The organism is Pedobacter sp. D749 (assembly GCF_019317285.1).
In the GTDB taxonomy this organism is placed as follows: domain Bacteria; phylum Bacteroidota; class Bacteroidia; order Sphingobacteriales; family Sphingobacteriaceae; genus Pedobacter.
Genome location: NZ_CP079218.1, coordinates 3,114,251 through 3,171,921 on the forward strand (window position 1 = coordinate 3,114,251; position 57,671 = coordinate 3,171,921).

Here is a 57,671-nt window from a genome sequence, read left to right on the forward strand (position 1 = left end):
TTAAAAGACAAAATGCACAAAGCTTTTCATTTATTTTGAAAAGCAAATCCTGTGGTTCTTCGGTTTCGACAATCCTGCTGTCCGTTTTATCCCGATGAAGGATCGGAATGCTCACTGCCATCAGGTTTATTTAACCTGAATCTGTGCTACAAAACTGCAAAAACCGCCTTCGTCATACCAGCGTTATATATTGATCAATCAGGTGAAATAGTGGCCAAAACCTCAATTATTAAACCTTTTGGCTATGTTTTTGTTACTTTAGCAATAGATAAAACCGATACGAAAATGGATTTACAACTTCCAAAAAGCGAATACCCCAGAGTAGTGATTGTTGGTGGCGGATTTGGTGGGATTGAGTTAGCTAAACGTTTAAAGAACAAGCCTTTTCAGGTGGTTATGCTTGATAAACATAACTATCATACTTTTCAACCTTTGCTTTATCAGGTGGCTACCGGAGGCTTGGAAGCAGATTCGATTGCTTTTCCTTTACGGAAGATTTTTAAAGGACAAAAAAATCTGATTTTCCGCGTGACCAAAGTTACGGAAGTAAATGCTGCCGAAAACTGTTTACAAACTGACATAGGCAGAATCAATTACGATTATCTGGTTATCGCCACAGGTTCTACCAGCAATTTTTTCGGCAATAAAGAAATTGAAGCCAATTCGATGCCGATGAAATCAATTCCAGAAGCATTAGATTTAAGAAGTTTGATTTTACAGAATTTCGAAAAATCGCTGATCGAAAAAGATGCAGATAAAAAAAGTGCCCTATTAAACTTTGTTGTAGTTGGCGGTGGTCCAACAGGCGTTGAAACCTCCGGTGCCATTGCAGAGCTTAAAAGACATGTAATTCCTAACGATTATCCGGAAATGGATTTGAGCAAGGTTAACATTTACCTGATCGAAAATTCACCAGAATTATTGGGCGTAATGTCGCTTCAGGCACAAAAAAAAGCCAAAGATTTCCTTACCGATATGGGCGTTCAGATTATGAATGAAACCAGGGTACTGGGTTATGATGGACATACACTCACCTTACAGGATAAAGCACCAATTTTAAGTTCAACCGTAATCTGGAGTGCCGGCGTTAAGGGTGAGGTTTTAGCAGGTTTAGATAAAGCTGAAGTGGTGAGAGGCGGCAGATTAAAAACAGATACCCAAAATTTAATAGTAGGGTATCAGAATATTTATGCCATAGGCGATGTGGCTGCAATTATCGACGAAGAAACACCTAATGGTCACCCGGGAGTAGCTCCGGCAGCCATTCAACAAGGTCATCACCTGGCTAAAAACCTGATCAATATCAAAGAAAACAAACCTTTGGAGAAATTTAAATATTTCGATAAAGGCTCTATGGCCACGGTAGGTAGAAATAAAGCTGTTGTTGATATCGGTAAAATCCGTTTCCAGGGTGTTTTTGCGTGGTTTACCTGGATGTTTGTTCACTTAATGACCTTGGTAGGCTTCAGAAACAAAATCATTGTTTTCGTAAACTGGGTTTGGAGTTACTTCAGCTACGATCGGGGAACCCGTTTAATTATCAGAACCTTTGCAAAAGATCGAAGTGTGGATTATAGGGAAGAAGTGAAGAGTGAGGTACATTAGTTCATTTGTCATTGGTTGATTGGTGAATCTCCAACGCCTAATGGTTCATAGTTGATAGTATGTTGGTTAATAGCCTAAGTGCATATAGCCACACGCTAATGGTTTATAGTTGATGGTTCATGGCCAAAATGGTTAATTGTTATAGTCGGAACCATCAACTTTCAACCGAAATATTAGCAAGCAGGCTATAAATCCATCATGCACCCTGGCTATCAACTAACCTAACCATGAACCATCAACTATAAATTCAAATTCTTTCCTTATTTTGTCAAAAATTCCACTAGCCAAAAATATGAGCCAAAACAATTTCAAATTAGTAGAGTGTCCGCGCGATGCCATGCAGGGATTACACGATTTTGTTCCCACTGCGCTTAAAGCCGAATATTTAAATCTTTTGCTTCAGGTGGGTTTTGATACCCTTGATTTTGGAAGTTTTGTTTCACCTAAAGCCATTCCGCAAATGGCAGATACAGTCGATGTTTTAGCACAATTGGATTCAAGTAACACCTCTACAAAGCTTTTGGCCATTGTGGCGAATTTAAGGGGTGTAGAGGATGCGGTAAAGCACAAAACGATTGATTACCTTGGTTTCCCTTTTTCAATTTCTGAGACGTTCCAGCAGCGTAATACCAATTCGAGCATATCACAATCATTAAATACGGTCGAAGAAATGTTCTCCCTTTGTGCTAAAAATAACAAAAAAGCGGTGGTTTATTTGTCTATGGGTTTTGGAAATCCTTATGGTGATGAATGGAATTATGAAATTGTAGAAAAATGGGCTGATGTTCTCGTGAATAAAGGGGTAGAGATTTTATCGCTGGCTGATACCGTAGGTGTTTCCACTCCGGAAAAAATAGAAAGTATATTACCTAAGATGATTTCAAGGTTTAACAATACAGAAATTGGTATTCATTTACACTCCACTCCTGCTGAGCGGTTTGAAAAGATCCAAGCTGCTTATCATTCGGGTGTAAAGCGCATAGATTCCGCTTTAAAGGGCTTTGGCGGCTGCCCAATGGCTGCAGATGATCTCACAGGTAACATTGCCACTGAAGATGTGATCAGTTTTCTTCATAATAAAGGAGAAAATTTAAATCTGAATATGGATAAATGGAATGAGGCAATGAGGTTATCCGGGAAGATATTTGGGTAGTTTTGTTTTCCCCAATCCCATAACAAAAGTCGTCATTGCGAGGCACGAAGCAATCCTACTACTGTGGGTGGGTAACTTACTTCAAATCCAACGATCGCTTTAAGATTGCTTCGTGCCTCGCAATGACGGAATTATTAAACCAATTCTTCATATAAATCAATCCAATCTGGATTTTTAGATACAATCAAATCTATTTTCTGCTGACGGCTTCCACCTTTTACCCTCTTTTCTTCATCAATCGCTTCTTCAATATCAGGGAAAAACAAGTAATAAACTAACTTATAACATTTATATCTTGAAGTAAAGCTTTTAGGAAATTTGCTGTTTTTATGTTTCCAAACCCTGCCCTGTAAATCTGAGGTTACACCAGTATAAAAAACGGTATTAAAAGAATTTGTCATGATAAAACGCATCCTCCTCTCTCCATTTTTAGTTTTGATTAAATTATTTGTCTTTCCGATGACTCAACATAGCGACCGCATTAAGATTGCTTCGTACCTCGCAATGACGATATCACTTTAAACCTTCTTCACCATTTTAAAATGCTGAATCCCAGCTTCCTCAAATTGATCACCCTCAGCAACAAAACCAAACTTAGCGTACAAACTCATGGCATCTAATTGCGCATTCAGGTAAATATAATGTGCATCTTCTGGCAGATCAGATAATGCCTCTGCAATTAGTGCCCGGCCAACTCCCTGCCCTCTAAAATCTTTTAAAACCGCAAAACGTTCAAGCTTATACCCAAGGTCGGTTTTACGCCATCTACAGGCACCGCAAGGTTGTCCGTTATTTGTAGCCAGAAAATGTATAGACTCATCTTCATGCTCCCACTCCAGTTCCGGCGGACAATTCTGTTCGTCTACAAATACAATTTTACGTATAGCAAATACTTTATCTAAATCTTCGGGATGGTTAACTTTTTGAACGTGCAGACTCATTATCGTGGTGTTTAAAGTGTTTATTCGTTTTTAATTTCGATTCATTTAGCTCTTTCGCTACATCTATCGAATGTGAACAATGAATATCGGCCTCTTTTTTGGCAAGTGTGGCAATCGCAACGTAAAATTTATGTAACTGATCCAGTTCTTTTTCACTCAGATCTTCAATATCAACCATTCGGTTACTTGCCCCCTGCTGTGCAGCAATCAATTCATTTAATTTTAACTGGATCGCTTTACCATCTTTATTCTGTGCTTTCTGGATCAAAAAAACCATCAAAAAGGTAATAATCGTTGTACCTGTATTAATCACCAACTGCCAGGTTTCAGAATAATTAAACAGAGGGCCGGTTACTGCCCAAATAATTACAATAGCGGTTGCCGCAATAAATGCAACAGAACTACCGGTAAACTTGGTTGCCGCATTAGCGAATTTCTCAAAAAAATTATTTTCTTTAGTATCGTTTTTAGATTTTGCCATCACAATTTGTTTGCTTAAATATAACCATAAAACAAACAAAAGCGCCATAAGTTTTTAAACCCATGGCGCTTTTGTTTAATTATTGAATGATTGATTTTTTGAATGGTTGAATGTAAATCCAATCCTCAAAAACCGATCAAATCTTACAGCTTATCGTTAACGTTGATACAGTTCAGATCTTCGAAAGCAGTAGTTAAACGCTTTACAAAAGTTTCTTCACCTTTACGTAACCATACACGTGGATCGTAATATTTTTTATTTGGTTTATCATCGCCATCAGGGTTACCGATCTGGCCTTGAAGATAAGCTTCATTCTTTTTGTAATATTCTAAAATACCTTCCCAAAATGCCCATTGCATGTCAGTATCAATATTCATTTTAATTGCACCATAAGAAATTGCTTCTCTGATTTCTTCCTGAGTAGAACCAGAACCACCGTGGAATACGAAATTAATCGGTTTCTCTGCAGTTAGGCTGAATTTTTCTTTAATAAAATCCTGAGAATTTTTCAAAATTACCGGTTGCAATTTTACGTTACCTGGTTTATAAACACCATGTACGTTACCAAAAGCAGCAGCAACAGTAAAACGAGGAGAAACTTTGCTTAATTCTTCGTAAGCATAAGCCACTTCACTAGGCTGAGTATATAATTTAGAGCTGTCTACATCGCTGTTGTCAACACCATCTTCTTCACCACCTGTAACGCCAAGCTCTATTTCGATAGTCATGTTCATTTTAGCCATGCGTGCTAAGTATTTAGCAGAAATTTCCATGTTTTCTTCGATAGATTCTTCCGATAAATCCAACATGTGAGATGAAAACAAAGGTTTGCCAGTTTCAGCGAAGAATTTTTCACCGTGGTCTAAAAGTCCATCAATCCAAGGCAATAATTTTTTAGCGGCGTGGTCGGTATGTAAAACCACGGCAACACCATAATGTTCTGCCAATAAATGTACATGTTTAGCAGCCGATACAGCTCCTAAAATACATGCTTGCAATTTCTCATTATCTAATGATTTACCAGCATAAAACTGTGCACCTCCGTTAGACAATTGAATCATAACAGGCGAATTTACTGCCTTAGCAGTTTCCAATACCGCGTTAACCGTATTGGTACCGGTTACGTTTACTGCTGGTAAAGCAAACTGATGTTTTTTAGCCTGCTCAAACAATTCTTGAACGGCATCTCCGTAAATTACGCCTTTGTAGCCTTTTAAACTCATTTCTTGTTAATTTTATTAAGTCCGAAGTTATAAAAAAAAATAACATTCCAAGCTTTTGTAACAACAGAATTATTTGCCTGACAGCAAAACAAAGCCTATTTGGTGTAAAAAACACATTATCCTTAGTGTAAAAAAGACACACTTCAGTTTTCAATTCGAAGTTCACAATGGGCAAATACAGGTTTTCAATTACTTCAGCTACTTAGCTATTAAGCGTCAACCAATTAACTATCGACTATTTTTACGTCTAATAAGGTTCGACTTTATTTTATTTTTCGTTTCTTTGCAATCCAATTCTTCAAAAAATTATATGGCTTGGTTTAAAAGAGAGAATAAAGGTATCATTACCACAACAGAAGAGAAAAAAGAAGCACCAGATGGTTTGTGGAATAAATGTCCTAATTGTAAGAAACCGCTACATCAGGCAGAACTTCAGGAAAACAAATACGTTTGTCATTACTGTAATTACCATCTGAGAGTGGGCTCAAAAGAATATTTCGAGGTTTTATTTGATAATAATGAATTTAAAGAGCTGTTCCCTAACTTAACATCAGGAGATCCTTTAAACTTTAACGATAACAAACCTTATACCGATAGAATTAAGGAAAGTCAGGCTAAAACCGGCTTAAAAGATGCTATCCGGGCAGGTGTCGGTAAAATTGAAGGTCAGGATCTCGTTATTGCCTGTATGGATTTCGCTTTTATCGGTGGTTCAATGGGTTCGGTTGTAGGCGAAAAAATTGCACGTTCAATTGATTACAGCATCAAACATAAAGTTCCGTTTTTGATGATTTCTAAATCAGGTGGTGCACGGATGATGGAAGCTGCATTTTCATTAATGCAAATGGCTAAAACTTCAGCTAAACTCGCCTTATTAGGTCAGGCTAAAGTTCCATACATTTCTTTATTAACCGATCCAACTACGGGCGGCGTAACGGCCTCTTATGCCATGCTTGGCGATATCAACATTGCCGAACCAGGCGCTTTGATTGGTTTTGCCGGTCCGAGGGTAATTAAAGAAACCATTAAAAAAGATTTACCGAAAGGCTTCCAAACCTCCGAATTCGTTCTGGAACATGGTTTCCTTGACTTTATCGTTGACAGAAGAGCTATGAAAGCTAAATTGGGCGCTTTTATCAAAATGATGAATAATTAGTTGGTTCAATAGTTCATTGGTCATTTGTTCATTAGTACAAGTTGCCCAGTAAACAAATAAACTATAATAAGAAAAGCAGGGCTTGAAGAACTTCGGTTGATTCAGTCCTGCTTTTTGCTTCTCCCGATTTTACATCGGGACCACGACAATCAGGTTTAAATTGCATAGCCAGTGGTTCTCATAAGGGGTTTTTCTAGCGAGTGTAAGTTTACCACAAAGGCACCAAGACACAAAGAAAAAGACTACACCTAACTTAGGTGAACTAAGGTGCCTTAGGTGGTCAAAATATACTGGGTCTTAACACCAACTCTTGCAACATTTCCATTAACATACCCCAACCTTAGTCCATATTTCATAAATTAGTGCATCAAATAATCAACCTAACTAGTTATGAATAAAAAGCTACTATTTTCTACCCTATTCTTGTGCGCTTCTGTAAACGTTTTTGCGCAAGACAGGAAAGTAATCGACAATATTGTTAAAGAAGTAAACGAAAACTCTCAATTAGAGAAACTCGCTCACGAACTTTTAGATGTTGTTGGTCCTCGTTTGGTTGGTTCTCCACAAATGAAACAAGCAAATGATTGGGCAGTTAAAAAATATAGTGATTGGGGCATCTCCGCAAAAAATGAAAAATGGGGCGAATGGGCCGGCTGGGAAAGAGGCATTACGCATATCGATCTTGTAAGTCCGCGTGTACGCACTTTAGAAGGTACACAATTGGCCTGGAGTCCATCAACCAATGGTAAAGCTATTACTGCAGAAGCGATTATCCTTCCAGAAATTACCGATTCAGTATCCTTTCAGAAATGGTTACCCAATGTAAAAGGTAAAATTGTTTTAATTTCCATGAATCAACTTTCTGGCCGACCAGAAAAAAACTGGGAAGAATTTGCTACGAAAGACCTTTTCGAAAAGTTTAAAAAAGAAAAAACTGATGCTACTAAAGCATGGGCCGCAAGCCTTGCTAAAACCGGTTTAACCGCCAAAATCCTTCCTGTAGCTTTAGAAAATGCAGGTGCTGTGGCTGTAGTAATCAATAATTGGTCGCAGGGTTTTGGCGTAGATAAGATTTTTGGCGCAAATACCACAAAAGTGCCAACTTTAGATTTATCTGTCGAAGATTATGGCCTGGTTTATCGTTTGGCTTTAAATGGCGACAAACCTAAGCTTAAAATCGAGGCAGACTCTAAAAAATTAGGTACTGTACCTACTTTTAATACTATCGCAGAAATTAAAGGCACACAAAAGCCAAATGAATATGTGATGCTTTCGGCACACTTCGATTCGTGGGATGGCGCAAGCGGCGCTACCGATAATGGTTCTGGCACCATCCTAATGATGGAAGCCATGCGCATTTTAAAGAAAATCTATCCTAATCCAAAACGCACCATTTTGGTTGGCCATTGGGGAAGTGAAGAGCAGGGTTTAAATGGTTCAAGAGCTTTTGTAGAAGATCATCCGGAGATTGTAAACAACCTCCAGGCCTTGTTTAACCAGGATAACGGAACAGGCCGCGTGGTTAACATTGGCGGACAAGGCTTTGCTAAATCAAAGGATTACATCACCCGTTGGTTGGCCGCAGTACCGGATACGATTAAAAACCAGATCAAAACCAGTTTCCCTGGAACACCGGGCGCAGGTGGGTCAGATTTTGCTTCATTTGTAGCTGCCGGGGCATTAGGTTATTCATTAAGTTCTACCAGTTGGGATTATGGAACATATACCTGGCACACCAATCGCGACAGTTATGATAAGTTGGTTTTCGATGAAATTAGAAGCAATGTGATTTTAGCTACCATTATGGTTTATATGGCTTCAGAAGATCCTGAAAAAACCTCAACCGAAAAAGCAACAGATTTACCGGTTAACGAACGTACCGGAAAACCATCTACCTGGCCGGTACAAACGAAATCGAACAGAAAAGGTGGGTTATAGATAAAGAATTTGAATATAATTTAAAGGAGCATTTGGAAACAGATGCTCTTTTTTGTTTCCTCGATTCGTCATTTCGAGCGGAGTGCAACGCAGTCGAGAACCACGTAGTGCTCAGCTAAGCTAAATCTATTGAGGTAGATCTCTCCATTCCACTGCGTTCCAGTCGAGATGACGATACTTTTGATTGACATCAATGCCTACTCCTCTTTCTTCTGAAACTTGTAAAACAAATACCCTAAAAAAGGTAAAATCAATACACTTCCCAATAAAAGTGCTAAGCCCAAACTGTAAATAGTTTTTTCTGGTCCAGCTGTTTCCAATAGCGAGATTGCATCTCCGCTTTTTAAACGGATAAAGTTTGGAAAGTGGGCATAACTAATTGCCAGGAGAATCATCGTCACCTGGAAGCCCGCTAAAATGCGTAAAACCTTGGTTTTACCTTTAATCAGCAGATACCATAACAATATCAGCGATAAACTCGCCAAAACAATGGCCGATAAACCCACATTACTTTTAAAAACCCAGTCGGTTAATGGAATTTTATCTCTTTGGGCTGCAATAAAAACCATGGCACCAAAAACTACTGCAGCAACATTCATAAATTCGGCTTTTTTAATAAACCGACACTTATCATGGGCTTCGGTTGTTTCACCAATAAGATAGATGGCTGCCAGGAAACCGCAAAGCGCCACCGTAAAGAAGCCTACAGCGATTGAAAACCAATTTAACCATCCCGATATATAGGCGGTATAAAAATCTGTCGCTTGCGTGTCGATATGGCCCGAAATTAAGCTTCCGGCAATTATACCCAGAAACAAAGCCGTTACAAAACTCGAATACCGAAATATCCGGTTGTATAACCACTGCATATCATCTTTCACGGCATCATAATGGCGGAATACAAAGGCAGTACCACGGGCAATAATCCCAATGAGCATAATGGCCAAAGGGATATGAAGGTAAACCGACATGGTGGTATAAATATGTGGGAAACCCACAAAAAGGATCACAATAGCAATGATCAGCCACATGTGGTTGGCCTCCCAAACCGGACCAATGGCCTGATACATGGTTTTACGGGTTTTACTCCTGTTTTTTGTTGAAGTAAAGAGTTCTATAATCCCCGCGCCAAAATCGGCCCCGCCCAATAAAAAGTAGAGCAGAATGGCCATGCATAAAAATGTAATTACAACATCTTTCATAATTTATTTTTTTGCCACAGATTTATACAGATGAACACAAATTTCAAAGAAGTTAAGCAACATACATCAAAATTTTTATCCGTGTTCATCCTTTTTATCTGTGGTTAATTAATTCGTTTCAGATTTGTTATAGAGTACAGGTACCATTTTAATCTGCCGGTAAAGTAAAAACGTTACGATAATGCTTAGCGAAACATAAATTGCCGAAAAGATGTAAAATGAGTAAGCAATACCGGGCATCGGCGTAACGGCATCTTTAGTGCGCATAATGCCATAAATAATCCAGGGTTGCCTGCCAACCTCAGTAACTACCCAACCGGCCTCTAAAGCGAGGTAGCCAAGCGGAATAGCAAAGACGAACAGTTTTAACAGCCAACGCTTTTCCGTTAAAGGTTTCTTTTTAAAAAGGATGAAGAAATAGGTTAAGGCTATCAAAAGCAGTAGTGTGCCTATCCCCACCATAATCTGGAAAGCGTAATGGGTTATAGCGACTGGTGGATGTTCATTTTCCGGGATCTGATCCAAACCCTTAACTTCAGCTTTAAAATCGCCATGTGCCAGAAAACTTAAAGCGCCTGGAATTTTGATCGCACCTTTTACCGTTTTATCCTTCTCGTTTACGATGCCACCGATCAAAAGCGGAGCAGGTTTTTCTGTTTTATACAATGCTTCCATTGCAGCTAGCTTTGCAGGCTGACGTTTGGCTACGTCTTTTGCAGAGATATCGCCACTTAATGGCTGTAATAAAGCAGCAATACAGGCAAATACAGCCGCTATTTTAAAAGCTTTTAAATGGAACACCGCATTTCTGTCCCTTAGGATCATTAAAGCATGTACACCTGCCACAGCAAAACCCGTTGCGGTAAATGCGGCCAAACACATGTGTAAAGCCTGACTAAACCAGGCCTTGTTGAGCATGGCCTGAATGGGATCGATGTTGAGGTATTGTCCGTTTACAAAATCAAAACCTGCCGGACTATTCATCCAGGCATTGGCGGCCACTACGAGTATTCCGGAGGCCAAACCACTTACCCCTACTACCATTCCTGTAAACCAATGGAACCATTTATTTAACTTATTCCAGCCGTAAAGAAAAAAGCCAAGGGCGATCGCTTCAATAAAAAAAGCTGTTCCTTCCAACGAAAAAGGCATTCCGAATATCGGTCCGGCATGATCCATAAATTTTGGCCAAAGCAAGCCCAGTTCGAATGATAGCATTGTACCGGATACTGCACCGGTAGCAAAAAATATGGCCACCCCTTTACTCCAGGCTTTTGTGAGGTTTTTATACACCTCATCGTTTGTTTTAAGCCATTTGTAATGGGATACGGCCATAAAGAATGGCATCACCATACCGATACAGGAAAAAATAATGTGAAAGCCTAATGATAAGGCCATTTGGGAACGGGCTGCTATAAAATCATCCATGGGCTGTAGATTTTGAATTGTAACAAATATAGTTGTTAAACACTAAAGCCTATGGTAATTCAATGACGTTGAAAGGATTATTTTAAATATAGAACGTTTATAAATTGAAAATAGATTTGGAGGTTGGTTGTTGCAGCAATGATTACTTGGTTTAACCACAGATGTGCACAGATAAACACAGATTTTGGAAGCATCATACCATTATCTATGCACATCCTTTTTATCTGTGGTTAATAAGCTCATGATTGTCTACCTCCCTTTTAACTCATCATAAGCGGTGGTTAAACTCCTTTGAATCAACTCGGAAAATTATTGTTAACCAGGTTATATCCAGCTCCCCTCCTAATTTAGGAGGGGCCAGGGGTGGTTAACGAATAAATATTTACACCCCTTTCAGCTCATCATAAGCAGCAGTTAAACTTCTTTCAATGCCTTCTCCTTTCCATTCGGGTGCATTTGGGATCGTAGTCGTTTTTAAAATATCTTCTTTGCTTTTACCTGCTTTAATTTCGCCGCCCACAAAAGTTAACAGGTTTTGAAGATAATTTTGATAAGCTTTAACATCAGCTTTATTTCCGGTTACTTTTTCCGGATCAAGGCTATGTCCCCAGATAAATAAGGTATCATTATCAAACTGGTTCTGGATTTTATCTAAAGCAGTAATCCAGTTGCCAATGTGTGCGCCATTTTCTCTATCAATATATGGAAATTTACGGTTAAAAACCAGATCACCTACATGCACGATATTGGCATTTTCGAAATGGTAAATAGCATCGCCATTGGTATGCCCTGAACCATAATAATAAGCTTTAATATTTTCGTTGCCCACTTTCGCGCTCCATTTTGTACCGAAAGTGGTATCAGGCAAAAGCTGTTTATCTAAATTATTTGCTTTCTCTGCGCCTCTTTTTTGGTTTACCAATGAATTTTGGTGTGCGACTACTTTTTCAGCCAATCCTTTAAAAGAAATATTCCCAGCGGTATGATCGCCATGGTGATGCGTGTTGATCAAATATTTGAAAGGCTTTTCTCCCAGTTTTTTTAATTCGTCTATTACATGAGGTGCTGTAGTCGGGAACTGTGCATCTACCACTACAAAACCATTGCTCGAATTTAACCAGCCAATAGTTCCACCCTGTTCGGTAAATATCCCAACATCGTTACGGAGCGGTTTAAAATTATAAGCACGCAACAGCTCTTGCTGCCCAAAAACATCTGTTTTATAAATTGAAAGCAAGGCCACTGCCAGTGCAGAATTTTTGATAAATTTTCTTCTTTCCATTTTGGGATTAAGCTAAAAAACCACAGCAAATGCTGTGGTTTAAATTTAATGATTTAGATTCTGAAATAACAAATTATATACCAGAACCCGGTGTGGTACCTGGCTCGTGCCCAGGACCAAAGGAATTATTCTTACGGTCTTTATCTTTGTTAAACAGATTGGTCGTTACTTTTGATGATTTATTTTCATCTAAAGTTCTATCTTCTTTAATATCTTCTGCGGTTTTATCCAGTAAATCGTTCTCAACAACTTTACCTTTTTCTTTATTCGTTTCCATAGTAATTGTAAATTGATATACTATAGGAACAAGCTAAAAATAAGATTGTTTTTATTAATCCACTTCTAATGTTTGGTGGCTCACCAAACAAATAGTAAAACTACTCTAGTCTTAGTGTCTCGCTAAGGCCTCTCAATTAATCTTGTCTCCATGCAAAAAAAGTCTTAGCGAGACGCTAAGACCAGTCTAGGATTCTACAACATTGCTCCAGGCAATTTCCCCATTTCATGGATGCATCCGAAAGAATGAAATTTCCTTTTGTGGATTTTATTGAAATGGTTTGAAGATTCGAAAGAAAACGGATTGAAGATAAATTTGTAAATGTGTTTTCTTTTTTCGTTTAATTTTTCTTCCAACTTTGCGTTTTCCAGATTCGGAGTGTTGTGGTTCTTTTCCATGACGATATAGGTTATTGAAAACCTGGTGGGTTTTCAGGGTTAACAATTTTAATACTTAATAAAAGCTTTTTTAAATTTGCTTAACCTTATACCATGGGGTTTATGATAAGGTTTCGTTCTGGAACTATATTAAAATGGCGTGGATTGCCTTATGTTTAATTAAATTTAAGCTTAATTTTTGAGTTTTGCAAGTTAATTTTTGGGAGTTAAATATTATTGCGCTAAAATCTAAGGGGCATTTTTTGGAAATCAGTTGCAGTAGTACTTGGGAAGATATACTCCTGCTCTTCACTTTATCCCGAAAAAATCGGGATGTTCGTTCCGATCAGGTTTAGGTGGCGCAGCCAGTAATACTATTTGGGGTTGCTGGGCGCAGCGAATTTGTTTTTAAAATGAATCTTATCTTGCATCATACAACCTTAAATAGCAGCACCAGCTTAATGGAGTTAAACCTGATTGAAGCGGTACCGGCCAAGTGCTTAAAGCCTGCAGGCGTATAGCGTAAAGCAGGAAGAAAATTAAAATGAATTACTGCATATCCTTTTCAGAAAAAAATGATTAATGGTTTGCCCACAAAAAAAGTCCCAATTTTCACCGGGACTCTCCTATTTGGTTAATGATATTTTATACTAAAGCATTCTGCTTCACTACCATTTTAACTTTTTCGATTACGTAATCCAAATCCTCTTTAGTGGTATATTTACTAAATGAAAAACGCACTGAAGGACGATTTGGATCGGCATTGATACCATTTAGCACATGTGAGCCAATGTTTGAACCTGAAGAACAGGCACTACCGCCTGAAGCGCAGATACCATTGATATCCAAATTGAACAATAACATATCGGCCATGTCCATTTCAGGGAAAGAAACATTTAATACCGTATATAAACTTTTATCGGCATCGGTTTCGCCATTAAAGCCAATACCTGGGATTTCAGCAATTAACTGTGTTTTTAGATAATCTTTTAGGCCTTGAATGTACGACTGATGATGATCCATTTCTGAATAAGCAATTTCTAAGGCTTTAGCTAAACCCACAATACCATATACATTTTCGGTACCGCCACGCATGTTGCGTTCCTGTGAGCCACCGTAAATCATTGGTGGGATTTTAATATTGCTGTTTACGTATAAAAAGCCAACGCCTTTTGGCCCGTGAAGTTTATGTGCAGCACACACAATAAAATGTGCTTTAAGCTCGCGTACGTTGTGTGGATAATGGCCCATAGTCTGAACGGTATCGGCATGGTAAATAGCATTGTATTTCTCGCAGATATCGCCAACTTTAACCATATCGGTTAGTGTGCCCAATTCGTTATTGGCATGCATCAATGAAACGAAAGTACGCTCGTTATTTTGAAGCAGTTCTTCTAAATGGTTATAATCGATATTCCCTTTTTCATCAATATTAACGAAACTTAATTTATCGATCTCGCCATTTTTAAGCATCGTATTTAAGGTATGCTCAACAGCATGGTGCTCTATTTTTGAAGTTATAGCATGTTTAATGCCATAAGCTGAAATTCCGCAACGGATAGCTGTATTATCGGCCTCTGTGCCTCCGGAAGTAAAAAATATCTCAGACGGAGATGCATTTAACAGACCTGAAACGGTTTTACGGGCTTTCTCCACGAGTGTTCTCACCTCACGGCCAAGTGCATGAATGGCAGATGGGTTACCAAAGTAATTTTCCATCACGTTTGTCATTTCTGCGATTACTGCTGCATCTAAAGGCGTTGTGGCCGCATTATCTAAATAGACCCTTTTCATTTCTATGAATATTTAAAAGTTTTTTGTTGCAAAGATGCCTTGTTAAGGGCAAGCTCTGATTTAAATGCCCAAGGTTTAATCGTTATATTAAACCCTGAACAGGTATGCTTGATCCTGAAACCTTAAAAGATTAAAGGTGTAATATTTCTTTAATGTCAGAAATAATTTTGTTAGCCAAATTCTCGGCAATGGTTTCATTTTCTGCCTCACTGTAAATCCTGATGATCGGTTCCGTATTAGAGCGGCGCAAATGTACCCAGGTTTTATCAAATTCTATCTTCAAACCATCAATTGTACTATATGGCTGATTTTTATATTTCTCTTCTACCTGTTTCAATAAATTATCGATATCCATTTCTGGCGTAAGGGTAATCTTATTTTTAGAGATGTAGTATTGAGGATAGCTGGCCCGAAGTACAGAAATAGATTTACCAAACTTAGCCAAATGTGTTAAAAATAAAGCAATACCCACCAAAGCATCTCTACCATAATGCGATTCAGGATAGATGATTCCACCATTACCTTCACCACCGATTATGGCATTTGTCTCTTTCATTTTGTTAACTACGTTTACCTCACCTACTGCCGATGCATTGTATTCAGCACCTGCTTTTTCGGTTACATCGCGTAAAGCACGGGTTGATGAAAGATTGGAAACTGTGTTTCCAGGTGTATTTTTCAATACATAATCGGCAACAGCAACTAAGGTATATTCTTCGCCAAACATGCTGCCATCTTCGTTTACAAAACATAAACGGTCAACATCAGGGTCTACTACAATACCTAAATTTGCGTTCTGTTTCTGAACTTCTTTCGATATTTCAGTTAAGTTTTCAGGAAGTGGTTCAGGATTGTGCGGAAAATATCCGTCTGGTGTACAATATAATTCTACTACCTTATTCACTCCCAAAGCTTTTAATAAAGCAGGAATAAAAATACCGCCGGTTGAATTTACACAATCGATTACTATTTTAAAATCAGCTTTTTTAATTGCCTCAACATCAACCAATGGTAAGGCTAAAACTTTATCGATGTGTTTTTGAAGATAAGTATCGTTTTTTATTACTTTACCTAGTTTATCTACCTCAGCGAAGTCAAAATCAGCACTTTCTGCTAAATCTAAAACTTCTTTGCCATCTGCATCGCTAATAAATTCTCCACTGGCATTTAATAATTTTAAGGCATTCCATTGTTTTGGGTTATGGCTTGCGGTTAAAATGATTCCACCTCCTGCATTTTCGTCAGGCACCGCAACCTCTACCGTTGGCGTAGTAGATAAGCCTAAATCGATTACCTCAATACCCAGGCCTTGTAGCGTTCCAATAACCAGATTATTCACCATCTCACCTGAAATACGCGCATCGCGGCCTAAAACTATTCTTTTATTGCCTGTTTTTTGTACCACCCAGCTACCGAAGGCAGCCGTAAATTTAACAATATCAAATGGCGTTAAGCCGTCTCCGGCCCTTCCACCGATGGTTCCCCGTATTCCTGAAATCGATTTTATTAAAGTCACTGTATATAATTTGATGAGGCTCAAAAATAAGAAAAAAAACAAGATAGCTGCTATTTTACCCAGCTTCTGCAAGTTAATTTACATTGTTTTTATATCTATAAACACCATGTAATTAGTAGAGATAAGTTTCAATATCAAAATCAAAGATATGTTCTATTTTGAGTTCTTTTTAAAAAACAGGCATCTTATCAACCGGTGTATTAAAACCTTAATAATTTATTACATCAGGTACATCTGCGATTCAATCTCCGCAAAGCACAACCGCTGGCTTATTAATTTCTATGCAATAATGTTGCATAAAACACCACTCGAAACTTTACTAGCGATTGTAAAACCTTATATTTGCATCTTTTTAAGATACAAACGGCTTTTATATGCAGCGCAAGTGGTTTCAATATTGGTTTAATTCGCCATATTATCATATTCTTTACCAACAACGAAATGATGCTGAAGCTGAATTCTTCATAGATAAACTCACGGATTACCTTCATCCAAAAGCCGGTGCTAAAATGCTCGATATTGCCTGTGGAAAAGGCCGGCATTCTATTTATCTGAATAAAAAAGGCTTTGATGTTACAGGAATAGATTTATCAGAACAAAGCATAAAATATGCCAAGCAATTCGAAAACAGCAAATTACACTTCCTTGTTCACGATATGCGGAGGCTTTTTTACATCAATTATTTTGATGTAGCTTTAAACTTGTTTACCAGTTTTGGTTATTTTGATACAGAAAAAGACCACGTAAATGCGCTTAAAACTTTTCGTAAATGTTTAACCGCAGATGGGATTTTGGTGCTTGATTATTTTAACACGGAGAAGATTATCCGCAATTTAAATTCCTGTGAAACAAAATCATTAGATGGTATCACTTTTCACATTACCAAAAATGTTATCGATGGGAAAATTATTAAAAAGATAAATTTCGAAGACAAGCAAAAAGTGTATCATTTCGAAGAGCGGGTACAGGCATTTAGCTTTGAAGATTTCGAACGGATGTTGAGCAAAGCGGGGATGGTTATCGAAAAGATGTTTGGCAATTATGACTTAGCTGATTTTGACGAAAACAACTCAGACCGATTAATTTTAATCTGTAAAAAAGCATGATAGAAAGCATACAGCAATTTGATGTAGAATTGTTCTTGAAAATCCACCGCGGACTTTCAAACGGCTTTTTTGATTGGCTGATGCCTTTAATGCGCAACCGTTTTTTCTGGTCGCCACTTTACCTTTTTATTGTTGTTTTTTGCATCAGGCAATACAAAAAACAAGGTTATTATATCATTGGAATGGCGTTATTTACCTTTGCCATGGGTGATTTAATTGCCTCCAGGGTTATAAAGCCCTGGGTATCACGTGTGAGGCCTTGCAATGATTTAAGTTTATCAAACGACATTATCCATCGCGTACCTTGTGGAAGTGGTTTAAGTTTCCCATCGGCTCACGCTACCAATCATTTTGCTATAGCTGTTTTTTTAATCTGCATTTTTTACAGCAGATGGAAACCTATTTTACCTATTGGCCTGATTTGGGCGTTTATTATCAGTTTTGCTCAGGTATATGTTGGCGTTCATTACCCTGTCGATGTAACAACCGGCGCCTTATTAGGAATCACAATTGGCATGATTTGTTCGAAAATATTTAAAAAATTACAACCTGATTTTTAACCTATGGAAATCTGGAAACTCTGCGTACTCTTTTTCTGTGCCTTTTTAGGCGGAACGGCTATCTTTTTGGTTAAAAGTGATAAATCTAAATTACTTAAACTGATTTTATCTTTCAGTGGCGCCTATTTATTTGCCATTACGGTTTTACATTTAATTCCAGATGCCTACAGCGGACCTGATAAAACTGAAATTGGTATATTCATACTGATTGGTTTCCTTTTGCAGATCTTCTTAGAGCAATTTTCAGAAGGTGTAGAACATGGCCATATCCATAAACATCATGACGGGCATGTTTTCCCTTTCGGGATTATGATCAGTTTGTGTTTACATGCCTTTTTAGAAGGGATGCCGCTGGCAAAAGAGCAGCATAATGAATTGATTTTTGGTATTTCGCTACACCATATTCCTGCAGCATTTGCATTGGCGAGTATATTAATGCAAAACCATTATAAGAAAGGCAGCATTGTATTTTACCTGATTGTTTTTGCGATTATGGCACCCCTTGGCTTTTATGTAAGCGTTGGTTTAAGTAACGGTACTATTGGTGGCCTTGATGCTTATTTCAATAAAATTATGGGCATTGTGATTGGTATTTTCTTACACATTTCTACCACCATCTTATTTGAATCGAGTGCCGATCATAAAATCAATACCCGCAAAATGATTGCCGTTTTATTGGGCATTGGTGTAGCATTGATTGGTTTCTTTGCCGGACACTAATTCAGCTGGCAGTTTTCAGTTGGCAGTTTCCGATTAGACTATTTGTCAATTAACCGATTTGGACAGTTAATCAATTGACTAAGGAAATATCCGTGTTAAACGTTTAATCGTTTATACATTTAGCCTTTATGAAAAAACATCTGTAAATTCGTATATGGATGAGATTGTAAATGAACCTGTTGTGGCCTATCAAAAAAGGCACTATACTGTTGAAGAATACCTGGAGATGGAAAAGGTATCAACAGAAAAACATGAATATTTTCAGGGAGAGATATTTACAATGTCTGGTGCTGGCGATAACCACAATGAGATTTTCAGTAATGTTTTTATAGAAATAGGCAACAAACTTAAAGGTAAGCCATGCAGACCCTATGGAATTGATAAACGAATGAATATTCCCGAAAATACATTATTCACCTATCCTGATATTTCCATTTATTGCAATGGTTTAACGCATAGTGATGTTGACGAAGACACCTCAATTTTACCAACTGTAATCGTCGAAATCCTTTCGCCATCAACCCAAAATTACGATAGAGGCAAAAAGTTTATGCTTTATAAAGATATTCCTTCATTAAAAGAATATATTATGATCGATTCGCAATCTATTTTGGTTGAAGCTTATTACATTGATCATGAGCAAAATTGGGTACTCAATAAACATGAAGAACTTACTGATGTGCTAAGTTTTGTTTCGATGGGGTTCGATGTAGCGCTAAGCGATATTTATTATTATGTTACCTTTTGAAATCGGAGATCTCAACTCTATTTGTTTTAATTATTAAAGCGCAAACCCAAACACCTGTTAAAACAAAAGCCGTTTTAAACGTTTAATCGTTTATATATTTAACCTTTTCAAAAAAACATCTGTAAATTCGTATATGGATGAGATTGTAAATGAACCTGTTGTAGCCTATCAAAAAAGGCATTACACTGTTGAAGAATACCTGGAGATGGAAAAAGCATCAACAGAAAAGCATGAATATTTTCTGGGAGAGATATTCGCCATGTCTGGTGCTGGCTTTAACCATAATCTTATCTTTTCAAATGTTTTCGGGGTTCTTGCTCATAAACTAAAAGGATCTAAATGTATTCCGTTTGGCAGCGATATGAGAATGAATGTCCCAGAAAATACGCTATTTACTTATCCTGATATTTCCATTTATTGCAACGAAATTAAACATTTAAATGAAGATGAAGACACTATTTTGCAGCCAACTGTCATCATCGAAATCCTTTCGCCTTCAACCAAAAATTATGATAAAGGCAAGAAGTTTAACCTCTATAAAGATATTCCTTCGTTAAAAGAATACATCATGATCGATTCGGAATCGGTCTCGGTAGAGGCTTATTATATCGATGAAGAAAAGAATTGGGTGCTCAATCAACAGAAAGAGCTTTCTGAGGCATTAACCTTTGTTTCGATGGGGTTCAATGTAGCGCTAAATGATATTTATTATTATGTTACCTTTTGAAATCGGAGAGCTTAACCCTATTTGTTTTAATTATTAAAGCGCAAGCCGAACACCTGTTAAAACAAAAGCCGTTTTAAACGTTTAATCGTTTATTTATTATATGTTCAATTATAATTCAGGTAAATTAGTATATGGAAAATATTGTAGATGAACCAGCAGTAGCCTATCAAAAAAGGCGTTATACTGTTGAAGAATATCTGGAGATGGAAAAAGAAGCGACAGTTAAACATGAATATTACCAAGGTGAGATATTTGCGATGTCTGGAGCCGGAGATAATCATAATTGGCTGTTTTCTAATATTTTTTTAGCAGTTGGCGGCAAATTAAAAGGGAAGTCATGCCACATTTTTGGAAGTGATAAGCGGATGAACATTCCCGAGAATAGCTTATTCACCTATCCGGATATTTCTATCTACTGTAACGATATAAAACATATTGATATTGATGAAGACACCTCAATTTTACCAACAGTAATCGTCGAAATCCTTTCGCCTTCGACAAAAAATTACGATAGAGGCAAAAAGTTTATGCTGTATAAAGATATTCCTTCGTTAAAAGAATACATTATGATCGATTCAGAATCGGTTTGGATCCAGGCCTTTTATATTGATGATGAAAATAACTGGAAACTTAACGAGCACAAGGAGATTTCTGATACCCTAACCCTAATTTCAATGGGATTTGAAGTGGCTTTAAGCGATATTTATGATCACGTTCGCCTTAATAAGGATAAATGAGTTTGTAAACAAAAGCCGAGAATTGTAAACTAAAAACTGTCAACTACCTACCGTACTACTTCTTTTCTTTCTTTTTGCCATAAGCCCAAGGGCAGTGTTTGCACTTATTTTTACAGCAATAACCACGTTTTAAATGGTAGGCTTCAGTAAAAACCATCAGTCTATCTTCGTTAAAGTAAAAATCTTCGCCTTCTTTTAACATAATTATTGACTGAGAGAATCTTGAATGAGGGAATTATAATGATTGAATATTAAATGAGGGAATGTTTTTAATCGTTTTTCTTTATCGCCTCATTCAATCATTTTTTAACCATTGAGTATTTTAACTTCCAGTTTATTTCTAAAATAATCTTTAAGCTGTTTACCATCACCATGTAAAGTCCATACTTGTTTTGGTTTAACTTTTTCTATGGTTTCTAAAATTGCATCCCAATCGGCATGATCAGAAATATAAAGTGAAATCCCGTTTTGTTGCTGCAGGTTCTTCCATCCGGAAGCAAAGGCACGTACTACATTTATTGCCTTATGGTAACTGTGAAAAACCATCGGCGGCACAATATAAACCTGATGTTCCTGATTATTTTTCATCACCTTTCTATCGTACATTTTGTAATTTCCTACTTTTATACCATAGTCCTCATAGATTTTAACAAAAGGCATAATACTGTGGTGAACCATAATATTCTTCGTGGGGCAATACTCATTGAGCAATTGTATTATCCGCTGGCTTTTGCCCAATGCATAAGAACCAAGCATAATATTCGCGCTGGTTTCATTCAGCTTTTTAATTTCATCTACTGGTGAAGGATGTTTGGTTTCCGGATTAGCAAAGGTACTTTCTGTAATTAAAACATCTGCTTCTACAAATTCAAAAGGCTCACAGCTATTGTCCGGTTCAATCTTATAATCACCTGTATAAAGATACTTTACCCCTTTGTATTCCATTAAAACCTGTGCAGAGCCCAAAATATGTCCGGCAGAATAAAAAGTAATCGTAACTTCTTTTATTTTGAAGGATTCATGATAACTTTTGGTGAAAAAATCAACCGCGGCAAATTTCCGGTAACGGTGTTTCATAAAAGTTGCAGTAGCAGCAGTACAATATACATTCTGGCTTCCACCAATGGCATGATCGCCATGGGCATGTGAAACCACCGCTTCATTTACCGGTTGTTGTGGATCCAGGTAAAAATCGCCGTAAACACAGTATAAACCCGTTGGCGTAATGGCAATGAAGTCTTCTAAAATCATTTATAAAGGTGAATAGAATTTAGGGGATAATATGATTGGAGTAAATACTTATACATTGGTGCTTTTAAGAGCCACCGCAGCCTTTAAAAATCCCTGGTGTAAAGCTAAAACCTGCCCGATTATTGATTGCTGTTCATCATTAGCAATGAAATGATTAGCCATTTTCGATTTTTCTTCGTCGCTTAATTGTTTGTCCATACGGGCTTTGACCTGTTCTGCAGAAACACCGTCGCGTTGCATTACCCTTTTCAATTTAATTTCATAGGGTGCAGTAACCAGGATAGTAGTATCGCACATCTTATAAGAACCACTTTCGAAAAGCAAGGCAGCCTCTTTAAGTGTATAAGGTGTATTTGACGGTATGGTTTCTTCCCAGGCATCAAATGCCCTAAAAACAGCCGGATGAACTAATGCATTTAATTTTGCCAACGCCTCTTCGTTATTAAAAACAATGCCGGCAATATGTTTGTTGTTCAGTTTTCCATCTTCAAAATAACTTTCATTTCCGAAAGCAGATTTGATTCCTGCAACCAATAAAACATCTTCACACATAATTTCCTTAGCAACGGTATCAGCGTAAAACACCGGAATCCCCAATACTTCAAAAACTTTGCAGGCCGTTGTTTTACCACTGCCTATACCACCTGTTATACCTACTTTATACATTATTTGTCTACAATGAAATCTATTTTTGAAGGGCTTACGCTTACCAACTTACAATAATCTGGAAATTCGGTTATCTTGACCGTAAAGCGGCGATGCCCTAAATTTTGCCATTCATCAACATCAATAGTTGCGGTAATAAAACTTTCATCAACCTGGTCATAATTGCTTAAAGCCACTAAAAAGGTAACTTTAACTTTTTTAGGATAAAGTTTAATACTGTTATAACTTCGGTTATTGGTAATTTTTAAAGGGACCTCAATGGTTTTTTCAGTAAATTCGTCTACAGGGACTTTAACCTCTACAGAGGATGGATAGATGCTAACATTTTTGTGGATACTGTGCTGTAAGGCTACCCTGGTTGTACTGCTGCTCTGTATTTTATCTTGTTTAAGCGTATCAGTTGGCCAAAATTCTATTTTTGAAAGTTCTTCCAGCGGGCCAGCCACCTTAACATATTTTGGGTTAAGGATAATCTCGCTCGAAATGCCATATTGTTTTTCGAAACTGAGTTTATCAATCAGTTTTACCGGAACTTTTTTAACTACACGTTTAGTAAAATCAAAATAAAGGGTATCGGGCTTAACAGAAATTACTTTTTGTGTACTTTCTAACTGCCTGTTGATATTAAAAAGCTGATCGGAGAAAACGACAAAGTCTTTGGTATTCAGCTGACTCAGACTAACAGAAACAGAAGGCGGACTGATCCTTAAACGGGCAAACAGGAGCTGCCAGCCTGTACCTTCTACCTGTAAATCTATAGTATCTGATTGTAAAGGGTAAAATGCTCTTTTGGTAGGGGTATTTTTAAAAACCAATACAGTCTTTGCTACATAAATATACTTGTTGTTTAATGCCATAAAAAGCCATGCAGCTATAGCCAGCATCAAGCAGGCCAATAAGCTAAACACACGTCTTTTTTCAATCTTCGTTAACCTGATGAAGGGCATAATAAATTAAATATTAACTGTAAGCTGGAAAAACTCTATCCAAAATGCATTTAATCAAATGTAGTAAAACAAAAACAGTCCCGAAAGTTTTCGGGACTGCTCAAATTTTTATTATTTTTATTAAGCTTTAGGTGCAGCCGGAGTTACTGTTGCTTTTGTTGCATCTAAAGAAACTGCCGATTTATCGAAACGGATTTTTACACCACCTTCAACCTCGATTAAAAAAGTTGTGTCATTCATATCGGCTATACGGCCGTGAATACCTGCTGTAGTTACAATTTTATCACCTTTTTTCAGTTCACTGATTAATTTTTTATGGTCTTTGGCTTTTTTAAGCTGAGGACGGATCATAAAAAAGTAGAATACCAGTGCAATCGCTCCAAACATGATTAATTGTCTTGGATCAAATCCGCCTGCTGCCTGTAAAATTACTGTTGATGTCATTTTTTATTTTTTTGTTTTTATGAATTTTGGTCCTTATGGATGATGCCATAAACAATTGAACCAATTTATTTTTTAGCAAGCACCTCTCCCACTAAATGAACTGTGGTTACCGTTGGGTTTGCATTTGAAGTGATGGTTACTACCTTATCTTGCATGCCCATTTTGCCTTCGCTATTAAAAACCACACTAATTATACCTTCTTTACCTGGTAAAATAGGTTCGCCTGGTACCTGCGGAACAGTACAGCCACAAGTTGCCGTTGCATTTGAAACGATGAGTGGACTTTTGCCTGTATTTTTAAATTTGAAATCGTGCTTAACTTTTTCACCTTGTGTTATTTTACTGAAATCGAAAATATCGCGTTCGAAAACAATAACAGGTGCATCTGCCGGAGCAACTTTAGCTGTTTTTGAGGTATCATTGCCAACTGAAACAGCTGAAGCAGTTTCGCTGGTTTGATTATTTGCATTACGGCATGCTACAAAAGAAAGTGCAGCAATAGCCAGAATAAATGTTCTTTTCATTTTTAATCTTCGATTAATCCGCGGCCAATCTTTTTAATGGTGTTATTTTTCTTAAGATCGCCTAAAATTTTGTCTAAAATACCGTTAATAAACGAATTACTCTTCGGTGTACTGTAATCTTTTGACAACTCTAAATATTCGTTAATGGTTACTTTAACCGGAATAGATGGGAAATTTAGCAGCTCGCAAATGGCCATTTTCATCAAAATGGTATCCATTAATGCAATACGTTCTGATTCCCAGTTTTTGGTTCTATCGGCAATCATTTCCTGATATTTTGCATCGTTCTGCAAAGTATGTACAAAAAGATCCTGAACAAATTTGCTGTCTTCTACCCAGTCTGCACTAATTTCGGTCAATTTATTTTTGAATGGGTCATCAGAAGTGAAGTTTTTCAAGGTTTTGGCAACCATACCTTTCATCACTTCGTGATCTACTTGCCAGTTGATAAATTTCTCTTCAAAAACCTGAATAATAGCCTGGTTTTTTAAGATGATTTTACGGAAAATGTATTTGATGATATCTTTTGATGACTCTAAACTTTCGTTCGGATCTGCAAGGTAATCGGCATATTCTTTTGATGCTTTTAAAGAATTGTAAACGGTTTTACGGATTTCCGGATCGAAACCCCAATCTACCTTGTATTTTTTAATTGCAGAAACATACTCTGGATTTTGCTGCATTAAAACGCTAAACTTATTGTTTAGCAATTTCATGTTAGGATTAATATCCTCTGCAGTTTTAATAAACTTATTTGCGCGCTCTGCAGCGTCGTTAGCAGTAAATTCGGTAACTTCTACCATTAAAGATAACATCCAGATGTACATTTCGTACACGCTATCGATGCTCTGCATTAAAGTTTTTAAATCACCTTTAATGTCTTTTTTGTCTGCCATGTGCCATGCAAAAATATTTTGCAAAGCTTTGATTCTTAAGTGCCTTCTGTTTAACATGAATGTAAGAACGAGTTTGGTTTTTTAAAACCTGTTTTAATAATTATGATTTAATATGACGATTTAATTTTTTTAACATCTGCAATCCGTTTCTCGGCAATGCGATTGGCAGCAATATTTGTTGATATGTTTTCGGTTTTACTTAATTTAATTACACTGCGTGTAGCATCGTAAATATTATCCGTAAGCTGTACAGTACGTTTTTTACCAAAACCAGTTAACTCCGAATAACAGGAAATTAATCCGCCTGCATTAATCAGGTAATCAGGTGCGAATAAAATTCCTTTCTTCAAAAGCAATTCGCTATCTAAAACCTCATCCTTTAACTGGTTGTTTGCTGAACCTGCAATAATTGCAAATTTCATTTTTTCGATGGTTTTGTTATTAACGGTAGCACCCATTGCACATGGGGCATAAACATCGGCATCAGTGGTGAAAATTTTATCGGCCTCTATCGGTTTCGCTTTATATTTACGGGCAACATAAGTTAATTGTTCCTGGTTAATATCGCTGATCAAAACTTCGGCATTTTCTTTTCTTAAAAGGGCAACCAGGTGTTCACCAACATTTCCGATGCCTTGTACTACAATGGTTCTCCCGGCAAGCATATCTGTACCAAATACCTCTTTAACACTGGCTTTAATGCCTAAATAAACACCTTGAGCAGTAAAAGGAGCCGGGTTCCCTGCTCCACCGATTGACTCGGGAACACCAGTAACATAATTGGTTTCCATACGGATATATTCCATATCGCGTGTATTGGTCCCCATTTCTTCTGCAGTAATAAATTCGCCATTTAGGTTTTTAATAAACCTGCCATAGCTACGCATTAAAGTTTCTGTTTTGTCTTTTCTGGAATCGCCAATAATTACGCCTTTTCCTCCGCCCAGGTTTAACCCTGTTATCGCTGCCTTGTAAGTCATTCCGCGTGATAATCGCAGCGCATCTTGTAATGCTTCGCCTTCGGTACTATAACTCCACATGCGTGTTCCGCCTAAAGCGGGACCCAACGTGGTATCGTGTATTGCAATAATTGCTTTTAAACCTGTATCTGGATCATTACAAAAAACCAATTTTTTGTGCCCATAGACACTTAACTGATCTAAAATTGATGAATCTGACGGAGAATTTGCTGGCATATTAACGTTAGGCTAACCTGCTGCAAAATTAAAATAAAAAACCATTATTACACGTATTTAACTAAACTATAACAAAAATTAATTTGGACAGAATTAAATAAACAAGGTTATTAGTTTAAAAAAAGTATTATTTTGGAGAAGAACGTACTCCATCTTATCTGAAGAACCACCGGCTTATGTTAAATAAACCTGATAAAGCGGAAAGCCCACAGCGCAGCGAGGACTTGAAGCGATAGCAGGACTTACATAACCCAAAAACACCGAACCTTGCTTTTCAAAATAATCATTGACCACCTGAGAACAGCTTAGTTACCCTACATATTCCATCCCACATCTCCTCTTTTACATTCGAAAGTGTCATTAATTTTTAAAGCTTAGGCCCACAATAGATAAATATGTATTATGAAATAACAAAATTAGCTAAGTTTGTACAACATGAAACACCTGAGCCGATTAAACAACTACTTCCTCAAATACAAATGGTGGATTATACCCGGAAGTATTTTCGTAGTGATTTCTAATATTTTCGGTGTAGTGCCAGCCCAGGTGATTGGCTATGCGGTTGATCTGATTGACGAAAACATCCAAATATTTAATCTCTTTCATGGTTTCGATCGACAGGCCATAATTTACGACATATTTAGCAGTAACCTTTTATTTTTTGGGTTGCTGGTTATTGCGCTTTATTTATTGCGTGGGCTGTTTCTGTTTTTTATGCGCCAAACCATTATTTTAATGTCGAGGCATATAGAGTTTGATATGAAAAACGACATCTACCAGCATTATCAGGAGCTGAGCCTGGGTTTTTACCGCCGGAATAACACTGGCGATCTCATGAACCGAGCCACAGAAGATGTTAACCGGGTAAGGATGTATGTTGGTCCGGCGATTATGTACACCATTAATACCTTCGTTTTATCGGTGCTCATTATCTGGTCGATGTTTGATGTAAATTCCAAACTTGCCATTTATTGCCTGTTGCCCCTTCCATTTCTAGTGGTGATTATCTATTATGTGAATACGCTAATTTTTAAAAAAAGCGGCAAGATCCAGGAACGTTTATCAGATCTTTCGAGCTTTGTACAGGAACGTTTTTCGGGGATAAGGATCATTAAATCATATGTTCGCGAAGATTATACCCGAAACATGTTCGAAATCCAGAGCAATGATTATAAAAAAGACTCGATGAACCTGGTTAAAGTGTCAGCTTTGTTTTACCCTACCATGCTCTTGTTGATTGGCTTGAGTACGATTTTAACCATATATATTGGTGGGATCCAGGTAATGAATGGCAGCATTACCGCAGGGAATATTGCCGAATTTATCATTTATATTAACCAGTTAACTTTTCCGGTAACCATGCTGGGCTGGGTTACTTCTTTAATCCAGCGGGCTGCAGCCTCACAACAAAGGATAAATGAGTTTTTAGATATCCCATCAGACATTCAATCTAAAGAAACTGCAGAAATTGAGCTAAAGGGTAATATCAAATTTGATAATGTGAGTTTTATTTATCCGGATACAGGCATTGAGGCCTTAAAAGATGTAAGTTTTGAAATCAATAGTGGCGAGTTTGTAGCTATTATCGGCAAAACAGGGTCAGGAAAATCGACATTGGCAAATCTGATTATGCGGATGTATGATGTAGAAAACGGCAGGATAGGCATCGATGGAAAGAATATAAAAGCACTAAACCTTAAAGATTACCGAAGCCAGATTGGCTTTGTACCACAAGAGGTTTTCCTATTTTCTGACACCATAAAAAACAATATAGCCTTTGGTTTAGACCAGGTTACTGATGAAGAAGTGCATGATGCGGCTAAAAACGCTTCGGTTTATACGAACATTATTGATTTTGAAGAAAAATTCGAAACCATGTTGGGTGAACGGGGAATAACACTCTCGGGAGGACAAAAACAACGTGTTTCTATTGCAAGAGCATTGATTAAATCGCCTAAAATTTTAGTCTTTGATGATTGTCTTTCGGCGGTTGATACTAAAACCGAGGAGGAAATACTACAAAACCTTGGTAAAATTATGGCTGGAAAAACCAGTATTTTAATTGCCCATAGGATTTCGACCATAAAAAATGCAGATAAAATCCTGGTACTCGATGACGGGAAAATCATCGAACAAGGCACACACAATGAATTACTTAAGCTAAACGGGAGTTATACGGAGCTTTACAACAACCAACTTTTGGAGGAGGAAACGCGTACGATTTAAATTGTATTAAAATTGTATTTTGAACTTTAAATATTTGCTTTATATTTACCGAAACCAAAAACCAACATCAATACCAACCATGGGAGAATTCGACAACAAGGAAAGAGAAGAAGTTTTTTCAAAGAAAGTAAGAGCAGGTAAGAGAACTTATTTCTTCGACGTGAAGGCTACTAGATCGGGTGATTATTATTTAACAGTTACCGAGAGCAAGAAAAGATTAGAAGACGGTGTGTTTGTAAAACATAAAATCTTTTTATACAAAGAAGATTTCGAAAAATTTGCAGAAGGACTAAACGAAACGGTTGATTACATCAAAACCCACCAGGATGTGGTTGAAAAACGTTATGAATACTCTGAAAATGGAGAACATAGCACTAAAGCAAGCGACGATTTTACTTTTTAAGTAATTATAATTTCAATAAAAAGCCTACTGATTTTGAAAATCAGTAGGCTTTTTTTATCTGTATAATTTATTGTTTATTTTACACCTACACTTACCGCTACTGCAAGAATTAACAGAAAATAACTCACCAGTAACACAATGGTAAGTATGCCCCAAAATTTAAAAAGTGATTTTACATTTGCAATGGCATCGTTTAAATTTTCCTGATCGCCAAACAGCACACCTTGTTTGCCTTTGGCTGAAAAACGTAACAACAACAAACTTGGGTAAAAAAAGAGGAGCGCCAGCAAAAGGTAAAATATGGTAATGCCCGTTGCGCCGATACTGGCCAAGGGCCCTAATTGATTGAGCATAGCCGGATTAGCTGTTATTGCTGCCCCTATACCAAATGAACTTAAGGTTAAAAATGCAGAGACAACAAAACCTACAACCGATAAAAACCTTGCCCATTTACTCATATCGTAAAAATAGCTCCGCATTTCTTCGGTAACAACTAATTTCACTTCCTGAGGCACTTCATTTTCAAAATCTTCCATTTATCTCTGTCTATTTTGGGCTAAACTTAGATAAAATATAGATTTGATACAATAGCAAGGGTTTAAATAAAGGTTTTAAAAGCTTATCTTTGCGCGGTTTTAGCGGAGATGTGATACGGAAAAATGTAAGATGGATGATGTGATGGATAAAGCGATTACCGACTAAATACTGTGGACTAAAGACTTAAAGACTAATAAATAATGGCATTACAATGTGGTATAGTTGGTTTACCAAATGTTGGAAAATCGACTCTTTTTAACTGTTTATCAAATGCAAAAGCGCAGGCAGCAAACTTTCCCTTTTGTACTATTGAGCCCAATGTTGGCGTAATTACAGTACCTGATGACAGATTAACCAAGCTGGCCGAGTTGGTTAAACCAAACAAAGTGCAACCGAATACAATCGAGATTGTAGATATTGCAGGTTTGGTAAAAGGTGCATCGAAAGGTGAAGGCCTGGGAAACCAGTTTTTAGGAAATATCCGTGCTACCAATGCAATTATTCACGTTTTACGTTGTTTTGATGACGGAAATGTAATTCATGTAGATGGTTCTGTTGATCCGATACGCGATCGTGAAATTATTGATACTGAACTTCAGCTTAAAGACCTGGATACCGTTGATAAACGTATTCAAAAAGTTGAAAAAATGGCTAAAACAGGAGGCGATAAAGATGCTAAACGTACTTATGAAATTTTAACGGTAGTTAAAGCGCATTTAGAAGCAGGTAAATCTATCCGTACTGCGGCATTGGCTCAAGATGATTTCGATTTTATTGAAGATTTAGGTCTGCTTACGCAAAAACCGGTCATGTATGTTTGTAATGTTGATGAAGCATCGGTAATTAACGGCAATAAATATGTTGATCTGGTTAAAGCAAACGTTGCTGATGAAAATGCTGAGGTTTTGGTGATCTCTGCTAAAATTGAATCAGAAATTGCTGAACTGGATAGCTACGAAGAGCGTCAGGAATTCTTAGCTGATTTAGGTTTAACTGAATCTGGCGTAAATAAATTGATCCGCGCAGCTTATAAATTATTAAATCTTTACACTTACTTTACTGCTGGCGTACAAGAAGTTCGTGCCTGGACCATTACAAAAGGCTTTACAGCACCTCAAGCTGCTGGTGTAATCCACACTGATTTCGAAAAAGGATTTATCCGTGCCGAGGTAATTAAATACAACGATTTCGTAACCTTAGGTTCTGAAAACGCCTGTAAAGATGCTGGTAAATTAGGTGTTGAAGGAAAAACCTATGTTGTGGAAGATGGAGACATCATGCACTTCAGGTTTAATGTTTAGCCCTACCCCAAACCCCTGAAAGGGGCTTTTTAAAAAAAAGATAGTATAGAGCCATTCGAAAGAGTGGCTTTTTTGTTTATAGATTTTTATCATGAGGCACAGAATCTATTAAGTAGAGTTGACAACTTTAATAGCACGGTTGCACAGAAAGTTGTCAACTCTTCAAGTATTATAAGTGATATTGCCGCGGAGGCTCGGAAAACACGGAAGATGCTAAGCTGTTAGGCGCGATTGGCAGCGTTACAGGAATTAACCGAAGATTACACAGATGGATTAATGTTTTATTCAGAGTTGCCAACTTTAATGTCAAGGCGACACAGAAAATTGTCAACTCTTCAAGTATCATAAATGATCTTTGCCACAGAGACTCGGAAACACGGAAGATGCTATGCTGTTAGGGGCGATTAGCAGCATTACAGGAATTAACCACGGATAAACACAGATAATGAAGCGCTGTTTCTTTTTAGCAGTTATTTTGCCATCTAAACCCGATTGACAGTGAAAGCGCCTGATCCTTCATCAGGCCTTGAACAGAAAGCGGGAAGAAACGCTAAAAAATAGCTTCTGTCTTTGCTTTTTCCAAATACAAAGGACTATTTTGAGATTGAAGCATGGAATAATCATCGTTGCAACGATGATAAATCTGCAAATTCGCCCTTTCGAGTGGAATGCAACGAACTCGAGAAATCTAAAAGATAGATCTCTCCATTTCGCTGCGCTTCAGTCGAGATGACGATTTCTCTTCTAGATCTCTAACCCATACGCAGCTAACTGTGCTTTAGTATCTTTGTAATCGATATGGTGAATGCCTTTTAAACCTAAACCTTCGGCAACCTGTACAAATAACATCCGGTCATCGATATACAAACTCGTTTCTACATCGCTCTGCGAAATATCAATCGCTACCTTAAAAATATCGGCATCGGGTTTGCGGAAATGCACAAAGCTTGATGATACGAAGAAATCCACAAATTCATTTAGTTTAAATGTATTGATGCGGTATTGGTTCAGCTCTCTGCCCTCGTTACTGATTACAGCTACTTTAAGGTTGTATTTCTTTTTTAAATCACAGATCAACTCAATCATTTCAGGATAAGGAAGTGATTTTTTGAACATGAATTCTTTAAAATCATCGTAGGTAAAGTTCCGTTCTTCGAAAAAAACAATACGTTCCAGATATTCATCAAGCGTTAGTTTACCCACCTCATAAGTATCGAAAGTAAGGTGATGGCGTTCTTCGAGATCAACAGAATCAAGATTAAAAAGCACCGAAGCCTCTCCTCTTGCATGCCTATCCCAGCCATTGGTTAATAAAACGCCCCCTATATCGGTAAAAAGTGTGGTAATTTTCTTTTGCATGATTTAAATTTAAAGTAAAACGCCTTTTAAAATTAATACGGCTACGCTGAAATAGATTACAATTCCAGTCACATCAACCATGGTGGCTACAAATGGTGCTGATGATGTTGCAGGATCGAGTTTCAGTTTTTTCAATATGATTGGCATCATCGAACCAATTAAACTGCCCCACAACACAATGCCAACCAGGGTAAAAAAGATGGTAGCTGCAATTAAAAACCAATGTGGCCCATAATTATAGAGATGTAACTGTTGCCAGGTTATAATGCGGATAAAACCAATGGTGCCTAAAATGATGCCCAGCAAGGCTCCGGAAACAAGCTCGCGGCGCATCACCCGCCACCATTCGGCAATGGTTACCTCGCCTAAAGCCATGGCCTGGATAATTAATGTTGAAGCCTGGGAACCACTATTCCCCCCGCTACTCATAATCAATGGAATAAAAAGCGATAACACTACTGCCTTTTCGAGTTCAATTTCGAAATGTTGCATGGCTGTTGCGGTTAACATTTCGCCTAAAAATAGCACAATTAGCCAGCCTGCACGTTTTTTTACCAGTTTTAGGATCGGGATATCGAGATAAGGTTCATCCAGAGCCTCTGTACCCCCGATTTTGTGCATATCTTCAGTGTACTCTTCGTTGGCAATCCACAAAATATCATCTACCGTAACAATACCTAAAAGAATGTTATTCTCATCTACTACCGGTAAAGCCACCCGGTTATTCATCCTGAAGATGTTAATTGCATCTTCCTGAGGATCGTTTGCTTTAAGTGCAATAAAACGTTTATCGGTTAATTCACCAATAATAGCTTCAGGATCGGCCAGTAAAACCTCACGAATCCTGATATCATCTAACAATACCCCATCTTTGTCGATTACATAAACGACATCGATGGTTTCGGAGTTTTTACCATAACGCCTGATGTGCGCCAAAACATGGGTAATAGACCATTCTGGTTTTACAGCGATGTAATCGGGTGTCATTAAACGGCCGATACTATCTTCTTTGTAGCCTAAAAGTGCGAGCGATTCTTTACGTTCTTCGGGTGGCAAAAGGGTGATCATTTTTTTAACCACATCGCCTTTTAATTCGCTAAAAAGTGCGGTACGATCATCGGGTGGCAGATCTTTGATGATCTGATTGAGTTTATTGCCCGAAAGTTTTTTTATGATACGTTCCTGCGTAGGAAAATCCAGGATCCTGAATACGTTTACTGCCCTGTTGAGGGATAAGGTTTCTATAAACTTAGCTGCATATTGTGGGAGTTCATCTATCAGTTCTTCAACATCCGAAATATTCAGTTGATCCAGATACTGCTTTAACGCCTTATCATTCTCTTTTTCAAGTAGTTCCTGAATTTCTTCCACAACCATTTCTTCCATACACAGCTATTTAATTTGTTACATGCCTAAACCTTTATTAACGGTTCGCAAAGGTGCATTTTTATTTCCTAAAAAGCCAACCTAAGCATTTAAAAACCGCGAACCGAACAGCCGAATTTAAAAATAGGAATGCATAAAGCCAACATACAGGAATGTAAGGGCAATGATTTAATCATTTTTTAACATAAAAGATATCTCAACGGCAGGAAGTTTCTTTTGTTAAGCATTTGATGGTTAAGAACAAGCTTTTTTTAATGAAATAGTATTGAAAATTAATAAACCACAAGATTATTACGGTACAATCAATAGTCCTGATCTATTCAACTCTATTAAAACTCCCATCATAATATCAACACTGTCCTTTTTCACTAGCTTCAGCGTATCTTTTCTATTGAAAAATTCAGTTTGTTTTTTCTTTACCAGATAAAAAATAAACGTAAAAAGAAATTTATAAAAATCTTATTTCTATAAAAAGCTTAAAATAAAGCAATAACAGACAAAACAAAAGAGTTTGCCCCCTAATCTTTATCAGATTACCCCTCACTACGAGCGCCTTTTTATGCTTAATTTGTTTTAACCAAGTATAAAAATGACAGATCCTGATATCCCAATTGCCAAATGGATATTACTGGTTGCAGGCAATTAAAATTGACATAACCAGTTTTTTGAAATCACAAAACTTTTTAACCGATTATGAGAAACTAAATTATGCTACAAAGCTCCCAATTACCAGTGTAACAGCGGCAATCTTCTCTGAATTCTGAAATCAATTAAGATCATTTTAAAGCATGCATTCATAGTAAAAAAGAGGGGCTCAACTAAATGAGTTGCATATGCCCTCTTTAAAATAACCAAACGAACAGATACATATGCCTGTTCATTCACCTTTACCTAAATTTTATGAAAACAAAATTTTCTACCTCAGTTCCGTTTGGCATCTTTATGCTTGGAATTCTTTTATTTGCAGGCAGTTGCAGAAAATCCGAGTTACCGAACTCAGACAACATCAAAGATCCGCTTTCGATAAAGGGAAAACTAAGTGCAATACCGCCTAACGAAACCGCTCTATCAGTCACTAATGGTACTTTTTACATTGTGAACCGCAAAAGCGGAAAAGTTCTGGATGTTGGTGGATTTCAGACTGCAGATGGCGCCAATGTTTCCCAGTACGGAGGTACAGGCGGAACAAATCAAAAATGGAATTTAACCCTACTTTCCGGTGGCTACTATACGATTATTGGCGTGCATAGTTCTAAAGGGTTACAGGTTGATCAGGCAGGAACAGCCGATGGAAACAATGTAAACATAGCTACCTACTCCGGAGCAACAAACCAGCAATGGCTATTTACATCACTTGGCAACGGCTATTATCGTATTGTAAACAGGAACAGCGGCAAGGACCTTGAAGTTGCAAATCAGTCTATCGATGATGGTGCTAATGTCGACCAATTGAGTTATGGAGGCGGAGAGAACCAGCAATGGTCTTTACTAACGGTTAATGCAACCGGCCAATTGAGTTGGGTACTTAACAGCACCGGAGTACCTGCCGATGTAGTGACACGCATTACTAATGCCATGAATGATGCCTGTTCGAGGTATAATGCAGGTGCTAACTGGCCATCGCGCACACTTACGGTACAATATAACACAGGTGTACCTACAGCCGACGGCAGTACAAATGGAAATATACGATTCGGTGCTAACACCAGTTACCAGAATGTGCGTACGGCAATGCACGAAATTGCACATACTTATGGGGTTGGTTTGAGCAGCGGATGGACATCAAATACCTCTACAGGCGACTTCCTGGGAGCTAATACAACTTCACTGATTAAGATTTTTGATGGTCAAAGTGGTGTTATACATACCGGAGGCGGGCATTTTTGGCCTTACGGTTTAAACTATGACAATGAATGGAGCGAAACAAATGCCTTTAGACATGTAAAATTAGTTTTTGCCATGCGATCGGACGGGATGTAGCACAAAAGATTAAAGATCTTAACCAGACGACCGGCCAGATATCGGATTTAAATATCTGGCCGGTCTTTAAACAATTAATATCAGGCAGAACCTAAAACCAAGATCTGGTTTTTCGCGTTAATACGTTATGGAAAATAATAATATTCAGGAATACTTTACTACTTATATTGAACTACTTGATAAAATCCATACCCTTGGCCATGAAATTGATGCATCAGTTATCGAAACCGATATACAGGACATCATCGAAAAGAGGTCGAAGTACAAAGCGAGAATGCAAATGGTGAGAAATAAATTGATTATGGCATTAAAGGATAAAGGAAACAAATACCCCGTCCATAATGCTTTAGCTCAAAAAAACACGCTGCTTTCTGTGATAGATGGTAAATTGGAATTTAATGAAGAATGATAGCTCATTGCCATGGCGAACTATAACTTACTGTATATTGCATGCCTTGGTTATACGCAAAATGTTTAAGTAGTAAATCGATAATTCGTCTGCGCGCGCAAACGCCTCTACAACCATAGGGCTCTGTACCGATCGGTGTCAGCAACAAAGTTGTACGCTCCAAAATAATCTGTTTAGACTAAACTTTTATTCTGGGATTGGCATGCTTATCATCACTAAATGCACCTTTTATATACAAAACGCTGATATTACGGTGGATTTTCCGAATAAAGACTGAATGAAAATAAGTGTATTTTTTTTATTGAAAATGCAAAAAAAATAAGTTTTCAAATCCTATATTTGCAGCCTTGCTCCCGTAGTTCAATGGATAGAATTATGGTTTCCGGTACCATCGATATGAGTTCGAATCTCGTCGGGAGCACCAAACGAGACAAATCAGTTTTTACACTGTTTGTCTCGTTTTTATTTTACGCAAATCGCTATTAATCAGCCGAATTAACTCAACACTTTTATTCAATCCAGGTGTTTACTGGTTTAAGATTTGCTAATGCTTTTTCAAAGACCTTATTGGCTTTTACTGCATTAATTCTAAATCGACATGACGAAATACATGATAATAGAAATAGCTTCTGTATTTTCCTTTTGATGAGCAGCCAGTCAGGTTTTTTCCGCAAGAAGAGCATAATAAGAATTCGCCTAAAGGGAGTTGTTCAGGACTTATAATACTTCCCCGGTTATAGAGCTTCATAACATCCATTGTATACTTAACTAATAGTGACCCCTCCATTTCAGTGCAAAGTGGCCGCCAAATGGATTGCCGAGTAAATACAATATTGAAAAAACGAGGCTGTATCAAAAAGATTTAAGCAGGCTTCACTAAGCAAATTATATTTTGATACGTCGTCATTCCCAATTTAATTGGGAATCCTAATGCTATTTCAAAGTGCTTTAAGATTCCCGCCTGCGCGAGAATGACGGGAAACGAAATAAAATTCTGAACTTAAAGCTATATTTTACTTTTGATACAGCCTCGTATATTATTTACTTTTCAGCTCGCTAATTGGAGCAATTAATGCAAATGCTTTATGCACTTTTTCCACTTCCAGTTCTTGCGGCAAAGAGAATTCAGCAGTTTGTTTTATATTTAAAGATGATGAGCCAATAGCCACTTTATAGGTTCCAGTTTCAGCAATCCAGGCACTTTTACTTTCCATAAACGAGGCTAAATCTTTCGCAGACAGGGTTAACGGTAAAGTTTCTGACTGGCCAGGTTTAAGTAGCCTGGTTTTAGCAAAAGCTTTAAGTTCTTCTACGGGTTTATCAATATTTTGATGTGGTGCTGAAAGATACAATTGTACAATTTCTTTACCGGCAACCTTACCAGTATTTTTTACCGTAATGAATGCGTTTAACTTTCCATTAAAAGTTTTGCTACTCAATTTAAGGTCGGTATATTCAAAATTTGTATAAGACAGACCATAACCAAATTCAAACGACGGTTTTACCTTAAATGTATTGAAATAGCGATAACCTACATAAATCCCCTCTTCATAAGTTACATTTTCTGGATTCGCGATAGGTGTGCCCAGCCAGTTTTTAGCCGATGGCGTATCTTCATATTTTATGGGAAAAGTCATCGTTAGTTTACCCGATGGATTTACTTTTCCAGAGAGAATATCTGCAACAGAATTTCCTCCCTCCTGGCCTGGCTGCCACGATAATAAAATCGCATCAACTTTATCTTTCCATCTAGCAGTTTCAATTACCCCACCAATATTTAAAATTACCACTACTTTTTTCCCTTTTGCATGGAAAGCCTCGCTTACATTATTAATTAGGGTTACTTCATCTGCAGCAAGGTTAAAATCGTTATCAACCGTTCTATCCCCTCCTTCACCGGAGTTTCTGCCAATCGTAATAATGGCCAGTTCTGTAGTTTCTGCTTTTTTAGCAATGAGTTCTTTGTTTAATTCAAGTTCTGGTAATCTTTGTGGCAAAGCCAAAATACCACGTTCTTTACGGCTCTCCAATTCTGCAGCTTTTTCTTTTGCAACAAATGGAGTGTACAATGTTTTCAGTTCGGCATCTAATTGATAACCACCTTTTTCTAAACCTTCTATCAAGGAAACGGTGTATGCCTCATTTACATCGCCACTTCCGGTACCACCGGCAATAAAATCATAAGAAGTTACGCCAAAGGCCGAAATTGCTTTTGCCTTGGCAGTGTAGGGCAATAAGTTATTGTTGTTTTTAAGCAAAATCATTCCTTCAGCGGCAGCATTTCTGGTTACTTCTGCATTTGCTTTAAGGTTAGGCTTGTTGCTATATTTGTATTTGGCTATGGTTGGTGATTTAAAAACCAATTCTAAAATCCTCTTGAGATTGGTATCAACTACAGACTTAGAAAGTTTTCCGTTTTTCATGTTTTCTAAAATGGCTGCTTTTTGCGCAGGAAGCCCTGGCATGAGCAGGTCGTTACCAGCCTCTAGTTGTGCTACCACATTGCTTGTTCCTGCTTTTAAAGCATTGAAACCAGCGTAACCACCAAACCAGTCGGTCATTACAATACCTTTAAATCCCCATTCATCACGGAGGATATCGGTCAAAAGATCTTTTCTTGCAGAGGTGTAGGTTCCATTGATCAGATTATAAGATGACATCACCGTCCAGGGATTTGATTCTTTAACGGTAATCTCAAAACCTTTCAGATAAAGCTCCCGCATGGTCCTTTCGGTGATGTGCTCATTGATGGATAGACGATTGGTTTCCTGGTTGTTTGCCGCAAAGTGTTTGATCGAAGTACCAACCCCATTAGATTGGATACCGTTAACCATCGCAGCTGCAATTTTACCGGCAATTAGGGGATCTTCGGAGTAATACTCAAAGTTACGTCCATTTAACGGGTTGCGGTGGATGTTTAAAGCAGGTGCCAAAAGCACATCAACACCATATTCTTTCACTTCGTTACCCATGGCTTTACCAACACTTTGAATCAATTCTGGATTCCAGGTCGAAGCCAATGCAGTACCCACGGGAAAAGCGGTACAGTAATAGGTATTTTTATCGTTATCACGGATGGGTTTAATACGCAGTCCGGCTGGGCCATCGGCCACAATAATTTCAGGGATGCCCAACCGCTTAATTTTGTAAGTACCGCCAGCAGCACCCGGCACCCGGCCTTCAATGGCGCCAACAACTGGTGTAAGTCCGTCGAAACCAGGCATTCCCGTACCCATCAGCATTGATGCTTTTTCTTCATCGGTCATTTTGCTGATCAGATCATCAATCCGTTCGCTTATCGGAAGCCTGTAATCTTCATACTTATCCAGTTTACCGTTCCTGTTCATATCTTCAAAGGTAAAACCGTTTATGGTTAAGGTTGGGTTTTTTCCATTTGTGGAAGCATTTTTCCAGGAGATATTGGCAAATACCAATACCCCCATCAGCGAAAGCTTAAGCACCCCGTTAACATGGTTCTTTTTCATAATCTATATTTATTAATTCATTAACTTTTGATATTTCAACCAATCTTCAAACCGATCGGCCCAGCTATCTACAGGTAGGTTTTGTTTGCCCATACCAAAGCCATGGCCACCTTTTTCGTACATATGGAGTTCTACAGGATAGCCACCATCAAGCCATTTATTGTATAACTGGATGCTTCTTGGTGCAAGCTTTAACTGATCATCGCTGGCTGCACAAACAAACATTGGGGTAACCTTTTTTGGCATTGGTTTTTGCAGCAAATCAGCCGCCGGACCGCCATAAATAGAGGCTACAAAATTTGGAACGTACGTTGTATTATTGTTTAACACCGTTTGCATGGCAACAGTACTGCCAGCAGAAAAACCAATAATCCCGATTTGGCTGGCTTTTACACCAAATTTTGATGCATTTTTATAAACATATTCGAGTGCCTTTTTACCATCCTCTGCAGCCAATTCAATTACGGGTGCAGTCTGTTTTTCAAAAGTGGCACGATCTTTCAACTTATCCATCATTTCTTTTGCAGGGTCGTTAGTGATGGTTTCTACCAAACGGTATTTGAGCACAAAGGCCGTAATTCCTTTTTCGCTTAACCTTTTGGCCAGGTCTATTCCCTCTCTGTTGATGGATAAACTCTGAAAACCTCCTCCAGGTGCAATTACAATGGCTGTTCCCGTATTCTGAACGCCTTGCGGCACTTTGTAAACCAATAAAGTTGGTGAGGTAACGTTGTAAACCACTTCTGTTTTAAACAGTTCGGAATAGGTTTGGGCCTCCTTTTGTTTCCAGTTTTCTGATCCCGGGGCAACGCCATTGTATAATTTAACAGTTTCTTGTGCTTTTACCGACACGGAGAAACTTAAAGCGACTAGCAGTATTAAGATAATTTTATTTTTCATGATTTTATATTTTAGTGAACTGAATTAAAATGAACTTTAAACTTTTCATGGTTTTACAACTTTATACTGTGCTGTTCTGGCATCTTTAATTACACCTTTCCAGTTTAAGCCGTAGCCAAAATCGTAACGGTTACCTTCGGTATCCTGATGCGGAACCAGATCGAACGGCACATCTTCTTTTTGCTCTTCAACGGTTTTCATATCCGCTGGCATCTGTACCGGAAGCAGGCCTGATGGCTCTGTGCTGCCAGAAATAATATCCAGAACAGCCTGTGTTGATACACCAAAATTTAGTACAATACCATTTACCGCCTTTTCGAATTCATTAAAGACCATTGGTTTTGACGCTGTAACCGAAACAATTACTGGTTTCCCTTTCATCATTTCTTTGGTGTCTAAAATGGTCCTTAAATCCATAGTATTGGCAGCGGTAACCGTTTTGCCTTTGTAATTGCGATCTTTAATGGTTGGGTCGATTACCTGATCGCCAGCGGCAATACTTTTTGCCCTTGCATATTCTGCGGTGTAAGTGCCATATTGTAATGAAATTGGCACATAACCATTGCTGCCGTTATTCCTGTCGTTAATGTCATAACCGCCTTCGGCACTCTGTGGACTGGTCACAAAAACCAGGGCAAAATCAGCCTGATCGGGATTATCTGTTACGATATAATATTTTTTAACCAACGCTAAATTTACAGGATAATCTAACCTGGCAGGTGTGTAAACTCCCCACCAATCTTTGGTAGGAGCTGAATAAATTTTAGGGATATAAACGGTTTTCTTTTCTTTGAGCGGCAAAATGTTTGCCTTGTTTTTTAAGAGTATTACTGATTTAAGCTGCGCATCATATCCAGCTTTCATAAACTCGGCCTTACCCACAGTGGCATTAGTTTCGGCTACATTTAAATAAGGATTTTCGAAAAGCCCTACACGGAAAATGTTTTTCAGTAAACGCACTGCCGATCGCTCAAAACGTGCCCGCATAAATTTCTCGCCATATTCTTTAACACCCATTTTATAGGCTTCCAGAACCGGTTTTTTATCGTTGTTACCACCAAACTGGTCAACGCCTGCCATTAACACCTTGTAATGTCTTTCTGCAATACTTAATGCTTCAGCTCCCCAGGGCTTTCCTGCAAATAGGTTTGGCGTTTTACCCTCATCTCCGGTAACCAGCCAATCGGTGCACACGACACCATCATAACCATATTTATCACGCAGCAGATCGGTTATGATATATTTGCTGTAACTATTGGCTACGTTTTCGTTGTACTTTTTATCCTGATCGAAAGTGATGGTATAATAGGGCATTACGGCAGAGGCCTTACCTGTTTTTCCATTTAATTTAAATGCACCATTTACAAAAGGATCAATATGCTGCTGCAGGTTATTACCTGGATAAACGGCGAATTTCCCATAAGCCCAATGCCCGTCTCTGCCACCTTCTTCTGCCCCACCACTCGGCCAATGTTTAACCATCGCATTTACACTTTTGTAGCCCCAGCCATCTTTAATTTCATGCTTACCATAAGAAGTTTGAAAACCATCAATGTAAGCCCTTGCCATATCAGTAGTTAATAAAGGGCTTTCGCCAAAGGTCATGGCAATGCGATACCAGCGGGGTTCACTACCTAAATCTATCTGAGGAGATAAAGCCGTGGCAATGCCCAGGGCGCGGTATTCTTTTGCGGCAATCTGGCCAAACTGTTGCACAATTTTTGGATCGAAGGTAGCCGCCATGCCCAAACCATCGGGCCATAAAGAAATTTTGCCTCCGGCACCTGCATTAAATTCGCTGGTAACTAAAGCGGTATTTCGTGGATCGGTACTGTTGTTCGCGGGGATCCCCAGGCCGATTCCTTCTACAAAGGCCTGTGCATTGTTGTTCCAAATGGCAGCCACTTCCGGCGTTTGCACACTGGTGATTAAAACATGACGAAGGTTATCATCCTTAAAAAACTGTTTCTGCTGATCGGTTAGATCAGAGGCGCTGGCCTTACTTTCCGGAAAAACCTTGCCATTATAGGTGCCTGCATTATAACCCGAAATCCCTGCTGGCATGGCCTGATGACGGCTGTATAACATTAAACCTGCAATCTGCTCAACCGACATTTTTGAGGCCAGGTCCTTAGCCCGCTCATCGGCAGATAAACGCCAGTCTTCATACCTGTCCAGCTTACCGTTTTTATTTAAATCCTTAAATTTTTTACCCCCAATAGTTAAAATTTTAAGGCCTGAGGCTGACGAATAACCGAGTGTTGCACCATTGTTATTTTCTACCAGCGTAAAACCATCCTTTTGCTGTGCATTTACCGCAAAACAGGCTAAAACACCCAGGGTTAATGTTGTTGTAATTTTTTTCATCTGTTTATTATTACATGTGGCTCTTTCTGATGTTAAAACCTAAAATTAAGTGAGGCCTCAACAGTAAACGGACGGATATACGAGCCTACTAAAAGTTGGTTATAATAAGCTGAGGCATCGGTAATCAGCTCTGCTCCATTGATTGTCCCTTTAGCTCCGGTCTGGTTTAAGAAGTTTACCGCAGTTACGCCAAAATCAAAGTGTTTGTTAATTTTATAGTTTACACCTCCAAAGGTTTCCCACCTTGCGGCGAAATAAAGTGCATTGGTGAGGTTGGCAAACTGCTTACTGAAATAGCGGAAACTTGCCCAAACCTTTACGTTTTTATAAGTGTAACTCGGATCGATCTCCATTAAGATTTTAGAAATCTCCAGTACATTTTTATTATCATAAGAGTAACTGTTACCAAAAGCGTTAAAATTATAGTTTTTATAGATCGGGTTCTGGAAAGTTACCAGATAGTGCAGGTTAAACCCTTTAAATGGATTGGTTACAATGTCGGTAGTCCAGCCTACCGTCTGGATATCGTAATTTACAGTAGCCACCTGAGAATCGCTTCCATTGCCTGGATTAACCAGGTTTAGCCGTGCCTGATAGTTGTTTCTGGTAAGATAGGTGGCCTGGGAAACTACACTAAATTTATCATGGTTAAAATAAATCCCAAATGCACCTAACGGACTTTTTGTTTTATCCACATTGGGTACAACAGCTCCAGAATAACTTTCTAACCTACCATTGTTTTCTGCATAGGTAAAATCTGCCAATAGCCCTAGCTTATCGGTAATTTTATAAACCGCATTAACAGATCCGCCAAGGTGGAACCAATTATTATCGATATAGGTTTTCTGACGCTGATCAAACACGAAACCACTGGTTCTAGGGGTTAAATAGTAATCGCCCTTAACTTTTTGGTAGCGTAAATTCAGGCCATAGTTAAGGGATAGTTTATTTGAAATTTCCCATTTATCAGAAAAATAAGCCGATAATTTATTTTCGTATCCATTATGGTATTCTCCGCCAACATTATAGTTATAAAAACCATCCGCATCGGTATTTGAACTACCGCCTGCAGTATTTCTAACCAATTTCCGGGGATTGGCCTCTACGGCTTGGTAGTAGAAAGAACGGCTTGAGGTAAATTTGTCGACATCATAAAAATATTCGGTTAAACCGATTCTTAAATCATGGTTATTTACTTTTTTTGTAATTTCAAACCTGGACATGGCCGTTTTCGTAGGCACTTTTGGCGAACTCAAAGCCAACATCGAATTTACATTTCCGGCATAGTCCTCCCCTGTTGATTGATAAGAAAATCCACCACCTGAAGCAGTTTGGAAAATACTTAGCGGAATAGTTGTAAGTGTTGTTGCTTCTGCATACCTGAAACGGGTAGAAAAATTAAACTTCCATCCATTACCCAGTTTATAATTCCCCAGCACATCAAAAGACTGGGAAGTTGAGGCAGCATCGTTGTTCCCTAAATTTTTATAGCTGAATTCTCCGGTTAAAATATCTTTAACCTTTACCGTTCCATCATTGATAATATAAGAATCTCTACCGATCCTGAAATTATCCAATTCTTGCACCTGCCCGTTTTCCTTATACTGGAAAACCGCATAATTGGTTAAAGAGATAGATTTGGCATATTTATAAAGGAAACTGATCTCACCTTTATCCTTTTTAAAACGTTTAGTTAAACCGGCACGATAAATCTGGGTTTTATCAGAATAGTTAGAAAACCGAACATCAAATGAATTTGGATCATAGTTCTGATAAATACCGGCTACATAAGACCAGCCATTGGATAATGGTCCGGAAACATTCACATCGCCTTTAAGCCAACCATAATGACTGGCCGACAAATTACCTACCAGTTCGAACTTTGGCGTTCCCAGTTTGGTATAAGAGTTTACCGCAAAGCCCAGATCGCCAGTGGTAATAACCGACTCCCCTATTTTTAGCAGGCCCGTTTTAGCCAGGCTTACACTCTGGCGCCATGTTCTGTTAGGCAGTTCGGGCCAGAAAAAATATACTACAGGCAAATCGTTTTCCTGGATGGTAATACCTCCAACAGTTGAAGGAAGACCAATATTTACATCTCTTGGCCCGGTATTGTTTGCTGCGTTGAGCATCACATTTCGGTTATCTTCTTCTTTTTTCTCTACAATTTTCTTTTGTGGGATGGAGTCTCTTTTTACAGGATCCTGGGCAAATACAGGAATGGAAAATGCCGACATTAAAAACAGTAAAATGCTTTTAGGGGTGCTCATAACTAACGAATAATTAAACTATCTGATATTTTATTGATTATTTTTTTAAAGCATAAAAATTTTTGAGGCGAGATAAATTGGTTAGAAAAAATCAAGCGACTTCTCATTGCTTCATTATGAAGCAATATTAAGATGTTTAATTAAGAAAAACAAATTATTAATTTCGGTGTCTAAAAAACATTACTTTACAGCAATGATTATTCAAGAAATACAAGATGCGAGTGCCGAAATGTGGCGTAAATCCCTGCCCCATATTTCAATTGATAGTGTGGTGTTTGGCTTTCACGATAACAGCTTAAAAGTATTGTTGCTGAAAATGAAAAACGAAGACAACTGGATCCTGCCGGGAGGCTATGTGAACAAAGATGAATCTATTGATGATGCAGCAAAGCGGATCTTGTTCGAGCGCAGCGGAGCGGATAAAATCTTTCTGAATAATTTTGGTGTGTTTGGCGATCTTAACCGCTCTGAAGGCTATTTTGAAAGCTATCCAGATGATCTATGGCACAAGCAACGTTTTATCACCATTGGCTATTACGCCCTGGTGGATTATACACAGGTAACTCCTGTTGCAGATAATTTTTCTGACAAATGTGAGTGGATCCCGGTTGATAAGCTACCTAATATGGTGATGGATCATGCAGTAATCTTACAAAAAGCATTAAGTACGTTAAGGGAACACATCAGCTACAAACCTATCGGCTATAACCTGCTTCCCAAAACCTTTACCATGCCAGAGCTACAATCATTATATGAAACCATACTGGGACAAAAGTTGAACCGGGGAAACTTCTACAGAAAAATGATGCGTTACAATATCCTGATCAAACTTGACGAACCCAGAAAAGGTGGAGCACATAAGGCCCCTAACCTATATAGGTTTGATGAGCAAAATTATGAGATAGCAATAAACGAATTTAGGTTTTAGTATGACAATAAAGTTGAATTAAAGCAACCATATTATTCGATAAGCAGGCATAATATTTAATAAAATTTCCCTCTTAAACCCTCGTTAAGTTTAACAATAAACATTCACGTAAATTGAATGATGTTACCTTGTCGTACCATTTCTCCTGAAAAATAAGCTAATTCGAAAGCCATCTGTTCGCTCCCACGCTACAATCCTATATTTCTTTAAAGAAAGAATGATTAATGTAAAAGCTTAAACCAGTTGCAGCCACAGATATCCGAAATTGTTAAATATTGTCAAAAAAGTTAAAAAGGGTTAATGATTACGCAGACAAAAAAGAAGTCAATAATTTCGGAGTATGAAAACTAAAATTACACTTCTTCTTATGTTATTTGGCGCACTGGGTGTGGGCAAAATAATGGCTCAAGACTCATTACATAAACATTCTGTTTATGTCGCTCCGTTTGTTGGTCTAAATTCAACAATTAAGGCCCCCGTATACGGAGCCGAGGTTGGATATGAATATCGGCTCAATAAACATTGGGGACTTACTGCCGGCGCAAATATCGCTTATACGCAAAAGAACAATCCTGCTATTTATGATGGTAATAATGGGGGTAGACAAGCAAAAAACTCTAAACTTGTCCAAAATGCATTCTATGCTGGTGCTAAATATTATATGGGTAAGTTTTACCTGGCGGCTGATTTTGGCTATCAGGACGCTTATTCAACAATAAACCATCAGTATATGGGTACAGGATCCAGTTACAATTATGGTACCACAGCGACAAACGGATTTTATCAGGCTTATGGTATTGGCTATCAAATGCCGCTTGCAAAAGGTGATAACATCGAGTTTTTTGCAAAAGGAACCAACGCAAATAGTAACACGAGTTACCTGATTGGCTTTAAGTATAATTTTGGGCTATTTAGAAGAAAGTAATTCTTTGCCACTTAAAACTTACCCAGGTATCTTTAAAATAACCTGGGTGAGCTTAGGCAAACTTAAAATAGGAATTATATATCTTGACAAAAAATTTATAACATACATATCTGCAGTTATTTATGGCAAATAAAAATAGCTCACTATAGCGTATTAATCTTCATGTACGCTAATTTTTCAGGGAAATTGCCGCTATATTTCACTTTTTAGGGATATTTCAGCCTCAAAATATGCTTTCTCAATGTTTAGAAGGCGTTCGATATTTTTTGATTAGGAAATCATTCATTTTTCATCTATGATATGTGGGGCTATCAATCTAAAGAAAGAAGCAACAACGATTAACCGGACATCTTTGAGTGTAGGGTTTATCTTATCTCTTTTTCTAATTATATAGGTGTCTTTATATGACCTTCCGGAGTCGTATACAGTAGGCTAGGCTTGATTGGTTTTGTAATAGAAGTTATCCAAAAATCATAATTGTCTAAACATCCTCGGAATTAATTCGTATTTGATACAAGGTGCTCATAATCATAAATAATATTTAATCATCATAACATGCTAATTATCAGCGAAATTTCAAACATTATTTATAAGACATTGCAAGTATTATAAAAAATAATTATTATGTAGTAGTTATTTTACATTAAAATTACGTACACTTGCAACATATCACTAAAAGTGGCTAATTTACATGATGTCAAAAAAATATGTTCGAGTTTAATCTGAGGTATCTTTATTTTATAATTTTCATTGTTGCTTGCTGCACAATTGGGATGTCATGTAATCGTTCAGATCAGAAAATTAATTACATGAGAGGAGATATGTTGGATGTCTTTAGGCTTGCCAAACTTCAAAATAAAAAGGTTTTTGTAGTAATTTCTGATAGTAATTGTGGTAAGTGCAATAAATTTTTCAACTTCCTAGACCAGCAAAAGCCTACTGTAAAAAGGCTTCAGAATGAATATGTTTGTTATAAAGTGGATATAAATAATAAAAATGAAAAAGCATTTGCTGAATTGGTTAAATGCCCTTCATATCCTTTCCCATATTTCTTTGATAATTCTGGTAATTTATTAGCTTTCGGTTACCCAAATAGTAAAAATTATGACATTAGCAATCTTGACAACATTGGTATCTCTAATTTTCGTTTTGCTGAACTTTTCCAGCTTAATTGCACTATAAATGATTATAAATTATCGATTTCTCAATGTCTCAAAGGAACATTTTTATTCAGAATGAATAAGTTTTTTGAAGCATTTTCACTATTTAAAAACTCATTAGAAAAGATTATTTATCCTTATAATTTACGTTACACCAATGATTTAATCAAAAAAGCACATGTAATCAATTATAGTATTAACGATAAAGTTAGTCAATACAAGCCATCAGTATCAGATACTTTTTTGTATGGGGATTGCTTTCCATATATATATAATAATGCTAATGCTCCAACTACCTTGAAAGCCATTAAAAATCAATCGTTTAAATTAGATTCGAAGATTAAAAACCTAGGCGTACTTAAGGTTGGCAATCGTTATTTTTTCCAATTTTCGATTGTAAACCAATCGAAAACGCCGTTGATTATTTACAAGGTGAGTCATCCGTGTGATTGCATAAAACTTTTTTGGACAAAAAAACCGTTAGGCTACAATGAAACTTCCACAATCAAAGGCGAGTTCATCCCCTATGCGACTGGCGAATTTAGTAAAGAAATATTCATACATAGTAATTCAATTAATCAATCAATGGATATAATTAAAATAGTTGGTACTGTAAACAAATAACTCAATCTAATTTATCATAAAATGAAAAAAAAATATATTGCTGCATTATTGCTAGCAGTTAACTTACTCCCGGCCTTTGCGAGTGCTTCGACTTATTGGGGTTCTCCGGGCTTTGGACAATGTGGGGGATCTTTGTACTCTGGTGATATGTATTGTGAAGACGGATATACTTGTGTATATGTGGATAATTATTATTCACAATGCTTGCCCCTCCCAGGAACTACTTTTTCGAAAACCTTTTCGCTGGTATCCCCCCCGGGCTTAGTAAAGTATGTTTATCCAGGTGGTCAATCAATTATTTTGACTGCCAAAAATCTAAATTTTCTTGGTGCTTTAGTAACAGTAACTTGTAATTATGGTCGTACTTGGTCTCTCGTCTCACTTCCTTTTGCCGAAGATTATAAAGGTTACTCTATTCTTCACCCAATACCTGTATATTACTCTTTTCAGGCATCAACAGATGCAGATGCAGCACTAATTTCGTTTTCTTGTAAATAAATAAGATAGTTATGAATAAGTCAACAACAATATTTTCAATTTTAATATGTGTGTCAGTCATAAGCTGCAAAAGGGATCAAACTGCAATGACACATTCCCCTATTTCAAATGTCAAATATTCAAATTCTGATTTCCCCAGAAAAGTTAGTCAATTAATAAAAAGCGATACATTGATTGATTTCGATGTAAATAGAGCCGTAACAACCGCTGATAAACCTATAACTGCAAGTGAGTACGCAAAGATGCGGGTTGCCACTTATCGGTTTTATCGTCATGTTAAATTAATTGATGGCAAATATATATATCAAGGGGAGGGTGGTAGTAAAGCAATAAATTTATCGGAACGAGTGTTTTCTGCTTTCACAAACAATTTAAATGAGATTAATAAGGCTGTTTCTAATGAACAACTTGCTAAGGGCAAAACAGAATTGCAACTTACCAAGGACGAAAAAAGAGAATTGCCGGAAGTGACTGATGAATATTTAAATTCATTGTTAAAATAGCATATCTGTTTTTCCAAAAGTCCATCTTATCAGTAATAGCTAAACATCCTTTTTGTAAATTTACTTTAGTTGGACATTCCTTCCTATGTGAAAACATATGAAGGAATGTTACGTTGCCTACTTAAGACCTCTTGAAGCGCCTGAACGTTGCTGATATATGGCGATTGAGGTAGGCAGTTCTTGAATTGAGTGTACTTCTGGAACATTCACATTGTTGAAAAGCCTACGGACATAAGGCGAGACGGATTCCAGATAGTGCCGTTGCGCTTCAGCATGGAGTGTGCGGAAGGCAAGAGACGATTTTCCTGATCCGAAAACGCCCGTAAATACAACCAGTTTTATCCCTGGGAATTTCAAATGAAATATCTTTTGGATTATACTCTCTTACGCCCTTTACCCGGATTACATCAGACTTACTCCCATTCACCATTACTTCTGTTTATAGCATAAGCAACAGAAATCAGCGTAGTAGGCTTGTGAAATCTGAAAGCACTCACAAAGTAAAGCGAACTTTAAAAACATTAAAATTACACTTCTTCTTATGTTATTTGGCGCACTGGGTGTGGGCAAAATAATGGCTCAAAACTCATTGCTTAAACATTCTGTTTATGTCTCTCCGTTTGTTGGTCTAATTTCAACCATTAAGCCCCCTATACGGAGCCGATGTTGGATATGAATACCGGCTCAATAAACATTGGGGACTTACTGCCGGAGCAAATATCGCTTATACGCAAAAGAAAAATCCTGCTATTTATGATGGTAATAATGGTGGTAGACAAGCAAAAAATTCTAAACTTGTCCAAAATGCATTTTATGCCGGTGCTAAATATTATATGGGTAAGTTTTACCTCGCGGCTGATTTTGGCTACCAGGATGCTTACTCAACAGTAAACTATCAGTATATGGGTACAGGATCCAGTTACAATTATGGCACCACAGCGACAAACGGATTTTATCAAGCTTATGGTATTGGCTATCAAATGCCGCTTGCAAAAGGTGATAACATTGAGTTTTTCGCAAAAGGAACGAACGCAAATAGTAATACGAGTTACCTGATTGGCTTTAAGTATAATTTCGGGCTATTTAGAAGAAAGTAATTCTTTGCCACTTAAAAACTTACCCAGGTATCTTTAAAATAACCTGGGTGAGTTTAAGCAAACTTAAAAATTGAAATTCTATATCTTGCCAAAAAAAAAAATTAGCATGCATATCTGCAGCACTTATATCAACTGAAAATAGCTCACTAAAGCGTATTGATCTTCATGGCACGCTAATTTTTCAGGGAAATTGCCGCTATAATTTCACGTTTTAGGGATATTTCAGCCTCAAAATATGCTTTCTCAATGTTTAGAAGAGCTTTCGATATTTTTTGATTAGGAAATCATTCATTTTTCATCTATGGTATTTGGGGCTATCAGTCTAAAGAAAGAAGCAACAACGATTAACCGGACATCTTTGAGTGTAAGGTTTATCTTATCTCTTTTTCTAATTATATAGGTGTCTTTACACGCCCTTCCTGAATCATACACACTAGGCTCGGCTTGATTGGTTTTGTAAATAGAAGCTATCCCAAAATGATAATCCTTTAAAACATCATTTATAATGCACCACCGTATCATAAAAAGGAGTATGATTTGACAATTAAATTACATATATTCGTAATATCTTACTTATACCGCTAATTTACATGGTGTAAATAGTTGGTACTGTAAACAAATAACTTAATCTAATTTATCATTACATGAAAAAAAAAATTATTGCTTCATTATTGCTAGCGATTAACTTAGTCCCGGCGTTCGCGGATGCCCAGGTAATCATTCTTAATAATCCACCTCACACCGCTCTGCTGGCGGTACCTACGCAAGGATTCGAAGTAGATTTCGCCTGGGGCGGTGGTCAAGATATACTTCTCACTGCCGAAAATCTGAATATTCTTGGTGCTTTGGTACAAGTAACTTCTCCTATTGGTCATAGTTGGTCTTTCGCCTCACTTCCTCTTTCTAAAAATTATAAAGCTTATTATTATAAACACCCACTACCTATAGCCTGGAATTTTAACGCATCAACTAATGCAGATGTGGCACTAATTTCGTTTTCAGCTCAAAATATACAACATCCTCAACAATAAATAAAAAAACATAGTCAATGAATAAGTTAACAACAATATTATCAATTTTAATATGCGTGGCAATCATAAGCTGCAAAAGGGATCAAACTGCAATGACACCTTTGCCTATTTCAAATGCAAAATCTTCAAATAATGATTTGTCAATAAAAGTTAATCAATTACTAAAAACCGATACATTGATTGATTTCGATGTAAATAGCGCCGTAATAACCGCTGCTAAACCTATAGCTACAAGCGAATACGCAAAGATGCGGGTTGCCACTTATCGGTTTTATCGTCATGTTAAATTAGTTGACGGCATATATATATATCAAGGGAAGGGTGGTTATAAAGCTATAAATTTATCGGAACATCTGTTTTCTGCTTTCACAAACAATTTAAATGAAATTAATAAGGCCGTTTCTAACGCCCATGCAAAGGGCGAAAAAATAGAATTGCCGGAAGTGACTGATGAATATTTAAATTCATTGTTAAAATAGCATATCTGTTTTTCCAAAAGGCCATCTTATCAGTTATAGTTAGACATCCTTTTTGTAAATTTACTTTAGTTGTACATTCCTTCATATGTGAAAACATATGAAGGAATGTTACGTTTGCCTACCGAAGACCTTCTTGAAGGGCCGGGATGTTGCTGGTATAGGGCAATCGAGGGAGGCAGTCCTTGGATTGAGTACACTTCTGGAACATTCATCTGGTTGAAAAGCCTGCGAACATAAGGCGAGACGGATTCCAGATAGTGCCGTTGCGCTTCAGCATAGAGCGTGCCATAGGCAAGAGACGATTTTCATGATCCGGAAACGCCCGTAAATACAACCAATTTATCCTTGGGAATTTCAAATGAAATATCTTTTGGATTCTACTCCCTTACACCCTTTACCCGGATTATATCAGACTTACTCCCATTCACCATTAATTCTATTTATACCATAAGCAACAGAAATCAGCGTAGTAGGTTTGTAAAAATCTGAAAGCACACAAAGTAAAGCGGACTTTAAAAACATTAAAATTCTTCTTATGTTATTTGGCACACTGGGTATGGGCAAAATAATAGCTCAAGACTCATTGCTTAAACATTCTGTTTATGTCGCTCCGTTTGTGGGTCTAAACTCAACAATTAAGGCTCCCATGTATGGGGCAGAAGTTGGATATGAATACAGACTCAATAAGCATTGGGGACTTACTGCCGGCGTAAATATCGCTTATACGCAAAAGAACAATCCTGTTATTTATGATGGTAATAATGGTGGTAGACAAGCAAAAAATTCTAAACTCCTCCCAAATGCATTCTATGCTGGTGCTAATTATTATATGGGTAAGTTTTACGTGGCGGCTGATTTTGGTTGTCAGGATGCTTACTCAACGATAAACCATCAGTATGTGGGTACAGGATCCAGTTACAATTATGGCACCACAGTGTCAAATGGATTTTATCAGACTTATGGTATTGGCTATCAAATGCCACTTGCAAAAGGTGATAACATCAAAACAGATAAAAATAGGCGTCTCAAAAAACGAAGAATTCCATATGCTTAAATAAGGCATCGATTTTTTCAATTAATTTAAAGCAGAATCATATTAATTAAAGCGATGATACATCACTTTTAGTTAAAATCACGATCTTTATTAACTCAAATAAAACAAACAGATATGAAAAAATTATTTTTAATATTCCTGCTGCTGCCTTTTATTGGTAGCGCACAGGTTAAAGGCACCCATTTTGAACATGGACTTTCCTGGCAGCAAGTGAAAGAAAAAGCAAAAAAAGAGAACAAATTCCTTTTGGTCGATTGCTTTACTACCTGGTGCGGTCCTTGCAAATATATGGCCAGTACCATTTTCCCGCAGGAGAAGGTCGGTGAATTCTTTAACAAAAACTTTGTAAATGTTAAGGTACAGTTCGACCAAACCAAAAATGACAGCGAAGAAGTGAAAAGCTGGTATGCCAATGCCCAGTCTATGAGCAAAGAGTTTAAAGTAAATGCCTATCCTACCTTTCTGATCTTCTCTCCCCAGGGAGAGCTTGTACACCGTATTGTAGGCGGCGGTGAGGCGGATGAATTTATCGCCAGAGCACAGATGGCGCTAAACCCGGAAACCCAGTATTATACGCTGCTGAAAAAAAGCGAGTCAGGAAATCCTACTCCTGAAACCCTGAAACAATTGGCCGTTAGTGCCGAGGCCGCATATGATGAGGAAAACTCCGAAAAATTTGCCAATGCTTATATTGATACACAAAAAGACCTCTATACCAAAGAGAACCTGGAGTTTATCAGCAGATACGTCAGAAGCACTAAAAGCAAGGGATTTGAGCTGATGCTAAAAGATCCTGAAAAAATAGATGCGATTTTGGGAAAGGGAAAATCAAATAAAATCTTAAGCACTATTATTCTGGAGGAAAACATCTATCCTGCGCTTAGGAAACCTAATGTAAATATAGATTCACTGGTTGCTGCCGTACAGGCGAAATACCCGAAAGTAGACATTAACGAACCCACAGACCTCATAAAGATCCAGATTTTTCAGACCGAAAAGAAATGGGACAAATTTCAGCCGGCAGTGTTAAGCTATATGAAAAAATATGGCACCGAAGTAACTGCTGAAATGCTCAATTCTTTTGCATGGACTGTTTTTGAAAACTGTAAAGATCCTGACTGCATTGCTGAGGCGTTGAGCTGGAGTAAACGCAGTGTAGATGAGACCCACAGCAAAGAGCCTTCCTACATTGACACTTATGCCAACCTGCTGTATAAGCTGGGTAAGAAGGACCAGGCGATCGCCATGCAGCAAAAAGCAGTGGATCTGGTTGCAGCTGAAAATAAAGCGCAGTACCAGGTTACGCTTGAGAAAATGAAAAAAGGTAAATAATCCTTAAGATTAAGGAAGAGGGGATGTAGCTTATGGTGCTGCATCCCCTTTTTTGCTAATGCCCCGATATAAAGCATTATTAACGAAGTTTCTCTGTAAGCTAATCGCCAATTTCATTAAATTAATGGATAAATCGCAAAATTGATGTCACCCTGAGGGATAATTTATTTATAAAAATCAATATTAGTCACAGTAGAACTTAAGAGAAATAAAAATTCCCCCTGGTTATCATCATCCGATAGCCTTCCCCGATTTTCGGGGAAGCAATCTTATATAGCAAGGATTACGAGCATAATAGATTGCTTCGTCGTTCCTCCTCGCAATGACGACTTTTTTTTTGGAGTCTGTCAATGGTAGTGGTTAGAATTTTTCAAATACATCGGAGGGCTTATGACAGATATACAAGAGGCGTCATTTCGACCGCAGTGGAGAACCCGAAGGCTCTGCGAAGCAAAATCTTTTAACATAGTTCAAAGATTTCCACGCTCTGTCCGTAGTTTAAGCATAGCGACTCTATGGATACAAGAATAAAATTGAGTTTATAAACTCAATCAAAACGAGTCACAGTCTCTTTTTTATTATTAATCCGTAGAGTCCTTCGGAACGCTACGGACAGACACGAGCAAATTACATTTCTGCTGCCCGTGCCAAAAATTACAAAGCTCTTTTTTTGCCCATTTCACCATAATTTTTTATATTAGGTTGATCAAAAGCGATGATAACCCAAATCAATCCATCTGATTAAAGAACCCCAAAAAAAATATTCCGAGTCCACCTTTACGCCACATTTACCCCACGTTTATGCCACCTTCCGGCCAGGCTTGCGTAACACCTGCTTGCACACTGCTTAACCCTTGCTCTGGTTAAGTGATACCCCTGGTTGAGATCAGGGAGATCAAACATTTGACTCGCTTTAGATCGGCAGGCTAACAATAGGTAAATAAAAGGGAAAGGTAAAGTTATCTTAAGGTATTGTTGGTGTATCACTGTATCGGAGCAGCCCGGTTAAAGAAACAATAAACGGCTGTCCGGATTTTTTTTATCCTTCTTTGTCCGTAGCGTTAAACATGGTGTCTCTATGGATACAAGAATAAATTAAGTTTATAAACTCAATTAAAACGAATCACAGACTCTTTTCTATTATTAATCCAGAGCCCTTCGGAACGCTACTGACAGACACGGGGCGTCATTTCGACCGCAGTGGAGAACCCGAAGGCTCTGCAAAGCAAAATCTTTTAACATAGTTCAAAGATTTCTCCATTTCGCTTCGCTTCATCCTATAGCTATCGGAGCGCAATGACGACCTTTTTTTGGAGTCTGTCAATGATAACGTAGTTAAAGGGCATTTAATTGCGAGGTATCAATCTCAAAAAAGTCTTCGACTACGCTACCATTGACGTTATTTTACAAATAATTATTAATCAGCATTTTAACTGCTTTCGCATTTCCATCCAGCTAGGCCATAGCACGATATCCCCGTTCTGCTTAAATCCGGCCTAACAAATTTTTCGGGCTGTACTGTTCAAGCCAGCCTACTAGCTTCGAAAGAAAACGGCGAAGCCATCATGAATGCAGCTGAAAGTTATAAACAACATATGAATAAATTTTCAGCCGGCAGTTTTTGTTTTTTCACTTGCCTTTATATTTTTAACTGTGTTCAAGCTAGCTTCGCTGGTCTTTTTGATGCCAAAAAGAAAGAGCCCTTCGGCGGCGGCGAGCCGAGGCAAGACTGTGCCTTGGGACAAGAGAAAACAACTATACGTCACTCATATTGATTTTAAACAATTAATTAACCCTCAGACTGACGACCGCAGGGCTTAACTTAATGACTTTAAGCTAATTGCCTGCCGAACAACGCAAAATCACCTTTATAGAATAATCCTACATTTAAACAGTATACCACGTTTAAAAGGCAAGTTAAGTATCCGCGTTTGAGCGCAAGCAGGCCGGAAATTAGTTAATTACCATGCTTTCAACTCACAGTATTCCTATGTCTCCAACATATTATTATGACTCCTTGGTGTCTTTTCAAAGCAAACCCTCATATACATTTCGGCATATAAGGGTTTACTTTAATAATTATTTATCCATTCTGGGATAATTACATTTTATCTGGACATCTCTATCATGGTAGAAAGTTGCCTCACGGCAACCTCATTTGGCCAAAGCAATCCCAATTCTTTAAAGCGTATTTTACCATTGCCATCAATAATAAACTTTGCGGGAATTCCAGAAACACCAAATGAGGTTACTGCAGGATTCTTTTTTGTAACGGGATCTTTAGTATCCATATACAAAGGCAAATCCAGGTTATGGGTTAACAAGTAGTTTACAGCGTCAGGTTTAGGGTTTGGAACCGTTTCCCAGGTGTGTATAAACAAAAACTTTACCGTAGGGTCGTTTTTATATTTGTTAACCATCATTTGCATCGCTGGTAACGACTTTTTACAAGGTCCGCACCAGGTTGCCCAAAAATCAAGAACAATCGTCTTTCCTTTAAAGTCCGACAAAGATACTTCCTT

General features: G+C 37.7%; 51 protein-coding genes and 1 tRNA gene (1 of these 52 cut by a window edge). 26 read left to right on the top strand and 26 right to left on the bottom strand.

Going from position 1 to position 57,671, the window contains the following annotated elements:
- Positions 1–285 precede the first annotated feature (285 nt).
- Positions 286–1,605: an NAD(P)/FAD-dependent oxidoreductase gene (locus tag KYH19_RS12535; RefSeq protein WP_219075364.1), complete on the top strand. Its 1,320-nt coding sequence runs from the start codon at positions 286–288 to the stop codon at positions 1,603–1,605.
- 292 nt (positions 1,606–1,897) lie between these two features.
- On the top strand, positions 1,898–2,758 hold the full coding sequence (locus KYH19_RS12540; protein WP_219075365.1) for a hydroxymethylglutaryl-CoA lyase: 861 nt from the start codon (positions 1,898–1,900) through the stop codon (positions 2,756–2,758).
- Between the two features lie 134 nt (positions 2,759–2,892).
- On the opposite strand, the gene KYH19_RS12545 is transcribed toward KYH19_RS12540, so the two are convergent.
- The 4 genes from KYH19_RS12545 to fbaA form a co-directional block, all read right to left on the bottom strand.
- Entirely contained in the window at positions 2,893–3,159 is a 267-nt protein-coding gene (locus tag KYH19_RS12545; RefSeq protein WP_219075366.1) for a GIY-YIG nuclease family protein, read from the bottom strand.
- A 117-nt stretch (positions 3,160–3,276) separates the two neighbouring features.
- Positions 3,277–3,699 carry a GNAT family N-acetyltransferase gene (locus KYH19_RS12550; RefSeq protein WP_219075367.1) on the bottom strand — a complete coding sequence of 141 codons (423 nt, stop codon included), beginning with the start codon at positions 3,697–3,699 and terminating at the stop codon, positions 3,277–3,279.
- Complete coding sequence (locus KYH19_RS12555) at positions 3,674–4,180, bottom strand: low affinity iron permease family protein (RefSeq protein ID WP_219075368.1); 507 nt, start codon at positions 4,178–4,180, stop codon at positions 3,674–3,676. Before KYH19_RS12555 ends, KYH19_RS12550 begins: the two co-directional genes overlap by 26 nt.
- A 143-nt stretch (positions 4,181–4,323) precedes the next feature.
- Positions 4,324–5,403, bottom strand: coding sequence for a class II fructose-bisphosphate aldolase (gene fbaA, locus KYH19_RS12560; RefSeq protein WP_029276269.1), 1,080 nt, complete (start codon positions 5,401–5,403; stop codon positions 4,324–4,326).
- A 310-nt stretch (positions 5,404–5,713) separates the two neighbouring features.
- Between fbaA and accD the strand changes: the two genes are divergently transcribed.
- Positions 5,714–6,559, top strand: coding sequence for an acetyl-CoA carboxylase, carboxyltransferase subunit beta (gene accD / locus KYH19_RS12565; protein ID WP_121286775.1), 846 nt, complete (start codon positions 5,714–5,716; stop codon positions 6,557–6,559).
- A gap of 390 nt (positions 6,560–6,949) precedes the next feature.
- Entirely contained in the window at positions 6,950–8,497 is a 1,548-nt protein-coding gene (locus KYH19_RS12570) for a M20/M25/M40 family metallo-hydrolase (protein ID WP_132403892.1), read from the top strand.
- 197 nt (positions 8,498–8,694) lie between these two features.
- On the opposite strand, the gene KYH19_RS12575 is transcribed toward KYH19_RS12570, so the two are convergent.
- The 6 genes from KYH19_RS12575 to glmM all read right to left on the bottom strand — a co-directional run bounded on the left by KYH19_RS12575 (position 8,695) and on the right by glmM (position 16,373).
- On the bottom strand, positions 8,695–9,699 hold the full coding sequence (locus KYH19_RS12575) for a cytochrome d ubiquinol oxidase subunit II (RefSeq protein ID WP_219075369.1): 1,005 nt from the start codon (positions 9,697–9,699) through the stop codon (positions 8,695–8,697).
- 108 nt (positions 9,700–9,807) lie between these two features.
- A complete protein-coding gene (locus tag KYH19_RS12580; protein WP_219075370.1) occupies positions 9,808–11,127 on the bottom strand; it encodes a cytochrome ubiquinol oxidase subunit I in 1,320 nt (439 codons plus the stop codon).
- 382 nt (positions 11,128–11,509) lie between these two features.
- On the bottom strand, positions 11,510–12,409 hold the full coding sequence (locus KYH19_RS12585; protein WP_219075371.1) for an MBL fold metallo-hydrolase: 900 nt from the start codon (positions 12,407–12,409) through the stop codon (positions 11,510–11,512).
- Positions 12,410–12,482: 73 nt separating this feature from the next.
- Entirely contained in the window at positions 12,483–12,686 is a 204-nt protein-coding gene (locus KYH19_RS12590) for a hypothetical protein (protein ID WP_025143865.1), read from the bottom strand.
- Positions 12,687–13,708: 1,022 nt separating this feature from the next.
- Positions 13,709–14,857, bottom strand: a complete 1,149-nt coding sequence (locus tag KYH19_RS12595; protein WP_219075372.1) for a cysteine desulfurase family protein — start codon at positions 14,855–14,857, stop codon at positions 13,709–13,711.
- Positions 14,858–14,987: 130 nt separating this feature from the next.
- The gene (gene glmM, locus KYH19_RS12600; RefSeq protein ID WP_132404162.1) at positions 14,988–16,373 is read right to left on the bottom strand and encodes a phosphoglucosamine mutase; all 1,386 of its coding nucleotides are present in this window, start codon (positions 16,371–16,373) and stop codon (positions 14,988–14,990) included.
- Positions 16,374–16,747: 374 nt separating this feature from the next.
- Here glmM and KYH19_RS12605 point away from each other — a divergent pair, with 374 nt between their 5' ends.
- The 6 genes from KYH19_RS12605 (at position 16,748) to KYH19_RS12630 (ending at position 20,971) form a co-directional block, all read left to right on the top strand.
- On the top strand, positions 16,748–17,479 hold the full coding sequence (locus tag KYH19_RS12605; protein WP_219075373.1) for a bifunctional 2-polyprenyl-6-hydroxyphenol methylase/3-demethylubiquinol 3-O-methyltransferase UbiG: 732 nt from the start codon (positions 16,748–16,750) through the stop codon (positions 17,477–17,479).
- Positions 17,476–18,039, top strand: coding sequence for a phosphatase PAP2 family protein (locus tag KYH19_RS12610; RefSeq protein ID WP_219075374.1), 564 nt, complete (start codon positions 17,476–17,478; stop codon positions 18,037–18,039). The genes KYH19_RS12605 and KYH19_RS12610 overlap by 4 nt, the downstream gene beginning before the upstream one ends.
- 3 nt (positions 18,040–18,042) lie before the next feature.
- Positions 18,043–18,759, top strand: a complete 717-nt coding sequence (locus tag KYH19_RS12615; RefSeq protein ID WP_132404171.1) for a ZIP family metal transporter — start codon at positions 18,043–18,045, stop codon at positions 18,757–18,759.
- Positions 18,760–18,913: 154 nt separating this feature from the next.
- Complete coding sequence (locus KYH19_RS12620; RefSeq protein WP_219075375.1) at positions 18,914–19,507, top strand: Uma2 family endonuclease; 594 nt, start codon at positions 18,914–18,916, stop codon at positions 19,505–19,507.
- A 133-nt stretch (positions 19,508–19,640) separates the two neighbouring features.
- Positions 19,641–20,234: a Uma2 family endonuclease gene (locus tag KYH19_RS12625; protein ID WP_219075376.1), complete on the top strand. Its 594-nt coding sequence runs from the start codon at positions 19,641–19,643 to the stop codon at positions 20,232–20,234.
- Positions 20,235–20,365: 131 nt separating this feature from the next.
- A complete protein-coding gene (locus KYH19_RS12630; RefSeq protein WP_219075377.1) occupies positions 20,366–20,971 on the top strand; it encodes a Uma2 family endonuclease in 606 nt (201 codons plus the stop codon).
- 55 nt (positions 20,972–21,026) lie between these two features.
- Here KYH19_RS12630 and KYH19_RS12635 read toward each other — a convergent pair whose 3' ends face one another.
- The 8 genes from KYH19_RS12635 to KYH19_RS12670 form a co-directional block, all read right to left on the bottom strand.
- Positions 21,027–21,173: a DUF5522 domain-containing protein gene (locus KYH19_RS12635; protein ID WP_219075378.1), complete on the bottom strand. Its 147-nt coding sequence runs from the start codon at positions 21,171–21,173 to the stop codon at positions 21,027–21,029.
- Between the two features lie 104 nt (positions 21,174–21,277).
- Positions 21,278–22,222 carry an exonuclease gene (locus KYH19_RS12640; RefSeq protein WP_219075379.1) on the bottom strand — a complete coding sequence of 315 codons (945 nt, stop codon included), beginning with the start codon at positions 22,220–22,222 and terminating at the stop codon, positions 21,278–21,280.
- Positions 22,223–22,270: 48 nt separating this feature from the next.
- Positions 22,271–22,888 (bottom strand): dephospho-CoA kinase, encoded by a 618-nt coding sequence (coaE, locus tag KYH19_RS12645; protein ID WP_219075380.1) that lies wholly within the window; start codon positions 22,886–22,888, stop codon positions 22,271–22,273.
- On the bottom strand, positions 22,888–23,835 hold the full coding sequence (locus tag KYH19_RS12650) for a YbbR-like domain-containing protein (protein ID WP_255562414.1): 948 nt from the start codon (positions 23,833–23,835) through the stop codon (positions 22,888–22,890). The genes coaE and KYH19_RS12650 overlap by 1 nt, the downstream gene beginning before the upstream one ends.
- Before the next feature lie 120 nt (positions 23,836–23,955).
- A complete protein-coding gene (gene yajC, locus KYH19_RS12655) occupies positions 23,956–24,279 on the bottom strand; it encodes a preprotein translocase subunit YajC (RefSeq protein WP_132404189.1) in 324 nt (107 codons plus the stop codon).
- A 65-nt stretch (positions 24,280–24,344) separates the two neighbouring features.
- Positions 24,345–24,803, bottom strand: coding sequence for a DUF1573 domain-containing protein (locus KYH19_RS12660; RefSeq protein ID WP_219075381.1), 459 nt, complete (start codon positions 24,801–24,803; stop codon positions 24,345–24,347).
- Positions 24,804–24,805: 2 nt separating this feature from the next.
- Positions 24,806–25,756, bottom strand: a complete 951-nt coding sequence (gene nusB / locus KYH19_RS12665; RefSeq protein WP_132404195.1) for a transcription antitermination factor NusB — start codon at positions 25,754–25,756, stop codon at positions 24,806–24,808.
- Between the two features lie 50 nt (positions 25,757–25,806).
- Positions 25,807–26,895: a Glu/Leu/Phe/Val dehydrogenase gene (locus KYH19_RS12670; RefSeq protein WP_132404198.1), complete on the bottom strand. Its 1,089-nt coding sequence runs from the start codon at positions 26,893–26,895 to the stop codon at positions 25,807–25,809.
- Between the two features lie 435 nt (positions 26,896–27,330).
- On the opposite strand from KYH19_RS12670, the gene KYH19_RS12675 reads away from it, so the two are divergent.
- Both KYH19_RS12675 and KYH19_RS12680 read left to right on the top strand, forming a co-directional pair.
- Positions 27,331–29,121 (top strand): ABC transporter ATP-binding protein, encoded by a 1,791-nt coding sequence (locus KYH19_RS12675; protein ID WP_219075382.1) that lies wholly within the window; start codon positions 27,331–27,333, stop codon positions 29,119–29,121.
- A 79-nt stretch (positions 29,122–29,200) separates the two neighbouring features.
- On the top strand, positions 29,201–29,524 hold the full coding sequence (locus KYH19_RS12680; protein WP_029275977.1) for a DUF3276 family protein: 324 nt from the start codon (positions 29,201–29,203) through the stop codon (positions 29,522–29,524).
- A gap of 74 nt (positions 29,525–29,598) precedes the next feature.
- On the opposite strand, the gene KYH19_RS12685 is transcribed toward KYH19_RS12680, so the two are convergent.
- A complete protein-coding gene (locus KYH19_RS12685; protein ID WP_132404204.1) occupies positions 29,599–30,060 on the bottom strand; it encodes a hypothetical protein in 462 nt (153 codons plus the stop codon).
- 201 nt (positions 30,061–30,261) lie between these two features.
- Here KYH19_RS12685 and ychF point away from each other — a divergent pair, with 201 nt between their 5' ends.
- Positions 30,262–31,362, top strand: coding sequence for a redox-regulated ATPase YchF (gene ychF / locus KYH19_RS12690; RefSeq protein ID WP_029275975.1), 1,101 nt, complete (start codon positions 30,262–30,264; stop codon positions 31,360–31,362).
- A gap of 744 nt (positions 31,363–32,106) precedes the next feature.
- On the opposite strand, the gene KYH19_RS12695 is transcribed toward ychF, so the two are convergent.
- Both KYH19_RS12695 and mgtE read right to left on the bottom strand, forming a co-directional pair.
- Positions 32,107–32,721 carry an HAD hydrolase-like protein gene (locus KYH19_RS12695; RefSeq protein WP_219075383.1) on the bottom strand — a complete coding sequence of 205 codons (615 nt, stop codon included), beginning with the start codon at positions 32,719–32,721 and terminating at the stop codon, positions 32,107–32,109.
- 9 nt (positions 32,722–32,730) lie between these two features.
- Positions 32,731–34,107: a magnesium transporter gene (gene mgtE, locus KYH19_RS12700; protein WP_121286824.1), complete on the bottom strand. Its 1,377-nt coding sequence runs from the start codon at positions 34,105–34,107 to the stop codon at positions 32,731–32,733.
- 900 nt (positions 34,108–35,007) lie between these two features.
- Here mgtE and KYH19_RS12705 point away from each other — a divergent pair.
- The 3 genes from KYH19_RS12705 to KYH19_RS12715 all read left to right on the top strand — a co-directional run bounded on the left by KYH19_RS12705 (position 35,008) and on the right by KYH19_RS12715 (position 36,920).
- Positions 35,008–36,087 (top strand): RICIN domain-containing protein, encoded by a 1,080-nt coding sequence (locus tag KYH19_RS12705; protein ID WP_219075384.1) that lies wholly within the window; start codon positions 35,008–35,010, stop codon positions 36,085–36,087.
- Positions 36,088–36,214: 127 nt separating this feature from the next.
- On the top strand, positions 36,215–36,496 hold the full coding sequence (locus KYH19_RS12710; RefSeq protein ID WP_219075385.1) for a hypothetical protein: 282 nt from the start codon (positions 36,215–36,217) through the stop codon (positions 36,494–36,496).
- Positions 36,497–36,845: 349 nt separating this feature from the next.
- Positions 36,846–36,920, top strand: a tRNA-Arg gene (locus KYH19_RS12715).
- 613 nt (positions 36,921–37,533) lie between these two features.
- Here KYH19_RS12715 and KYH19_RS12720 read toward each other — a convergent pair.
- The 4 genes from KYH19_RS12720 to KYH19_RS12735 are packed head-to-tail and all read right to left on the bottom strand — an operon-like array spanning position 37,534 to position 45,518.
- Positions 37,534–39,981: a glycoside hydrolase family 3 N-terminal domain-containing protein gene (locus KYH19_RS12720; protein ID WP_255562415.1), complete on the bottom strand. Its 2,448-nt coding sequence runs from the start codon at positions 39,979–39,981 to the stop codon at positions 37,534–37,536.
- Between the two features lie 12 nt (positions 39,982–39,993).
- On the bottom strand, positions 39,994–40,881 hold the full coding sequence (locus tag KYH19_RS12725) for an alpha/beta hydrolase (RefSeq protein ID WP_219075386.1): 888 nt from the start codon (positions 40,879–40,881) through the stop codon (positions 39,994–39,996).
- A 45-nt stretch (positions 40,882–40,926) separates the two neighbouring features.
- Positions 40,927–43,248 (bottom strand): glycoside hydrolase family 3 N-terminal domain-containing protein, encoded by a 2,322-nt coding sequence (locus KYH19_RS12730; protein WP_219075387.1) that lies wholly within the window; start codon positions 43,246–43,248, stop codon positions 40,927–40,929.
- 32 nt (positions 43,249–43,280) lie between these two features.
- Positions 43,281–45,518: a hypothetical protein gene (locus KYH19_RS12735; protein WP_219075388.1), complete on the bottom strand. Its 2,238-nt coding sequence runs from the start codon at positions 45,516–45,518 to the stop codon at positions 43,281–43,283.
- Positions 45,519–45,711: 193 nt separating this feature from the next.
- Between KYH19_RS12735 and KYH19_RS12740 the strand changes: the two genes are divergently transcribed.
- The 10 genes from KYH19_RS12740 to KYH19_RS12785 all read left to right on the top strand — a co-directional run bounded on the left by KYH19_RS12740 (position 45,712) and on the right by KYH19_RS12785 (position 55,149).
- A complete protein-coding gene (locus tag KYH19_RS12740) occupies positions 45,712–46,446 on the top strand; it encodes an NUDIX domain-containing protein (protein ID WP_219075389.1) in 735 nt (244 codons plus the stop codon).
- A gap of 340 nt (positions 46,447–46,786) precedes the next feature.
- On the top strand, positions 46,787–47,371 hold the full coding sequence (locus KYH19_RS12745) for a hypothetical protein (RefSeq protein WP_219075390.1): 585 nt from the start codon (positions 46,787–46,789) through the stop codon (positions 47,369–47,371).
- An 809-nt stretch (positions 47,372–48,180) separates the two neighbouring features.
- Positions 48,181–49,155 carry a DUF1573 domain-containing protein gene (locus KYH19_RS12750; protein ID WP_219075391.1) on the top strand — a complete coding sequence of 325 codons (975 nt, stop codon included), beginning with the start codon at positions 48,181–48,183 and terminating at the stop codon, positions 49,153–49,155.
- A 21-nt stretch (positions 49,156–49,176) separates the two neighbouring features.
- Positions 49,177–49,653 carry a hypothetical protein gene (locus KYH19_RS12755; protein ID WP_219075392.1) on the top strand — a complete coding sequence of 159 codons (477 nt, stop codon included), beginning with the start codon at positions 49,177–49,179 and terminating at the stop codon, positions 49,651–49,653.
- Positions 49,654–49,664: 11 nt separating this feature from the next.
- Entirely contained in the window at positions 49,665–50,156 is a 492-nt protein-coding gene (locus KYH19_RS12760) for a hypothetical protein (RefSeq protein WP_219075393.1), read from the top strand.
- An 833-nt stretch (positions 50,157–50,989) separates the two neighbouring features.
- Positions 50,990–51,253, top strand: a complete 264-nt coding sequence (locus KYH19_RS12765; protein WP_219075394.1) for a hypothetical protein — start codon at positions 50,990–50,992, stop codon at positions 51,251–51,253.
- A gap of 644 nt (positions 51,254–51,897) precedes the next feature.
- Complete coding sequence (locus KYH19_RS12770) at positions 51,898–52,284, top strand: hypothetical protein (protein ID WP_193421497.1); 387 nt, start codon at positions 51,898–51,900, stop codon at positions 52,282–52,284.
- 17 nt (positions 52,285–52,301) lie between these two features.
- On the top strand, positions 52,302–52,763 hold the full coding sequence (locus KYH19_RS12775; RefSeq protein WP_193421499.1) for a hypothetical protein: 462 nt from the start codon (positions 52,302–52,304) through the stop codon (positions 52,761–52,763).
- Between the two features lie 535 nt (positions 52,764–53,298).
- On the top strand, positions 53,299–53,817 hold the full coding sequence (locus KYH19_RS12780) for a hypothetical protein (RefSeq protein ID WP_219075395.1): 519 nt from the start codon (positions 53,299–53,301) through the stop codon (positions 53,815–53,817).
- A gap of 114 nt (positions 53,818–53,931) precedes the next feature.
- Positions 53,932–55,149, top strand: a complete 1,218-nt coding sequence (locus KYH19_RS12785) for a thioredoxin fold domain-containing protein (RefSeq protein ID WP_219075396.1) — start codon at positions 53,932–53,934, stop codon at positions 55,147–55,149.
- 2,108 nt (positions 55,150–57,257) lie between these two features.
- Here the strand turns inward: KYH19_RS12785 and KYH19_RS12790 are convergent.
- Positions 57,258–57,671 carry the end of a redoxin domain-containing protein gene (locus tag KYH19_RS12790; RefSeq protein WP_219075397.1) on the bottom strand. Its footprint extends 762 nt past the window's final position, so only the last 414 of its 1,176 coding nucleotides appear in the window; its start codon lies off the right edge, out of view; its stop codon occupies positions 57,258–57,260.

Excerpts from the sequence above, each read along its gene's own strand:
- KYH19_RS12720 (WP_255562415.1), bottom strand. The coding sequence starts at position 39,981 with ATGAAAAAGAACCATGTTAACGGGGTGCTTAAGCTTTCGCTGATGGGG.
- KYH19_RS12595 (WP_219075372.1), bottom strand. The coding sequence starts at position 14,857 with ATGAAAAGGGTCTATTTAGATAATGCGGCCACAACGCCTTTAGATGCA.
- KYH19_RS12765 (WP_219075394.1), top strand. The coding sequence starts at position 50,990 with ATGGGTAAGTTTTACCTCGCGGCTGATTTTGGCTACCAGGATGCTTAC.
- KYH19_RS12610 (WP_219075374.1), top strand. The coding sequence starts at position 17,476 with ATGATAGAAAGCATACAGCAATTTGATGTAGAATTGTTCTTGAAAATC.
- KYH19_RS12545 (WP_219075366.1), bottom strand. The coding sequence starts at position 3,159 with ATGACAAATTCTTTTAATACCGTTTTTTATACTGGTGTAACCTCAGAT.
- KYH19_RS12585 (WP_219075371.1), bottom strand. The coding sequence starts at position 12,409 with ATGGAAAGAAGAAAATTTATCAAAAATTCTGCACTGGCAGTGGCCTTG.
- KYH19_RS12635 (WP_219075378.1), bottom strand. The coding sequence starts at position 21,173 with ATGTTAAAAGAAGGCGAAGATTTTTACTTTAACGAAGATAGACTGATG.
- KYH19_RS12705 (WP_219075384.1), top strand. The coding sequence starts at position 35,008 with ATGAAAACAAAATTTTCTACCTCAGTTCCGTTTGGCATCTTTATGCTT.
- KYH19_RS12535 (WP_219075364.1), top strand. The coding sequence starts at position 286 with ATGGATTTACAACTTCCAAAAAGCGAATACCCCAGAGTAGTGATTGTT.
- KYH19_RS12615 (WP_132404171.1), top strand. The coding sequence starts at position 18,043 with ATGGAAATCTGGAAACTCTGCGTACTCTTTTTCTGTGCCTTTTTAGGC.
- KYH19_RS12540 (WP_219075365.1), top strand. The coding sequence starts at position 1,898 with ATGAGCCAAAACAATTTCAAATTAGTAGAGTGTCCGCGCGATGCCATG.
- KYH19_RS12555 (WP_219075368.1), bottom strand. The coding sequence starts at position 4,180 with ATGGCAAAATCTAAAAACGATACTAAAGAAAATAATTTTTTTGAGAAA.
- KYH19_RS12730 (WP_219075387.1), bottom strand. The coding sequence starts at position 43,248 with ATGAAAAAAATTACAACAACATTAACCCTGGGTGTTTTAGCCTGTTTT.
- KYH19_RS12745 (WP_219075390.1), top strand. The coding sequence starts at position 46,787 with ATGAAAACTAAAATTACACTTCTTCTTATGTTATTTGGCGCACTGGGT.
- KYH19_RS12725 (WP_219075386.1), bottom strand. The coding sequence starts at position 40,881 with ATGAAAAATAAAATTATCTTAATACTGCTAGTCGCTTTAAGTTTCTCC.
- KYH19_RS12650 (WP_255562414.1), bottom strand. The coding sequence starts at position 23,835 with ATGCCCTTCATCAGGTTAACGAAGATTGAAAAAAGACGTGTGTTTAGC.
- KYH19_RS12550 (WP_219075367.1), bottom strand. The coding sequence starts at position 3,699 with ATGAGTCTGCACGTTCAAAAAGTTAACCATCCCGAAGATTTAGATAAA.
- KYH19_RS12735 (WP_219075388.1), bottom strand. The coding sequence starts at position 45,518 with ATGAGCACCCCTAAAAGCATTTTACTGTTTTTAATGTCGGCATTTTCC.
- KYH19_RS12675 (WP_219075382.1), top strand. The coding sequence starts at position 27,331 with ATGAAACACCTGAGCCGATTAAACAACTACTTCCTCAAATACAAATGG.
- fbaA (WP_029276269.1), bottom strand. The coding sequence starts at position 5,403 with ATGAGTTTAAAAGGCTACAAAGGCGTAATTTACGGAGATGCCGTTCAA.
- KYH19_RS12580 (WP_219075370.1), bottom strand. The coding sequence starts at position 11,127 with ATGGATGATTTTATAGCAGCCCGTTCCCAAATGGCCTTATCATTAGGC.
- yajC (WP_132404189.1), bottom strand. The coding sequence starts at position 24,279 with ATGACATCAACAGTAATTTTACAGGCAGCAGGCGGATTTGATCCAAGA.
- KYH19_RS12630 (WP_219075377.1), top strand. The coding sequence starts at position 20,366 with ATGGAAAATATTGTAGATGAACCAGCAGTAGCCTATCAAAAAAGGCGT.
- KYH19_RS12770 (WP_193421497.1), top strand. The coding sequence starts at position 51,898 with ATGAAAAAAAAAATTATTGCTTCATTATTGCTAGCGATTAACTTAGTC.
- KYH19_RS12605 (WP_219075373.1), top strand. The coding sequence starts at position 16,748 with ATGCAGCGCAAGTGGTTTCAATATTGGTTTAATTCGCCATATTATCAT.
- KYH19_RS12740 (WP_219075389.1), top strand. The coding sequence starts at position 45,712 with ATGATTATTCAAGAAATACAAGATGCGAGTGCCGAAATGTGGCGTAAA.
- KYH19_RS12760 (WP_219075393.1), top strand. The coding sequence starts at position 49,665 with ATGAATAAGTCAACAACAATATTTTCAATTTTAATATGTGTGTCAGTC.
- KYH19_RS12620 (WP_219075375.1), top strand. The coding sequence starts at position 18,914 with ATGGATGAGATTGTAAATGAACCTGTTGTGGCCTATCAAAAAAGGCAC.
- KYH19_RS12685 (WP_132404204.1), bottom strand. The coding sequence starts at position 30,060 with ATGGAAGATTTTGAAAATGAAGTGCCTCAGGAAGTGAAATTAGTTGTT.
- KYH19_RS12575 (WP_219075369.1), bottom strand. The coding sequence starts at position 9,699 with ATGAAAGATGTTGTAATTACATTTTTATGCATGGCCATTCTGCTCTAC.
- KYH19_RS12625 (WP_219075376.1), top strand. The coding sequence starts at position 19,641 with ATGGATGAGATTGTAAATGAACCTGTTGTAGCCTATCAAAAAAGGCAT.
- KYH19_RS12670 (WP_132404198.1), bottom strand. The coding sequence starts at position 26,895 with ATGCCAGCAAATTCTCCGTCAGATTCATCAATTTTAGATCAGTTAAGT.
- nusB (WP_132404195.1), bottom strand. The coding sequence starts at position 25,756 with ATGTTAAACAGAAGGCACTTAAGAATCAAAGCTTTGCAAAATATTTTT.
- KYH19_RS12680 (WP_029275977.1), top strand. The coding sequence starts at position 29,201 with ATGGGAGAATTCGACAACAAGGAAAGAGAAGAAGTTTTTTCAAAGAAA.
- KYH19_RS12780 (WP_219075395.1), top strand. The coding sequence starts at position 53,299 with ATGTTATTTGGCACACTGGGTATGGGCAAAATAATAGCTCAAGACTCA.
- KYH19_RS12755 (WP_219075392.1), top strand. The coding sequence starts at position 49,177 with ATGAAAAAAAAATATATTGCTGCATTATTGCTAGCAGTTAACTTACTC.
- KYH19_RS12785 (WP_219075396.1), top strand. The coding sequence starts at position 53,932 with ATGAAAAAATTATTTTTAATATTCCTGCTGCTGCCTTTTATTGGTAGC.
- KYH19_RS12695 (WP_219075383.1), bottom strand. The coding sequence starts at position 32,721 with ATGCAAAAGAAAATTACCACACTTTTTACCGATATAGGGGGCGTTTTA.
- accD (WP_121286775.1), top strand. The coding sequence starts at position 5,714 with ATGGCTTGGTTTAAAAGAGAGAATAAAGGTATCATTACCACAACAGAA.
- KYH19_RS12570 (WP_132403892.1), top strand. The coding sequence starts at position 6,950 with ATGAATAAAAAGCTACTATTTTCTACCCTATTCTTGTGCGCTTCTGTA.
- KYH19_RS12710 (WP_219075385.1), top strand. The coding sequence starts at position 36,215 with ATGGAAAATAATAATATTCAGGAATACTTTACTACTTATATTGAACTA.
- KYH19_RS12775 (WP_193421499.1), top strand. The coding sequence starts at position 52,302 with ATGAATAAGTTAACAACAATATTATCAATTTTAATATGCGTGGCAATC.
- mgtE (WP_121286824.1), bottom strand. The coding sequence starts at position 34,107 with ATGGAAGAAATGGTTGTGGAAGAAATTCAGGAACTACTTGAAAAAGAG.
- KYH19_RS12590 (WP_025143865.1), bottom strand. The coding sequence starts at position 12,686 with ATGGAAACGAATAAAGAAAAAGGTAAAGTTGTTGAGAACGATTTACTG.
- KYH19_RS12660 (WP_219075381.1), bottom strand. The coding sequence starts at position 24,803 with ATGAAAAGAACATTTATTCTGGCTATTGCTGCACTTTCTTTTGTAGCA.
- coaE (WP_219075380.1), bottom strand. The coding sequence starts at position 22,888 with ATGTATAAAGTAGGTATAACAGGTGGTATAGGCAGTGGTAAAACAACG.
- KYH19_RS12640 (WP_219075379.1), bottom strand. The coding sequence starts at position 22,222 with ATGATTTTAGAAGACTTCATTGCCATTACGCCAACGGGTTTATACTGT.
- KYH19_RS12750 (WP_219075391.1), top strand. The coding sequence starts at position 48,181 with ATGAGAGGAGATATGTTGGATGTCTTTAGGCTTGCCAAACTTCAAAAT.
- ychF (WP_029275975.1), top strand. The coding sequence starts at position 30,262 with ATGGCATTACAATGTGGTATAGTTGGTTTACCAAATGTTGGAAAATCG.